Origin of the sequence: Streptomyces sp. NPDC058240 (assembly GCF_042882135.1) — a bacterium.
Lineage (GTDB): Bacteria > Actinomycetota > Actinomycetes > Streptomycetales > Streptomycetaceae > Streptomyces.
On sequence record NZ_JBHVWT010000018.1, the window covers coordinates 11,542 to 68,735 of the forward strand.

The 57,194-nt window shown below is 70.8% G+C and carries 50 protein-coding genes and 1 riboswitch (1 of these 51 running past the window's edge); of the genes, 13 read left to right on the forward strand and 37 right to left on the reverse strand.

Translation table 11 applies throughout. From position 1 onward, the window contains the following. Positions 1–111 precede the first annotated feature (111 nt). The 5 genes from ACFVX4_RS25335 to ACFVX4_RS25355 all read right to left on the reverse strand — a co-directional run bounded on the left by ACFVX4_RS25335 (position 112) and on the right by ACFVX4_RS25355 (position 5,795). Complete coding sequence (locus ACFVX4_RS25335; RefSeq protein WP_389981105.1) at positions 112–873, reverse strand: DUF3159 domain-containing protein; 762 nt, start codon at positions 871–873, stop codon at positions 112–114. Between the two features lie 3 nt (positions 874–876). Beyond that, entirely contained in the window at positions 877–1,293 is a 417-nt protein-coding gene (locus ACFVX4_RS25340; RefSeq protein WP_072485886.1) for an OB-fold nucleic acid binding domain-containing protein, read from the reverse strand. A 123-nt stretch (positions 1,294–1,416) separates the two neighbouring features. Next, entirely contained in the window at positions 1,417–2,109 is a 693-nt protein-coding gene (locus tag ACFVX4_RS25345; protein ID WP_266431337.1) for a response regulator, read from the reverse strand. A gap of 165 nt (positions 2,110–2,274) precedes the next feature. Continuing rightward, on the reverse strand, positions 2,275–4,818 hold the full coding sequence (locus tag ACFVX4_RS25350; protein WP_389981107.1) for an ATP-binding protein: 2,544 nt from the start codon (positions 4,816–4,818) through the stop codon (positions 2,275–2,277). A gap of 224 nt (positions 4,819–5,042) precedes the next feature. Next, positions 5,043–5,795 (reverse strand): ABC transporter ATP-binding protein, encoded by a 753-nt coding sequence (locus ACFVX4_RS25355; RefSeq protein WP_389981109.1) that lies wholly within the window; start codon positions 5,793–5,795, stop codon positions 5,043–5,045. Between the two features lie 343 nt (positions 5,796–6,138). Between ACFVX4_RS25355 and ACFVX4_RS25360 the strand changes: the two genes are divergently transcribed. Then, on the forward strand, positions 6,139–7,053 hold the full coding sequence (locus ACFVX4_RS25360) for a M20/M25/M40 family metallo-hydrolase (protein WP_389981111.1): 915 nt from the start codon (positions 6,139–6,141) through the stop codon (positions 7,051–7,053). 25 nt (positions 7,054–7,078) lie between these two features. Continuing rightward, positions 7,079–8,509, forward strand: a complete 1,431-nt coding sequence (locus tag ACFVX4_RS25365; protein ID WP_389981113.1) for a M1 family metallopeptidase — start codon at positions 7,079–7,081, stop codon at positions 8,507–8,509. A 64-nt stretch (positions 8,510–8,573) separates the two neighbouring features. Here the strand turns inward: ACFVX4_RS25365 and ACFVX4_RS25370 are convergent, their stop codons facing one another. From ACFVX4_RS25370 to ACFVX4_RS25400, 7 genes are all read right to left on the reverse strand, one after another. After that, a complete protein-coding gene (locus ACFVX4_RS25370) occupies positions 8,574–9,242 on the reverse strand; it encodes a potassium-transporting ATPase subunit C (protein ID WP_389981115.1) in 669 nt (222 codons plus the stop codon). Between the two features lie 23 nt (positions 9,243–9,265). Then, positions 9,266–11,392, reverse strand: a complete 2,127-nt coding sequence (gene kdpB, locus ACFVX4_RS25375) for a potassium-transporting ATPase subunit KdpB (protein WP_389981117.1) — start codon at positions 11,390–11,392, stop codon at positions 9,266–9,268. Then, positions 11,389–13,053 carry a potassium-transporting ATPase subunit KdpA gene (kdpA, locus tag ACFVX4_RS25380; RefSeq protein ID WP_389981119.1) on the reverse strand — a complete coding sequence of 555 codons (1,665 nt, stop codon included), beginning with the start codon at positions 13,051–13,053 and terminating at the stop codon, positions 11,389–11,391. The genes kdpB and kdpA overlap by 4 nt, the downstream gene beginning before the upstream one ends. 7 nt (positions 13,054–13,060) lie before the next feature. Continuing rightward, positions 13,061–13,150, reverse strand: coding sequence for a K(+)-transporting ATPase subunit F (gene kdpF / locus ACFVX4_RS25385; RefSeq protein ID WP_037701211.1), 90 nt, complete (start codon positions 13,148–13,150; stop codon positions 13,061–13,063). A 382-nt stretch (positions 13,151–13,532) separates the two neighbouring features. Beyond that, a complete protein-coding gene (locus ACFVX4_RS25390) occupies positions 13,533–14,306 on the reverse strand; it encodes a DUF3710 domain-containing protein (protein WP_389981121.1) in 774 nt (257 codons plus the stop codon). Between the two features lies 1 nt (position 14,307). Then, the gene (gene dut, locus ACFVX4_RS25395) at positions 14,308–14,841 is read right to left on the reverse strand and encodes a dUTP diphosphatase (protein ID WP_385328631.1); all 534 of its coding nucleotides are present in this window, start codon (positions 14,839–14,841) and stop codon (positions 14,308–14,310) included. Then, positions 14,841–15,425, reverse strand: coding sequence for a PaaI family thioesterase (locus ACFVX4_RS25400; protein ID WP_389981123.1), 585 nt, complete (start codon positions 15,423–15,425; stop codon positions 14,841–14,843). The genes dut and ACFVX4_RS25400 overlap by 1 nt, the downstream gene beginning before the upstream one ends. Before the next feature lie 58 nt (positions 15,426–15,483). Between ACFVX4_RS25400 and ACFVX4_RS25405 the strand changes: the two genes are divergently transcribed. Beyond that, positions 15,484–15,939, forward strand: a complete 456-nt coding sequence (locus ACFVX4_RS25405) for a DUF3093 domain-containing protein (RefSeq protein WP_389981125.1) — start codon at positions 15,484–15,486, stop codon at positions 15,937–15,939. An 86-nt stretch (positions 15,940–16,025) separates the two neighbouring features. On the opposite strand, the gene ACFVX4_RS25410 is transcribed toward ACFVX4_RS25405, so the two are convergent. From ACFVX4_RS25410 to ACFVX4_RS25425, 4 genes are all read right to left on the reverse strand, one after another. Next, entirely contained in the window at positions 16,026–16,982 is a 957-nt protein-coding gene (locus tag ACFVX4_RS25410) for a hypothetical protein (protein WP_389981127.1), read from the reverse strand. Positions 16,983–16,994: 12 nt separating this feature from the next. Then, positions 16,995–17,291: a DUF4193 domain-containing protein gene (locus ACFVX4_RS25415; protein WP_003965732.1), complete on the reverse strand. Its 297-nt coding sequence runs from the start codon at positions 17,289–17,291 to the stop codon at positions 16,995–16,997. 404 nt (positions 17,292–17,695) lie between these two features. Beyond that, positions 17,696–18,925: a sensor histidine kinase gene (locus ACFVX4_RS25420; RefSeq protein WP_389981129.1), complete on the reverse strand. Its 1,230-nt coding sequence runs from the start codon at positions 18,923–18,925 to the stop codon at positions 17,696–17,698. Positions 18,926–18,931: 6 nt separating this feature from the next. After that, positions 18,932–19,585, reverse strand: a complete 654-nt coding sequence (locus ACFVX4_RS25425; protein WP_072485872.1) for a response regulator transcription factor — start codon at positions 19,583–19,585, stop codon at positions 18,932–18,934. 360 nt (positions 19,586–19,945) lie between these two features. Here ACFVX4_RS25425 and ACFVX4_RS25430 point away from each other — a divergent pair, with 360 nt between their 5' ends. Next, on the forward strand, positions 19,946–20,119 hold the full coding sequence (locus ACFVX4_RS25430) for a hypothetical protein (RefSeq protein WP_266427810.1): 174 nt from the start codon (positions 19,946–19,948) through the stop codon (positions 20,117–20,119). Between the two features lie 81 nt (positions 20,120–20,200). Here ACFVX4_RS25430 and ACFVX4_RS25435 read toward each other — a convergent pair whose 3' ends face one another. Together ACFVX4_RS25435 and ACFVX4_RS25440 are read right to left on the reverse strand one after the other, a co-directional pair. Continuing rightward, positions 20,201–21,019, reverse strand: coding sequence for an inositol monophosphatase family protein (locus ACFVX4_RS25435; RefSeq protein WP_389981131.1), 819 nt, complete (start codon positions 21,017–21,019; stop codon positions 20,201–20,203). Between the two features lie 36 nt (positions 21,020–21,055). Beyond that, entirely contained in the window at positions 21,056–22,183 is a 1,128-nt protein-coding gene (locus ACFVX4_RS25440; protein ID WP_389981133.1) for a ferrochelatase, read from the reverse strand. A gap of 152 nt (positions 22,184–22,335) precedes the next feature. On the opposite strand from ACFVX4_RS25440, the gene ACFVX4_RS25445 reads away from it, so the two are divergent. Next, positions 22,336–23,583 (forward strand): MFS transporter, encoded by a 1,248-nt coding sequence (locus tag ACFVX4_RS25445; RefSeq protein ID WP_389981135.1) that lies wholly within the window; start codon positions 22,336–22,338, stop codon positions 23,581–23,583. Then, positions 23,540–24,862 carry a D-arabinono-1,4-lactone oxidase gene (locus ACFVX4_RS25450; protein ID WP_389981137.1) on the forward strand — a complete coding sequence of 441 codons (1,323 nt, stop codon included), beginning with the start codon at positions 23,540–23,542 and terminating at the stop codon, positions 24,860–24,862. Before ACFVX4_RS25445 ends, ACFVX4_RS25450 begins: the two co-directional genes overlap by 44 nt. A 63-nt stretch (positions 24,863–24,925) precedes the next feature. Here the strand turns inward: ACFVX4_RS25450 and ACFVX4_RS25455 are convergent, their stop codons facing one another. Continuing rightward, entirely contained in the window at positions 24,926–25,957 is a 1,032-nt protein-coding gene (locus ACFVX4_RS25455) for a hypothetical protein (RefSeq protein ID WP_389981139.1), read from the reverse strand. A 497-nt stretch (positions 25,958–26,454) separates the two neighbouring features. Between ACFVX4_RS25455 and sepH the strand changes: the two genes are divergently transcribed. Next, on the forward strand, positions 26,455–27,522 hold the full coding sequence (gene sepH, locus ACFVX4_RS25460) for a septation protein SepH (RefSeq protein WP_389981141.1): 1,068 nt from the start codon (positions 26,455–26,457) through the stop codon (positions 27,520–27,522). A 133-nt stretch (positions 27,523–27,655) separates the two neighbouring features. On the opposite strand, the gene ACFVX4_RS25465 is transcribed toward sepH, so the two are convergent. Further along, positions 27,656–28,483, reverse strand: a complete 828-nt coding sequence (locus tag ACFVX4_RS25465; protein WP_389981143.1) for a sulfurtransferase — start codon at positions 28,481–28,483, stop codon at positions 27,656–27,658. A 233-nt stretch (positions 28,484–28,716) separates the two neighbouring features. Here ACFVX4_RS25465 and ACFVX4_RS25470 point away from each other — a divergent pair, with 233 nt between their 5' ends. Further along, positions 28,717–29,493 (forward strand): VOC family protein, encoded by a 777-nt coding sequence (locus tag ACFVX4_RS25470; protein WP_389981145.1) that lies wholly within the window; start codon positions 28,717–28,719, stop codon positions 29,491–29,493. Positions 29,494–29,514: 21 nt separating this feature from the next. Here ACFVX4_RS25470 and ACFVX4_RS25475 read toward each other — a convergent pair whose 3' ends face one another. From ACFVX4_RS25475 to ACFVX4_RS25495, 5 genes are all read right to left on the reverse strand, one after another. Beyond that, entirely contained in the window at positions 29,515–30,387 is an 873-nt protein-coding gene (locus tag ACFVX4_RS25475) for a PaaX family transcriptional regulator C-terminal domain-containing protein (protein ID WP_389981147.1), read from the reverse strand. A 44-nt stretch (positions 30,388–30,431) separates the two neighbouring features. Next, positions 30,432–31,082, reverse strand: a complete 651-nt coding sequence (locus tag ACFVX4_RS25480; protein ID WP_266427783.1) for a thymidine kinase — start codon at positions 31,080–31,082, stop codon at positions 30,432–30,434. 53 nt (positions 31,083–31,135) lie between these two features. Next, positions 31,136–32,323 (reverse strand): alkaline phosphatase family protein, encoded by a 1,188-nt coding sequence (locus tag ACFVX4_RS25485; RefSeq protein WP_389981149.1) that lies wholly within the window; start codon positions 32,321–32,323, stop codon positions 31,136–31,138. Further along, positions 32,323–32,919 carry a DUF5998 family protein gene (locus ACFVX4_RS25490; protein ID WP_266427777.1) on the reverse strand — a complete coding sequence of 199 codons (597 nt, stop codon included), beginning with the start codon at positions 32,917–32,919 and terminating at the stop codon, positions 32,323–32,325. Before ACFVX4_RS25490 ends, ACFVX4_RS25485 begins: the two co-directional genes overlap by 1 nt. Before the next feature lie 107 nt (positions 32,920–33,026). Beyond that, complete coding sequence (locus tag ACFVX4_RS25495) at positions 33,027–35,930, reverse strand: GNAT family N-acetyltransferase (RefSeq protein ID WP_389981152.1); 2,904 nt, start codon at positions 35,928–35,930, stop codon at positions 33,027–33,029. A 172-nt stretch (positions 35,931–36,102) separates the two neighbouring features. Between ACFVX4_RS25495 and ACFVX4_RS25500 the strand changes: the two genes are divergently transcribed. Then, a complete protein-coding gene (locus tag ACFVX4_RS25500; protein WP_389981154.1) occupies positions 36,103–36,384 on the forward strand; it encodes an HPr family phosphocarrier protein in 282 nt (93 codons plus the stop codon). 164 nt (positions 36,385–36,548) lie between these two features. Here ACFVX4_RS25500 and ACFVX4_RS25505 read toward each other — a convergent pair whose 3' ends face one another. From ACFVX4_RS25505 to ACFVX4_RS25520, 4 genes are all read right to left on the reverse strand, one after another. Beyond that, entirely contained in the window at positions 36,549–37,262 is a 714-nt protein-coding gene (locus ACFVX4_RS25505) for a GntR family transcriptional regulator (RefSeq protein WP_389981156.1), read from the reverse strand. A 225-nt stretch (positions 37,263–37,487) separates the two neighbouring features. Next, positions 37,488–38,285, reverse strand: coding sequence for a M23 family metallopeptidase (locus ACFVX4_RS25510; RefSeq protein ID WP_389981158.1), 798 nt, complete (start codon positions 38,283–38,285; stop codon positions 37,488–37,490). Positions 38,286–38,297: 12 nt separating this feature from the next. Then, positions 38,298–38,465, reverse strand: a riboswitch (cyclic di-AMP (ydaO/yuaA leader). Positions 38,466–38,767: 302 nt separating this feature from the next. Next, positions 38,768–40,150, reverse strand: coding sequence for a M16 family metallopeptidase (locus ACFVX4_RS25515; protein WP_389981271.1), 1,383 nt, complete (start codon positions 40,148–40,150; stop codon positions 38,768–38,770). 26 nt (positions 40,151–40,176) lie between these two features. Continuing rightward, entirely contained in the window at positions 40,177–41,559 is a 1,383-nt protein-coding gene (locus tag ACFVX4_RS25520) for a M16 family metallopeptidase (RefSeq protein WP_389981160.1), read from the reverse strand. Between the two features lie 270 nt (positions 41,560–41,829). Between ACFVX4_RS25520 and ACFVX4_RS25525 the strand changes: the two genes are divergently transcribed. Then, positions 41,830–44,280, forward strand: a complete 2,451-nt coding sequence (locus ACFVX4_RS25525) for a DNA topoisomerase (ATP-hydrolyzing) subunit A (RefSeq protein WP_389981161.1) — start codon at positions 41,830–41,832, stop codon at positions 44,278–44,280. A gap of 30 nt (positions 44,281–44,310) precedes the next feature. Here ACFVX4_RS25525 and ACFVX4_RS25530 read toward each other — a convergent pair whose 3' ends face one another. Continuing rightward, a complete protein-coding gene (locus ACFVX4_RS25530; protein WP_389981163.1) occupies positions 44,311–45,426 on the reverse strand; it encodes a CobW family GTP-binding protein in 1,116 nt (371 codons plus the stop codon). A gap of 21 nt (positions 45,427–45,447) precedes the next feature. Then, entirely contained in the window at positions 45,448–46,608 is a 1,161-nt protein-coding gene (locus ACFVX4_RS25535) for a citrate synthase/methylcitrate synthase (RefSeq protein ID WP_389981165.1), read from the reverse strand. 110 nt (positions 46,609–46,718) lie between these two features. Between ACFVX4_RS25535 and ACFVX4_RS25540 the strand changes: the two genes are divergently transcribed. The 3 genes from ACFVX4_RS25540 to ACFVX4_RS25550 all read left to right on the forward strand — a co-directional run bounded on the left by ACFVX4_RS25540 (position 46,719) and on the right by ACFVX4_RS25550 (position 50,575). Beyond that, positions 46,719–48,035, forward strand: a complete 1,317-nt coding sequence (locus ACFVX4_RS25540) for a citrate/2-methylcitrate synthase (RefSeq protein ID WP_389981167.1) — start codon at positions 46,719–46,721, stop codon at positions 48,033–48,035. 123 nt (positions 48,036–48,158) lie between these two features. After that, positions 48,159–49,895, forward strand: a complete 1,737-nt coding sequence (locus ACFVX4_RS25545; protein ID WP_389981169.1) for an ATP-binding protein — start codon at positions 48,159–48,161, stop codon at positions 49,893–49,895. Then, entirely contained in the window at positions 49,892–50,575 is a 684-nt protein-coding gene (locus ACFVX4_RS25550; RefSeq protein WP_389981171.1) for a response regulator, read from the forward strand. The genes ACFVX4_RS25545 and ACFVX4_RS25550 overlap by 4 nt, the downstream gene beginning before the upstream one ends. A 33-nt stretch (positions 50,576–50,608) precedes the next feature. Here the strand turns inward: ACFVX4_RS25550 and ACFVX4_RS25555 are convergent, their stop codons facing one another. From ACFVX4_RS25555 to ACFVX4_RS25580, 6 genes are all read right to left on the reverse strand, one after another. Beyond that, positions 50,609–52,201, reverse strand: a complete 1,593-nt coding sequence (locus tag ACFVX4_RS25555; RefSeq protein WP_389981173.1) for a cation acetate symporter — start codon at positions 52,199–52,201, stop codon at positions 50,609–50,611. Continuing rightward, the gene (locus ACFVX4_RS25560; protein WP_385328800.1) at positions 52,198–52,641 is read right to left on the reverse strand and encodes a DUF485 domain-containing protein; all 444 of its coding nucleotides are present in this window, start codon (positions 52,639–52,641) and stop codon (positions 52,198–52,200) included. The genes ACFVX4_RS25555 and ACFVX4_RS25560 overlap by 4 nt, the downstream gene beginning before the upstream one ends. A gap of 131 nt (positions 52,642–52,772) precedes the next feature. Next, the gene (locus ACFVX4_RS25565; protein WP_389981175.1) at positions 52,773–53,450 is read right to left on the reverse strand and encodes a response regulator; all 678 of its coding nucleotides are present in this window, start codon (positions 53,448–53,450) and stop codon (positions 52,773–52,775) included. Further along, entirely contained in the window at positions 53,447–54,610 is a 1,164-nt protein-coding gene (locus tag ACFVX4_RS25570) for a sensor histidine kinase (protein ID WP_389981177.1), read from the reverse strand. Before ACFVX4_RS25570 ends, ACFVX4_RS25565 begins: the two co-directional genes overlap by 4 nt. After that, positions 54,607–55,125 (reverse strand): DUF1453 domain-containing protein, encoded by a 519-nt coding sequence (locus tag ACFVX4_RS25575; protein WP_389981179.1) that lies wholly within the window; start codon positions 55,123–55,125, stop codon positions 54,607–54,609. The genes ACFVX4_RS25570 and ACFVX4_RS25575 overlap by 4 nt, the downstream gene beginning before the upstream one ends. 128 nt (positions 55,126–55,253) lie before the next feature. Next, positions 55,254–57,194, reverse strand: the 3' portion of a protein-coding gene (locus ACFVX4_RS25580; protein WP_389981181.1) for a type IIA DNA topoisomerase subunit B. It continues 180 nt past the right edge of the window; 1,941 of the gene's 2,121 nt are visible here — the last part of the coding sequence; its start codon lies off the right edge, out of view — the gene reads right to left on this strand; it ends in the stop codon at positions 55,254–55,256.

Sequence of the window (57,194 nt, forward strand, 5' to 3'; positions counted from 1 at the left end):
GCGGGGCCGCCGAGAAAGATGGGGTTCTGTTGGGGGGAAGGTGGGGGGGGGAGCCCGGAACCGTGTTACACGGTTCCGGGCCCCTCCCCGTACGTCGGGCGAGCTCGGTGCTCAGAACTCCTGGTTGCGGGCCGCGGCGGCTGCGGCCGCCTTGCGGTCCTTCTCGGCCTGCTCCTCGGCCTCCATCTCGGCGAAGACATCGATGGGCGGCGGCGCCTTGGCGAGGAAGACCCAGGTCAGATAGACCGCGAGCAGGAACGGGGGGATCTTCAGGGCGACCAGGACCCAGCCGAACTGGGTGGTGTCGGCCCACCAGTACAGCGGGAAGAGGATCGCGCACTTGGCGAGCAGGATCAGCCCCCAGGCGTAGCTGGCCTTGGCGTACGCCTTCTTGCGGCCGGGGTTCCTGGTGCGCCAGGAGAGGTTCTCCTTGAACACCGGCCCCAGGATCAGACCGATCAGCGGCACCCCCGCGAGGGTGGTGATCAGGTAGGCGAGGGCCAGGCCGAGCGTGTACAGCATGCCCGGCAGGTAGAAGTCCTTGGCATTGCCCGTCATCATCGCGAAGACCACACCGAAGGCCACACCGAAGACACCGCTGAAGGCGTGCTTGACGGTGTCCCTTCGGATCAGCCGTACGGCGACAAGGACCAGCGACACCACCAGGGCCGCGATGGCCGAGAGGTGCAGATCCTTGTTGATCGTGAAAATGGTGACGAACAGCAGCCCGGGAAGGACTGTCTCCACCATGCCCCGGACACCGCCGAACGCCTCGAAGAGCGCGGCCTCGGTGACCGCCTTCGCGTCGGCCTCCTGCTGGTCGGTGCGGGTGGTGCGGTCCGTGTCGGACGTCGGCTTGTCGAGAGACGTCACCGGCTACTCCTTGCCGAGCGGTCGGAGTTCGTATTTGGGGTTGAACAGCACCCGGCGCCCGTGACTCATGGCGATCCGGCCCGAGGCGATGAGCTTGCGCCCCGGTTCTATGCCCACGATGGAGCGCCGGCCCAGCCAGACAACGTCCAGCGGAGCGGTGCCGTCGAAGAGCTCGGCCTCCAGGGCGGGCACTCCGGCGCGCGGCCGCAGGGTGACGGTCCGCAAGGTACCAGTCACCTTCACGATCTGGCGGTCGGTGCATTCGGAGATCCGCGTGCAACCCGAGGCCTGCGCGTCCTCCTGCAGCTCCTCGGACTCAAGGTCCTCCTGGGAGCTGGACAGCCGGTCGAGCATCCGCCGGAAGCGGCCCGACGGCTTCTCCGCCTTGCCGGGCTTGTCGGATCGTGGAACAGCACTCATACCCGAAGGGTACCGGTCCCTGCTGCTCCGGGCGGGTGCCCTCGGTCTCACTCGAACGGGTGACCGGGGTGCGTCACGGGAGAGGGCTCGGCGACCCGTTCAGCCTGGGGCCCGGTGACCTGTTCAGCCGCGCTCGAAGCGGTATCCCATGCCCGGCTCGGTCACGAAATGCCGGGGATGCGAGGGGTCGGCCTCCAGTTTGCGCCTCAGCTGGGCCATGTAGACCCGCAGATAGTTGGTCTCGGTTCCGTACGAGGGCCCCCAGACCTCCTGGAGCAGCTGCTTCTGGCTGACCAGCCGGCCGCTGTTGCGGACCAGGACCTCCAGCAGATGCCACTCGGTGGGCGTGAGCCGTACGTCGCGTCCCGCGCGGTGGACCTTCTTCGCCGCCAGGTCGACGGTGAACCCCTCGGTCTCGACGATCACGATGTCGTCGGAGCCGTGCTGCCCGACGGGTTCGGCGCGGCGGACCGAGGCGCGCAGCCGGGCCAGCAGCTCGTCCATGCCGAACGGCTTGGTGACGTAGTCGTCGGCTCCGGCGTCCAGGGCCTCCACCTTCTCGTCGGAGGTGTGACGGGCGGAGAGCACCAGAATCGGCACCCGGGTCCAGCCGCGCAGCCCCTTGATCACCTCGACGCCGTCCATGTCCGGCAGCCCGAGGTCGAGGACGACGACATCGGGGTGGCGGGCGGCGGCGAGCTGGAGGGCGGTCGCGCCGTCGGGCGCCGCGTCCACCTCGTACTTGCGCGCCTTCAGGTTGATCACGAGGGCGCGTACGATCTGCGGCTCGTCGTCGACCACAAGCACCCGGGTCATGGGGGCCCTGCCTTTCTGCTGTACGGCGATCTCCCGGGACGTACCGGTGATCATGAGGTGACCTGTGTGGTCATGGAGTGTCCGCGCGGTCATGAGGTGTCCGCGCGGTCATGAGGTGTCCGCGCGGTCATGAGGTGTCCGCGCGGTCATGAGGTGTCCGCGCGGTCATGAGGTGACCCGCGCGGGCAGGTCGGGGCTGACCGGAACGTATCCCGAAGCCGCCTTGAGGGTCAGCACCATGGTGAGGCCGCCGCCGGGGGTGTCCTCGGCGTCCAGCGTGCCGCCCATGGACTCCACGAAACCGCGGGCCACGGCGAGCCCCAGTCCGACGCCCGCGCCGCGCGGGGCGTCGCCGTAGCGCTGGAAGGGCTCGAAGATGCGCTCCTTGGCGTCGTCGGGGACACCGGGGCCGCGGTCGGCCACCCGTAGCTCGACGCGTTCGCCGAGCGCGCTGGCGGCCACGGTGACGCGTTCCGCGTAGCGGCTGTACTTCACGGCGTTCTCGACGATGTTGGCGACGGCCCGCTCCAGCAGCCCGGGGTCGACCGCGACCATCGGCAGGGTCTCGGGGATGTCCAGGTCGACGCTGTCCTCGGGGACACCGCCGAGCGCCATCGGGACCACCTCGTCGAGATCGATCTCGCGGATCAGCGGGGTGACGGTGCCGGTCTGGAGCCTGGACATGTCCAGGAGGTTGCCCACGAGGTGATCGAGGCGGTCGGCACCGTTCTCGATGCCCTCCAGGAGTTCGGCCTGGTCCTCGTCGGACCAGGCGACGTCGTCGGAGCGCAGGGAACTGACGGCGGCCTTGATGGCGGCGAGCGGGGTACGCAGATCGTGGCTGACGGCGGCGAGGAGCGCCGTCCTGATCCGGTTGCCCTCGGCGAGCCGCCGGGCCTCCTCCGCCTCGTCGACCAGGCGCTGCCGGTCCAGTACGACGGCCGCCTGGGCGGCGAACGCGCCGAGCACCCGGCGGTCCTCGGCGGGCAGCACCCGGCCGGAGAGCGCCAGCGCCATGTGGTCGCCGACGGGCATGTCCACGTCGGCGTCCTCGGGCCGGGCCACCGGGCCCGGCCCGACGCTCCCGGCGCACGTCCACGGGTCGACGTCGCTCGTGCGCTCCAGCAGGGCGACGGATTCCATGCCGAAGGTCTCGCGGACCCGGTCGAGGAGCGCGTCCAGCGTCGTCTCGCCGCGCAGCACGCTGCCTGCCAGGAAGGAGAGGATCTCCGACTCGGCGCGCAGCCGGGCCGCCTGGTGGGTGCGGCGGGCCGCCAGGTCGACGACCGAGGCGACCGAGACCGCCACCGCGAAGAAGATCACGATGGCGACGAAGTTCTCCGGGTCCTGCACGGTCAGGGTGTGGGTGGGCGGGGTGAACCAGTAGTTCAGCAGCATCGAGCCGACGGCGGCCGAGGCGAGGGCGGGCAGCAGTCCGCCGAGCAGCGCGGCGCCCACGGTCAGGAAGAGGAACAGCAGGACATCGTTGGCGAGTCCGGGGCCGCTGTCCAGTCCGGCCAGGAGCAGGGTGAGGAGGGCCGGGCCGCCGACCCCGACCAGCCAGCCCCAGATGATCCGGACCCGGCCGAGCCGGGCGCCGCGGGCGATGGGCAGACCGCGCCCCTTGGCGACCTCTTCGTGGGTGACGATGTGGACGTCGAGGTCGGGTCCGGACTCCCGGGCGACAGTGGCGCCCACGCCCGGTCCGTAGATGTACTGCCAGGCCTTGCGGCGGCTGGAGCCGAGGACGATCTGCGTGGCGTTCACCCCACGGGCGAATTCGAGGAGCGCCGACGGTATGTCGTCGCCGATGACGTGGTGGAACGTGCCGCCGAGGTCCTCCACGAGGGTGCGCTGGACGGTGAGTTCCTTGGGGGACGCGGAGGTCAGCCCGTCGCTGCGGGCGATGTAGACGGCGAGGATCTCGCTGCCCGACCCCTTGGCCGCCATCCGGGACGCGCGGCGGATGAGCGTACGGCCCTCGGGACCGCCGGTGAGGCCGACGACGATGCGTTCGCGGGCCTGCCAGGTGGTGCGGATGTTGTGTTCGCCGCGGTACTCCTGGAGGTATTCGTCGACCCGGTCGGCGACCCAGAGGAGGGCCAGCTCGCGCAGGGCGGTCAGGTTGCCGGGGCGGAAGTAGTTGGACAGCGAGGCGTCGATCCGGTCCGGCTTGTAGATGTTGCCGTGGGCCATCCGGCGGCGCAGCGCCTGTGGCGACATGTCGACGAGTTCGAGCTGGTCGGCCCGGCGGACGACCTCGTCGGGGACGGTCTCGCGCTGTCGCACGCCGGTTATCGCCTCGACGACGTCACCGAGCGACTCCAGGTGCTGGATGTTGACGGTGGACACCACGTCGATGCCGGCCTGGAGGAGCTCTTCGACGTCCTGCCAGCGTTTGGCGTTGCGGGAGCCCGGCACATTGGTGTGCGCCAGTTCGTCCACCAGGGCGACGGCAGGGGCGCGCTCCAGGACCGCGTCGACGTCCATCTCGGTGAAGACGGCGGAGCGGTACTCGATCTCGCGGCGCCGGATCTGTTCCAGGCCGTGCAGCATGACCTCGGTGCGCGGCCGGTCGTGGTGCTCCACGAAGGCGACGACGCAGTCGGTACCCCGCTCCACCCGTCGATGGGCCTCGGAGAGCATCGCGTACGTCTTGCCGACGCCGGGTGCCGCACCCAGGTAGATCCGAAGCTTGCCGCGTGCCATGGCCCCATTGTCTTCTCTTGAACCGGCTGCGTCCGATGCGGCAGCCGGTTCGAAGTTACCCCGCGCATTGTCGACAAATGGGACGGGCGGCGGGGCGAGGGACCGAATTGACAGGATTCTGACGCCCCGGACGAACCTCGGACGGATCGCGGGCGCCCTCGGACGGATCGCGGGCGCCCTCCGCCGGATCGCGGGCGCCCTTCGGAGGTTCTCCCCCGTCCCTCCTACGCGTGCTCGACGATGTGTCCGTCGCTCAGCTCCAGCACCCGGTCCGCCAGCCCCAGCAGCTGTGCGTCGTGCGTGGCCACCAGCGCGGTGACGCCCTCGCTGCGCACCACTGCCCGCAGCAGCTCCATCACCGCGAGCCCGGTCTCCGCGTCCAGCTGCCCCGTCGGCTCGTCCGCGATCAGCAGCGCGGGCCGGTTGGCGAGTGCGCGGGCAATCGCGACGCGCTGCTGCTGGCCCCCGGAGAGCTCGCCGGGACGCTGGGCGGCGTGGTCGGCGAGGCCGACCAGGGAGAGCAGCAGCGCCACCCGGTCCTCGCGCTCGCGCGGGTCCGTCTTGCGCAGCCGCATGGGCACGCCGACGTTCTCCGCCGCGGTCAGGATCGGGATCAGGCCGAACGACTGGAAGATGAAGCCGATCCGGTCCCGGCGCAGTTCCAGGAGCCCGTCCTCGCCGAGCTCGGCGAGGTCCGTGCCGTCGACGGTGATCCGGCCGCCGTCGGGGCTGTCGAGCCCGCCGAGCAGGTTGAGGAGGGTGGTCTTGCCCGAGCCCGAGCGCCCCTTGAGCGCGACGAGCTCGCCGCGCGGCACCTCGAAGGACACCCCGCGCAACGCGTGCACCGCTCCGGCGCCGGAGCCGTACGAGCGGTGCAGGTCCTCGACCCGGACCATCGGCCCGCCAGCCGGTTCCTCGGCGACTGCGGTACCGCCCTGCCCAGTGGTGTCCGCTCGTCCGGTGCTGTCGTCACTCATGCCACTCCCCCGCGTTCGCCTGTCCCGTACATGATGCTCCCCCTCGTGCCGGCGCCTGCCACCCGGATCCGGGGCGCGCCGGGCCACCGGCCGCCAGTATGTGCGCCGGGCGCACGGCCGGGCAACGGCCGAAGTCCATTGCCCGGCCGGACGATTCCTTCTGACGATTCCTTCGCCCGACCGGACGATGTCCATTCGGGCCGGACGATTCCCTCCCGGACGGATCCCTTATCGAAGGGCAACGGCTTCCCGACAACTTCCTGACATCGACTGATCAGCCTGGCCGACGTCAGCCGGTTCGCCGGTCCACCGGGGCGAGTGCCCCGTCCTCGAAGGCATGCGCATGACGATACGAAGGACCCTTCCCGGGCTCGCCGTCGGAGCCCTCGTGATGTCCCTCTCCCTGGCCCTGTCCGCCGGCCCCGCCACGACCGCGATCGCGGAAGCCCGGGTCCCCGCCGCCCCCACCGTCTCAGAGCAGCAGGTGATGCCCCACCTGCGTGCCCTCCAGCGCATCGCGGACCGCAACGGCGGCAACCGCGCGCACGGCACGAAGGGGTACGCGCAGTCCGTGGCGTACGTGAAGAGCGCCCTGGACCGGGCGGGTTTCCGTACCCGGCTGGTCCCCTTCATCCACGACGGCGCCACCGGCAACAACCTGATCGCCGACTGGCCGGGCGGCGACCCGGACCATGTGCTGCTGACCGGCGCCCACCTCGACAGCGTGAAGGAGGGCCCGGGAATCAACGACAACGGCTCGGGTTCGGCCGCGGTCCTGGCCACCGCCCTCCAGGTGGCCGAGTCCGGTCTCAAGCCGGAACGGCATCTGCGGTTCGCGTGGTGGGGCGCGGAGGAGCAGGGGCTGATCGGCTCGCAGAGCTACGTCAGCAAGCTCTCCGGGGCCGACCGGCGCAGGATCGACGTCTACCTCAACTTCGACCAGGCGGGCAGCAGGAACACCCGGCAGTGGCTCGTGGTCCACGACGACGAGCACGGCGAGACCGAGGCCCAGCAGGCGTTCGAGGCGTGGTTCGCCGAACGGTCCATCCCCACCTTCGACATCGGCGTCGGCGGTTCGGACCACGAGTCGTTCGGAAACGCCGTCATCCCGTCGTCCGGCTTCAGCACCGGCATCTCGGACTGCATCCACGAGGCGTGCGACAACCTCGCCAACGTGGATCCGAAGACGGAGACGACCAGCACCGACGCCATCGTCGGCGTGCTGTGGAAGCTCGCCGCCACCGCACCCCGGCACTGACCCCCACCCCCCCCAGGAACGAGACATGTACAGACTCCTGAACCGACGCCGCAGGACCGTTGCCGCCCTGGTGGCCGCGGTCGTGAGCGGTTCCGTGCTGGCCACCGTCCCCGCCTCGGCCGCCATCGGCGGCCCCGGTCTCGGCGACCCGTACTTCCCCGACGACGGCAATTCCGGCTACGACGTCTCCCACTACGACGTCCGCATCTCGTACGACCCGGCGCACACCGACCGCCTCGACGGCGACACCACCGTCACCGCCCGCGCCCTGACCGGCCTGGACCGGTTCAGCCTGGACCTCAAGGGCTTCACCGTGGCATCGGTGAGGGTGAACGGCACCCCGGCGAAGGCGTTCTCCCGGGCCGGCGCCCATGAGCTGGTCATCACCCCGGCCCGCCCGGTGGCGAAGGGCTCGACGTTCGAGGTCCGGGTGGAGTACGCGGGCCGGCCCGACCCCGAGGGCTGGCACACCCTGGAGACCGGCGGCGCGAACGTGGCAGGCGAACCGCACTCCGCGACCTCCTGGTACCCCGCCAACGACCACCCGTCCGACAAGGCCACCTTCGCCCTCACCGCGACGGTCCCCGACGGCTGGACGGCCATCGGCAACGGCCTGCCCGGCCCCGAGAGCGTCAAGGACGGCCGAAGGACCTTCCGCTGGTTCGAGGACAGGCCGATGGCCACGTACCTCAGCACGGTCGCCATCGACCGGTTCACCGTCCACCGCGGCCGGACGGCCGCCGGAACACCGGTCATCACGGCGTACAGCCCGGACGCCGTCATCGACCCCGAGGCGGAGACCCAGCAGACGGAGATCCTGGATTTCCTGACCGCGAGGTTCGGCCCGTATCCCTTCTCCTCCGCGGGCGCCATCGTCGTCGGGGCCTCGAAGGAGCCCACCGACGGCCCTCTCGCCCTGGAGACGCAGAGCCGCCCCACCTACGGCTCCATGCTCTTCGACGCCTCGATGGTCCATGAGAACACCCACCAGTGGTTCGGTGACAGCGTCTCGTTCAAGGACTGGCGGGACGGCTGCGTCGCCGAGTGCTTCGCCCAGTACGCAGGGCAGTTGTGGGAGGAGCACAAGGGCGCCGACCTGGACCAGGACTACTACCGGTCCGAGGTGGAGGAGTACAGGAACGATCCGTCGTTCTGGTCCGTCAAGCTCTACGACCCGGGACCGGGCAAGGAACTGGACGCGGCTCTGTACTTCAAGGGCTCGCTGATGCTGCACGCCCTGCGCCGCACGGTGGGCGACGAGGCGTTCTTCCGGACGCTCCGGACCTGGACCCGCGACCACGCCTACGGCAATGCCTCGTTCCGGCAGTTCGAGGCGCTGGCGGCGAAGGTCTCGGGCAAGGACCTCAAGGGCTTCTTCGCGGCGTGGGTGGACGGCACGGTGCTCCCGCCGCGCAAGTACCTCTACCCGGGCACCCTGGGCACACCGGCCCGGTGAACAGGTGAGAGGCGCGGGGGCCGGCCGCGGTGGCCGGCCCCTGCGCCTCGCTGTTCTGGCTTCCTCAGGCCTCGTTCACCAACTGCTTCAGGGCGATGTTGAGCTGGAGGACGTTGACCCTGGGCTCTCCGACGAAGCCGAGGATCCGGCCGTCCGTATGCTGTTCGACGAGCTTCTCCACCCGGTCGACGGCGAGGTGGTTCCGCTCGGCCACCCGGCGCACCTGGAGCTGTGCGTATGCCGGGGAGATGGCCGGGTCGAGGCCGGAGCCGGAGGAGGTGACGGCGTCGGCCGGCACGTCCGAGGGGCTGACCGGGTGGCCGGGGACGGAGTTGTCCTTGACCACGGCGGCCTTGGCGGCGGTGACCCAGGCGATCAGTTCCTTGTTGTCGCCGGAGCGGTTGGTCGCGCCGGAGAGGATCAGCTTGTACTGGGTGTTGACGCTGTTGGTGCCCAGGCCGTTGGAGGGGCGCGGCTGGAACCACTTGAGGTCCGGGGCCGCGGTCTCCTGTCCCTTCTTCAGCGGCAGGTCGTAGCGCTGGCCGATGAGTTCGGAACCGGCGACCTTGCCGTTCGCGGTGATCTCGGAGCCGTTGGCCTTGTCGGGGAAGATGCCCTGGGCGACGCCCGTAACGGTGAGCGGGTAGAGCACGCCGCAGACGACGGTGAGGACGAGCAGGGCACGCAGCCCGGCCCAGAGCAGCCGGGCGGTGTTTCCTACGGAGTTGTTCATGGCAGGTCAGCCGATTCCTAGATTCAGTTCAGCCCGGGTACGAGGGAGATGACCATGTCGATGATCTTGATGCCGATGAACGGGGCGACCAGACCGCCGAGTCCGTAGATCCCGAGGTTGCGCCGGAGCATCGAGTCGGCGCTGCTGGGCCGGTAGCGCACGCCCTTCAGGGCGAGCGGCACCAGCGCGATGATGATCAGCGCGTTGAAGACCACGGCCGACAGGATCGCGGACTGGGGCGAGGACAGCTGCATGATGTTCAGCTTGTCCAGGCCCGGGTAGACCACGGCGAACATCGCCGGGATGATCGCGAAGTACTTCGCGACGTCGTTGGCGATCGAGAACGTCGTCAGCGCACCACGGGTGATGAGCAGCTGCTTGCCGATCTCGACGATCTCGATCAGCTTGGTGGGGTTGGAGTCCAGGTCCACCATGTTCCCGGCCTCCTTGGCGGCCGAGGTGCCGGTGTTCATGGCCACGCCGACATCCGCCTGGGCGAGCGCCGGCGCGTCGTTCGTGCCGTCGCCGGTCATCGCGACGAGCTTGCCGCCCGCCTGCTCGCGCTTGATGAGGGCCATCTTGTCCTCGGGCGTGGCCTCGGCCAGGAAGTCGTCGACACCGGCCTCCTCGGCGATGGCCTTCGCGGTCAGCGGGTTGTCCCCGGTGATCATGACCGTCTTGATGCCCATGCGGCGCAGCTCGTCGAACCGCTCCCGCATGCCCTCCTTGACGACGTCCTTGAGGTGGATGACGCCGAGGACCCGGGCGCCGTGCTCGTCCTCCAGGGCCACCAGCAGCGGTGTGCCGCCCGCCCCGGAGATCGTGTCGGTGAGCGTCTGCGCGTCCTGCGAGACGGTGCCGCCGCGCTCCTTGACCCAGGCGACGACCGAACCGGTGGCGCCCTTGCGGACCTTGCGTCCGTCCACGTCGACGCCCGACATGCGGGTCTGGGCGGTGAACGCCACCCACTCGGCCTGCCGCAGCTGGCCCTGGTGGCGCTCGCGCAGCCCGTACTTCTCCTTGGCGAGCACGACGATCGAGCGGCCCTCGGGAGTCTCGTCGGCCAGTGAGGACAGCTGGGCCGCGTCCGCCAGTTCGGCCTCGGTCGTGCCCTTCACGGGGACGAACTCGGCGGCCTGCCGGTTGCCGAGCGTGATGGTGCCGGTCTTGTCGAGCAGCAGGGTCGACACGTCTCCGGCGGCCTCGACGGCCCGCCCCGACATCGCGAGCACATTGCGCTGGACGAGGCGGTCCATGCCGGCGATGCCGATGGCGGAGAGCAGCGCGCCGATGGTCGTCGGGATCAGGCAGACCAGCAGGGCGGTCAGCACGATCATCGACTGCTTCTGCCCGGCGTAGATCGCGAAGGGCTGGAGGGTGACCACGGCGAGCAGGAAGACGATCGTGAGGGACGCGAGGAGGATGTTCAGCGCGATCTCGTTGGGCGTCTTCTGCCGGGCGGCGCCCTCGACCAGGGCGATCATCCGGTCGATGAAGGTCTCACCGGGCTTGGTGGTGATCTTGACGACGATGCGGTCGGAGAGCACCTTCGTACCCCCGGTGACGGCGCTCCGGTCACCGCCGGACTCCCGGATGACCGGGGCGGACTCGCCCGTGATCGCGGACTCGTCGACGCTCGCGACGCCCTCGACGACATCGCCGTCGCCGGGGATGATGTCACCGGCCTCGCAGACCACCAGATCACCGATGCGCAGCTCGGTGCCGGGCACCCGCTCCTCGCTCCCGCCGGTCAGCCGCCGCGCGACGGTGTCGGTCTTGGCCTTGCGCAGCGTGTCGGCCTGCGCCTTGCCGCGTCCCTCGGCGACCGCCTCCGCCAGGTTGGCGAAGATCGTGGTCAGCCACAGCCAGGCCGTGATCGCCCAGCCGAACCACTCGCCCGGGTCCAGGCACGCCAGCACGGTCGTGAACACCGAACCGATCAGCACCACGAACATCACCGGGGACTTGACCATCACCCGGGGGTCGAGCTTGCGTATCGCGTCGGGGAAGGACCGGATCAGCTGCGCGGGGTCGAACAGGCCCCCGCCGACACGTCCTTCGCTCTGGTGACCCGTGGGCGCGTCCTGGTGCGGTGCCCGGGTGGGGGTGACAGTGGACATCGAGTCCTCTTGCTCCGTACGAGTGGTCATGACGCCAGCCCCTCGGCCAGCGGCCCCAGCGCCAGGGCCGGGAAGTAGGTCAGCCCGGTGATGATCAGGATCGTGCCGACCAGCAGTCCGCTGAAGAGCGGCTTGTGCGTGCCCAGGGTTCCCACGGTCGCCGGTACGGGCTTCTGTTCGGCGAGCGAGCCGGCCAGCGCGAGGACGAACACCATCGGCAGGAACCGGCCGAGCAGCATCGCGAGACCGATCGTGGTGTTGAACCACTGCGTGTCCGCGTTGAGCCCGGCGAACGCCGAACCGTTGTTGTTCGCACCCGAGGTGTAGGCGTAGAGGATCTCGGAGAATCCGTGTGCGCCGGTGTTGGTCATCGAGTGGGGCGGGGTGGGCAGCGCCATCGCCGCGGCGGTGAAGCAGAGCACCAGCGCCGGGGTGATCAGGATGTAGCAGGCCGCGAGCTTGATCTCACGGGTGCCGATCTTCTTGCCGAGGTACTCCGGCGTGCGGCCGACCATCAGTCCGGCGATGAACACCGCGATGATCGCCATGATCAGCATGCCGTAGAGGCCGGACCCCACACCTCCGGGCGCGATCTCGCCGAGCTGCATGCCCAGCATCGTGATCCCGCCGCCGAAGCCGGTGTACGAGGAGTGGAAGGAGTTCACCGCACCGGTGGAGGTGAGCGTCGTGGCCACCGCGAAGATCGACGAGCCGGCGATCCCGAACCGGGTCTCCTTGCCCTCCATCGCCCCGCCCGCGATGTCGAACGCGGGCCCGTGGTGGGCGAATTCGGTCCACATCATCAGGGTGGTGAAGCCCAGCCAGATGACGCCCATCGTCGCGAGGATCGCATAACCCTGCTTGAGCGAGCCGACCATCCGGCCGAACGTCCGCGTCATTGCGAACGGAATCACCAGGATCAGGAAGATCTCAAGAAGGTTGGAGAGCCCGTTGGGGTTCTCGAACGGGTGGGACGAGTTGGCGTTGAAGTAACCGCCACCGTTCGTGCCCAGCTCCTTGATGGCCTCCTGCGAGGCCACGGCGCCACCGTTCCACTGCTGCGAACCGCCCATGAACTGCCCGACCTCATGGATGCCGGCGAAGTTCTGGATCGCGCCGCAGGCCACGAGCAACAGCGCGCCGACCACGGCGATCGGCAGCAGGATCCGTACGGTGCCGCGCACCAGGTCGGACCAGAAGTTGCCGAGCTCACCGGTGCGGGAGCGGGCAAAGCCCCGTACGAGGGCCACCGCCACGGCCATGCCGACGGCCGCCGAGACGAAGTTCTGCACCGCGAGGCCGCCGGTCTGCACGACGTGGCCCATGGCCTGTTCGCCGTAGTACGACTGCCAGTTGGTGTTGGCGACGAACGACGCCGCCGTGTTGAACGCCTGGTCCGGATCGATCGAGGCGAAGCCGAGCGAACCGGGCAGCGCGCCCTGCAGCCGCTGCAGCAGATAGAGGAAGAGGACGCTCACCGCGGAGAAGGCGAGCACCCCACGCAGATACGCGGGCCAGCGCATCTGCGTGTTCGGATCGGCACCGACGGCCTTGTACATCCACTTCTCGACGCGCAGGTGCTTCGTCGAGGAGTAGACGCCGGCCATGTAGTCGCCGAGCGGTCGGTACGCCAGCCCCAGCGCCACGACGAGCGCGAGAACCTGGAGCACACCAGCGAGGACGGGGCTCATATCGGGCTCAGAACCTCTCCGGGTACAGAAGGGCGAGGACGAGGTAGCCCAGCAGGGCGACGGCCACGATCAGGCCGACGATGTTCTCGGCAGTCACAGCTTCGCCACCCCCTTGGCAACGAGAGCCACCAGCGCGAACACCGCGATCGTGGTGACGACGAAGGCCACATCGGCCATCGTGTGCTCCTAGATGAGGTACGGATTCTCGGACCTCTTGAGCAAACCTCTCGCCACGGGCGTCCTGGCCTGCGTTGATGGCTTCCTTACGGGGAACGGCGGGCCCTTGACGGCGCACATACGTGCCCTATACGCGCCCCATACGCGCCCCTCGCGCGCGCTGTCCGAAACCTGTCTTGCGCACGGTCCGGAGCCTTCCCGGAACCCTCTCCGGACGCACAACGGCCGGTGGGCCGTACCCCCCTCGAAATGGGGATACGGCCCACCGGCCGAAGCTGTGCCGGGCGGCTGCCCGTGCCCGCTCAGCGCACCTCGGTGATCTCGGGTCCACGCTGGAGCTGGCCCATGCCACCGGAGAACTTCGAGCCCTCCTGGCTCTCCTGCTGGACGCCCTCGGGCACCATCTGGGCATCGTCGGGCAGCTTGAGGACGAGCGGGTCGCGCGGAGCCATCGGGCCCTCGCCACGGACGACCACGGTGTCCCGGAAGATCGTCTCCAGCAGCCCGGCGGTCTCCGGCTGCACGGCGCCCTGGCCGGAGATCACTCCGCGCAGGAACCAGCGCGGCCCGTCGACGCCGACGAAACGCACCAGCTGCACGCCGTTCGTCCCGTCCGGGAGCTGTACGGGGACCTGGGCACGCAGCTCCCAGCCCAGCGGGCCCTCGACCTCGTCGATGATCCCGCCCTGCTGGGTGATGCCGGAGGCGATCTCCTCGCGGACCTCGCCCCAGATGCCTTCCTTCTTGGGCGCTGCGAAGGCCTGCAGCTGGATGGCGCTGTCCCGCAGCACCACGGTCGCGGCGACGATCGCGTCACCGGCCACCTCGACACGCAGCTCCATGCCCTCGACGCCGGGCACGAAGACACCGCCCAGGTCGACCCGGCCCTCGCCGGGCTGGGAGACCTCGGAGACGTCCCACGGCCCGTCCGGGCGCGGCGCCGGCGGGAGGTTCACCCGACGCGAGCCGCTCTCGGCACCGTCGGCGTCATCGAGCTCGTCGACGACCTGCTCGGCCTCGCGCGCTTCGTCCGCCACGTCCTCGGCGGAACCACTCTTCTTGCGACGTCCGAACACGTCACTGTCCTTCCCGGTCGGGTACGACCGAAGCGTAGCTGTTCCCGCCCTGGGTAATCCCGCCCCTGACGCCATCAACATCCCCGGAAGCATGTCCTCCGGTGGATCCGAAGCCTCCCTCGCCGCGGGCCGAGCCGGGCAGCTCGGCCACCTCGTGGAAGCGCACCTTCTCGACCTGTTGGACGACCAGTTGGGCAATCCGGTCGAACCGCTCGAACCGCACGGGCTCACGCGGGTCGAGATTGATGACGATCACCTTGATCTCTCCACGGTACCCGGCATCAACCGTCCCCGGGGCATTCACGAGGGCGACTCCGCAACGTGCGGCGAGACCGGAGCGCGGGTGCACGAACGCGGCGTATCCGTCGGGCAGCGCGATCGACACCCCGGTGGGCAGCACCGCCCGCTCGCCCGGCGCGAGTTCGACGGCCTCGGTGGTCACCAGATCGGCACCGGCGTCGCCCGGGTGCCCATAGGCCGGAATCGGCACGTCCGGGTCGACCCGGCGGATCAGTACGTCCACGGGCCGGCGCATCAGGGGTTCACCTCGAAGGCACGGGCACGCCTGGCCTGGTCCGGGTCGGCCATCGCCGCCTGGATCTCGGCCGGGCGGCCGTTCTCGATGAAGTGCTCGACCTTGACCTCGATGAAGAGGGCCTCGGCCCGGACCGCCACGGGCCCGTCCGGGCCGCCGATCCGGCCGGTGGCCCGGGAGTAGATCTTCCGGCCGTGCACCGCGGTGATCTCGGCGTCGAGGTGCAGCACGGTGTCCACCGGCACCGGACGCACGAAGTCGGTCTCCAGCCGTCCGGTCACGGCGATCACCCGCAGGAGCCAGTTCAGCGAGCCGAGCGTCTCGTCCAGCGCGGTGGTCAGAATGCCGCCGTGCGCCAGACCCGGGGCGCCCTGGTGGGCGGCCTTCACCGTGAACTCGGCGGTGACGCCGACGCCGTCACCGGCCCGCGCCTGGAGGTGCAGCCCGTGCTGCTGCCCTCCGCCGCAGCCGAAACAGTGTTCGTAGTGCGCGCCGAGGAGTTCGCCGGGGGCCGGGGCTTCGGGGTGCCGGACCGGTTTCACCGCGTCGGCCGGGGGCTTCAGAGCCGCAGATGTTCCACTCACAGGCGCAGACCTTACCCGCGCGGCTACCCGCGGGTCGCGCCGTGCCAAGCTTGGGTTCATGCAGCCTTCCACCCCGCCTTTCGACGAACGACTGACCGCACCCCGTTCGTGGTGGCTCATCGCCCTCCTGGTCGGCATCGCCTGCGCACTGATGCTGCTGCCGCTCGGCACCCTGCCCCTGCTGGCCGGCCTGGCGGGCGGCACGGCCCTGTCCGCGGTCGCGGTGAGCTCCTACGGCTCGGCCAGGATCCGGGTCGTGGCGGGCGCCCTGGTCGCCGGCGACGCGCGGATTCCGGTGATGGCGCTCGGCGAGGCCGAGGTGCTGGACGAGGAGGAGGCGCGCGCGTGGCGCTCGTACAAGGCGGACACCCGCGCGTTCATGCTGCTCCGCAGCTACATCCCGACGGCGGTCCGGGTGGAGGTCACCGACCCGCAGGACCCGACTCCGTACGTCTATCTGTCGACGCGCGAGCCGCAGGCCCTGGTGGCGGCGCTCGCCGCCGTACGCGCCTAGGTTTCCTCCACGCCGGCCTGATCCGGACGAAAGACCTGCCGTGCGTGCCGGACGCCGCACGGCAGACGGCAGTTTGACGACAGGGCCTAGGCCTCCAGCTCGCCCGGCAGGCCCTTGCGGGGGCCCACCTGTCGCTCCAGCGGGGGCAGCTCGGGGAGCCGGTCCCAGGGGATCTGGCGCTTGCGCAGGTCCTTCCTGACCCGTTCGGCGAGCTTTCTGGTGTCGCGCCGGTTCATTATGGCGCCGATGGCGGCGCCGACCATGAACGGGATCAGATTCGGCAGATCGCGCGCCATGCGCTTCATGATCTGCTGGCGCAGCTCGCGCTTCATCTGACCGCCCAGCGCGGCGTTGACCGTCGTGGGATGGGCGACGTCGATTCCGCGCTCCTCCGTCCAGGACGTGAGGTAGGCGGTGGAACGCTGACCGAGCCCGCCCGGCGGGCGCAGCCCGTAGACCTCGTGCAGCTCGGCGACGAGTTTCATCTCGATCGCGGCCACACCGGTGATCTCCGCCGCCAGCTCGGCGAGCATGGCGGGCGGTACGGGCATCATCGCCGCCGCGCCGATACCGGCGCCGACGGTGGCGGTGCCCTTGCTCGCACCTGCGATGAGCTTGTCGGCGAGCTCCTCCGGGCCGAGGCCGGGGAACTGCTTGCGCAGGGTGGCGAGATCGCGCACAGGGACGCGGGGAGCGTTCTCGATGATCAGGTCGGCGATATGACCGATCGCTGCCTTGGCGCTCACCCCGCCCTTGCGTACGCCCCGTTTCACTGAACTCAGACGGCCTGCCCCGGTCACGGGCTCCGTCCTGTCGACCTGTCCGGCCCCATCGGCCGTGTCGACTCCTTCAACTGCCGCGGCCACTGCTTCGAGCGAGGCCGGCCGGCCCCGCTCGTCGTCCCGCTCACCCGGGGAGGGTGGCAGGGCGGACCGCTCGGCAGGCGCTGCTACGCCTTCTGCCGGGCCTGTGCCGCCCTGATACGCCTCCGACGACCTCTTGCGCCGCAAGCGTCGCTTCCGGAACGGTGTGTCGCCTGCCACGGTCGGCGCGACCTAGTCGCAGTCGCGGCAGATCGGCTGGCCGTTCTTCTCGCGTGCCAGCTGGCTCCTGTGGTGCACGAGGAAGCAACTCATGCACGTGAACTCGTCGGCCTGCTTGGGCAGGACCCTGACGGCCAGCTCCTCGTTGGACAGGTCTGCGCCGGGCAGCTCCAGTCCTTCGGCCGCGTCGAATTCGTCGACGTCGACGGCGGACGCCGTCTTGTCGCTCCGGCGAGCCTTGAGTTCTTCGAGGCTGTCCTGGTCGACGTCGTCATCGGTCTTGCGTGGGGTGTCGTAATCCGTTGCCATGTCGCTCTCCCCCTCTGGGTGTCTGCGGTGTCTCAGCGCACGTAACGCGTGAGAGGCCGGACTTGTGCCCGACCCGAGGCGGAGATTTTGCCTCACATCAAGGTCTGTTACTCAATCGACACCCAATAGGACCGCTCGGGAGCGGCCGGCTTGGGTGGCGATGGGGACCGTACACGGTCCCGGTGTCGCGCTTCACGGGCGCCACCCCGTGTACTTCCCGTGATATCGGGCCCCGAAAACCCCGACTTTTGCGGGTTTTCCGGTGGCGCCCCTGATCACGGAGCGTTGACGGTCGGAAATTCGCTTCTGTGATCGATCACACACGGACGATCCGGGCGCACGTCCCGAAAATTCCGCTCAAAGCGAACAAACTAATTCGTGTACGGATCGCTCCGTCCGGCCTCTCAGACCGGAAGTGAGACGCGCATCACGAGACCACCGCCTTCACGGGGCTCCGCGATGATACGGCCGCCGTGGGCGCGCGCCACGGACCGCGCGATCGACAGGCCGAGCCCGACCCCCTTGTCGCTGCCCGTTCGCTCCGTACGCAGCCGTCTGAAGGGCTCGAAGAGGTTGTCGATCTCGTACGCGGGCACCACGGGACCGGTGTTCGAGACCACCAGCAGGGCCTGCCCGCCCTGCAGCTCGGTGGTGACCTCCACCCAGCCCTCCTCGGGGACGTTGTAGCGCACGGCGTTCTGTACGAGGTTCAGCGCGATCCGCTCCAGCAGGACGCCGTTGCCCTGGACGACGGCCGGGGCCCGCTCGCCACGGATCGCCACACCGCGCTCCTCGGCCTCGCCGCGCGTCTGGTCGATCGCGCGCGAGGCGACCTCCGCGAGGTCGACCGGTTTGCGCTCGACGATCTGGTTGTCGCTGCGGGCCAGCAGCAGCAGACCCTCGACCAGCTGCTCACTGCGCTCGTTGGTGGCCAGCAGGGTCTTGCCGAGCTGCTTCAGCTCCGGCGGGGCCTGGGGATCGGAGAGATGGACCTCCAGCAGCGTGCGGTTGATCGCGAGCGGCGTGCGCAGCTCGTGCGACGCGTTGCCGACGAACCGCTGCTGGGCGGTGAAAGCCCGTTCCAGGCGGTCGAGCATCTCGTCGAAGGTGTCGGCGAGTTCCTTCAGCTCGTCGTCCGGGCCGTCCAGCTCGATCCGGCGGGACAGGTCGGTTCCGGCCACCCGGCGGGCGGTGCGGGTGATCCGGCCCAGCGGCGAGAGCACGCGCCCGGCCATCGCATAGCCGAAGGCGAAGGCGATGACGCTCAGGCCCACCAGGGCCAGCAGCGACCGGTTGAGGAGCGTGTCGAGCGCCTGCTGTCGCTGGTGGTTGACGCAGGAGTTCATCGCCGCGTTGAAGGACTCCGGCGACGCCTTCTCGGGCAGGTTGCAGACATCACTGGTGACCTGCCCATTGACGATCTTGAACGGAAGCTCGCTGCCCACGTGCAGGGCCTGCGCGGCCAGCATGTAGATGATCGACAGCAGCAGGATGCCGGCGATCAGGAACATGCCGCCGTAGAGCAGCGTGAGCCGTATCCGGATGGTCGGGCGCAGCCAGTAGGGGGGCTCCTGCTGTTTGGGCTCCCAGGTGGGCTTCGGGGGCGCTGTCGGCGGCGCGGGGACGGTGGGCATCGGCCGTCAGATCCGGTAGCCGGAACCGGGCACGGTGACGATCACCGGCGGCTCGCCGAGTTTCCGGCGCAGCGTCATCACGGTCACCCGGACGACGTTGGTGAACGGGTCGGTGTTCTCGTCCCAGGCCTTCTCCAGCAGCTGCTCGGCCGAGACGACCGCGCCCTCGCTGCGCATCAGGACCTCCAGCACGGCGAACTCCTTCGGCGCGAGCTGGACCTCCGTCTCGCCCCGGAAGACCTCGCGCCGGTTGGGGTCGAGCTTGATGCCGGCCCGCTCCAGGACGGGCGGCAGGGCCACCGTCGTACGTCGGCCGAGCGCCCGCACCCGCGCGGTGAGCTCGCTGAACGCGAACGGCTTGGGCAGATAGTCGTCGGCACCCAGCTCCAGGCCCTCGACCCGGTCGCTGACGTCCCCGGACGCGGTGAGCATGAGCACCCGGGTGGGCATGCCCAGCTCGACGATCCGGCGGCAGACGTCGTCGCCGTGCACCAGGGGGAGGTCCCGGTCCAGCACCACGACGTCGTAGTCGTTGACCTCGATGCGCTCCAGGGCCGCCGCACCGTCGTACACGACATCGACGGCCATGGCCTCCCGGCGCAGTCCGGTGGCCACCGCATCGGCGAGCAGTTGCTCGTCCTCCACGACGAGTACGCGCACGGCGCTGTCCTTCCTTAGAAACTTCAGAACGTCTCGAAGTGCCCACGGTCCGTGTTCCGGACACCCGTCGGCACTGGTCTGTGCGGCTCCATCCTGCCCGCAACGCGCATAAACCGGCGGTAAGACGACGCTGCCCGACCTGGGGCTCAGCGGAATTCACCGGATCTACCGGCCAGTTGAGGTTTCTCCGGTCCCCGGCCCGGGGAGGACGAATTCACACCCGCGATCACGCCTTGAATGTGGCGTACCACAGGCCACTCCGTCCCCGGAGAGCGCGTGATCACCCGCCCTACCGCCTCCGTGCGGAGGGAAACCCCGGGCACACCCCCGTGCCACCGACCCACGATGAGGGGGCGCATTATGGACGCTTTCACCGCAGGTCTGCTGCAGCGGATCAAGACCACCGAGTACGACCTCACGAGAGCTCGGGAGACGGGCGACGACTTCCTCGCGGATGTCGAGCAGAGCGAGCTGGAGGACCTTCACCGCCTCGCCGCCGAGCATGGCGTCGAGATCGGCGCCACCAGCGTCTGAGCACCTCGGCGAGGAGGGCCCCTGATGCCGTGACCGGTGTCAGGGGCCCTTCTCGTGTGCCGGCGGACGCAGTCGGCGGTTCTAGTCGTGCCAGGCGCCGAACTCCTCCAGGAGGGCCTGCAGCGGCTCGAAGACGCCCGGCGTCGCGGCGACGGTCAGGTCTCCGTCGGCGGGGAGCCCGGGACGCCCGCCGGTGTGCGCGCCCGCCTCGCGGGCGATGAGGTCGCCGGCCGCGAGGTCCCAGGGGTGGAGCCCTCGCTCGTAATAGCCGTCGAGCCGGCCCGAGGCCACATCGCAGAGGTCCACGGCGGCGGAACCGCTGCGCCGGATGTCACGAAGGCGCGGGATCAGCTTCTGAGCCACGTCCGCCTGGTGCGTACGGACGTCGCTGACGTAGTTGAAACCGGTCGAGACGAGCGCCTGGTCGAGCGGCGGCGCGGGCCGGCAACGCAGCGCGGCACCCTCGCCGTACGCGCCGCCCCTGGCGTACGCACCACCGCCGAGCACCGCCCGGTAGGTCTCGCGGCGCATCGGGGCCTCCACCACGCCCACGACCCGCACGCCGTCCCGTTCGACGGCGATGGAGACGGCCCAGGTGGGCAGTCCGTACAGGTAGTTCACGGTGCCGTCGAGCGGGTCGATGACCCAGCGGATACCGCTGCTGCCCTCGGCACTGGCCCCTTCCTCACCGAGGAAGCCGTCCTGCGGGCGGCGTTCGCTCAGGAAGCCGGTGATCAGCTTCTCGGCGGCGATGTCCATCTCGGTGACGACATCGATCGGGCTGGACTTGGTCGCGGCCACGCCCAGATCGGCCGGGCGGCCGTCACGGAGCAGCGCGCCCGCGCGGCCGGCTGCCTCCAGGGCGAGGTCGAGCAGTTCGGACAGGTTCGGGTCGGTCACGGCTCTCCAGGGGTCTGCGGGGGTACGGCGGGACTCCTACGCGTACGGGCTGTCGGCACCCGCGGCGGCGGGCTTGGGGGCCCGTGCCGGGCAGCAGCCGACCGGGCAGAGGTCGTGGCCCGGTCCGAGCTCGCCCAGCGCGCACCGCTCCCCGCCCTGTCCCCGCTCGGTGGCGGCACGCTCCAGCACCAGTTCGCGCACGGCCGCGGCGAACCGCGGGTCGGCGCCCACGGTCGCCGACCGGCGCACCGGCAGCCCCAGCTCGGCGGCCTTCGCGGTGGCCTCGGTGTCGAGGTCGTACAGGACTTCCATGTGGTCCGAGACGAATCCGATGGGGGCCATCACCACGGCGGGCACGCCGTCCGCGTGCAGCGCCTCCAGGTGGTCGCAGATGTCGGGCTCCAGCCAGGGGATGTGCGGGGCGCCGCTGCGCGACTGGTAGACGAGCTGCCAGGGGTACTCGACGCCGGTCTCCTCGCGCACCGCGTCGACGATCAGCCGTGCGACGTCGAGGTGCTCGGCGACATAGGCGCCGCCGTCGCCGTGCGCCTCCGCGGGACCGGAGGTGTCGGCGGCCGAGGTGGGGATGGAGTGCGTGGTGAAGGCGAGGTGCGCCCCGGCCCGTACGTCCTCGGGGAGGTCGGCCAGGGCGGCGAGGACGCCGTCCACCATGGGCGTCACGAACCCGGGATGGTTGAAGTAGTGCCGGAGCTTGTCCACCCGGGGCACCGGCAGCCCCTCCGCCTCCAGGGCGGCCAGGGACTCGGCGAGGTTCTCCCGGTACTGCCGGCAGCCCGAGTAGGAGGCGTAGGCGCTGGTGGCGAGGACGGCGATGCGGCGGTGCCCGTCGGCGGTCATCCCGCGCAGGGTGTCGGTGAGGTACGGCGCCCAGTTGCGGTTGCCCCAGTACACCGGCAGGTCCAGTCCGTGCTCGGCGAAGTCCTTGCGCAGGGCGTCCAGCAGGGCCCGGTTCTGGGCGTTGATCGGGCTGACGCCGCCGAACAGGAAGTAGTGCTTGCCGACCTCCTTCAACCGCTCCTCGGGGATGCCTCGGCCACGGGTCACGTTCGCCAGGAACGGGACCACGTCGTCCGGGCCTTCGGGGCCGCCGAAGGAGAGCAGCAGCAGGGCGTCGTAGGGAGCGGGATCGCGCAGATCGGACATGACACCGATCCTGCCACCCGCCTCGGACAGCCCTCCCACCGACATCTGCCCCGGGCCCACCCCACTGTCGGACCGATCGCCCCGACCGTAAGCTGTATCGGTTACCTTCACGTATTACAGGCGTGTGCGATCACGCTGTTCCGGAGCCCTCCTTGCCCAGTCCCTACCGCGCGATATTCGCCGCCCCCGGCACCAAGGGGTTCTCGGCGGCCGGATTCCTCGGCCGGATGCCGCTGTCCATGATGGGCATCGGCGTGGTGACCATGATTTCCCAGCTCACCGGCCGCTACGGACTCGCCGGCGCGCTCTCCGCGACGCTGGCGATGTCGGCGGCGGTGCTCGGGCCGCTGATCTCCAGGCTCGTCGACCGGCACGGGCAGCGCCGCGTCCTGCGTCCCGCCACCCTCGTCGCGCTGGCGGCGGTGGCCGGACTCCTGATCTGCGCGCAGCAGCGGCTGTCCGACTGGACGCTCTTCGTCTTCGCGGCGGGCGCCGGATGCGTCCCCAGCGTGGGCTCGATGATCCGGGCCCGTTGGGCGGAGATCTACCGCGGTTCGCCGCGCGAGCTGCACACCGCGTACTCGTGGGAGTCGATCGTCGACGAGGTGTGCTTCATCTTCGGGCCGATCATCTCGATCGGTCTGTCCACCGCCTGGTTCCCGGAGGCGGGGCCGCTCCTGGCCGCCGGGTTCCTGCTGGTCGGTGTCCTCTGGCTGACCGCGCAGCGGGCCACCGAGCCGGTTCCGCATCCGCGCCGGCAGCACACCGGCGGCTCCGCGCTGCGTTCCCGGGGTCTCCAGGTGCTCGTGGTGACGTTCGTGGCCACCGGTGCGATCTTCGGGTCCATCGACGTGGTGACGGTGGCCTTCGCCGAGGAGCGCGGCCACAAGGCCGCGGCGAGCCTGGTGCTGGCCGTGTACGCGCTGGGGTCCTGCCTGGCCGGCGCGGTCTTCGGCCTGCTCCACCTCAAGGGGAAGGCATCCACCCGGTGGCTGGTGGGCGTGTGTGCGATGGCCGTGAGTATGATCCCCCTCCAACTGGCCGGGAACCTGCCGTTCCTGGCCGTGGCGCTCTTTGTCGCGGGTCTCGCCATCGCACCGACGATGGTCACCACCATGGCCCTCGTCGAACAGCACGTACCGCGCACCGAACTGACCGAGGGCATGACCTGGACCAGCACCGGGCTCGCCGTCGGGGTGGCGCTCGGCTCCTCGGCCGCCGGCTGGGCGGTCGACGCGTCGGGGGCCGAGGCGGGGTACGCGGTACCCGTCGTGGCGGGAGCGCTCGCGGCCGCGGTGGCGTTCCTGGGGTATCGCCGGCTCAGCGGGCCGGTTCCCGAGAAAGGGCGCGCGGAAGATGACCGACACCGACGCACGGACGACGACGAACGCGTGGCGTAACTGGGCGGGGAATGTCAGCGGCCGTCCGGTACGGGCCGTGTCCCCCGCCTCCGTGCCGGAGCTCGCCGAGGTGCTGCGCCGGGCGTCCGAGGACGGCCTGCGGGTGAAGCCGGTCGGCACCGGGCACTCCTTCACCGCGACGGCGGCCACCGACGGCGTACTGATCCGCCCGGACCTGCTCACCGGCATCCGGAACATCGACCGCGAGGCGATGACGGTGACCGTCGAGGCCGGCACCCCGCTGAAGCGGCTGAACACCGCCCTGGCCCGCGAGGGCCTCTCGCTCACCAACATGGGCGACATCATGGAGCAGACGGTCGCGGGCGCCACCTCGACCGGCACCCATGGCACCGGCCGTGACTCGGCGTCCATATCCGCGCAGATCCACGCCCTCGAACTGGTCACCGCCGACGGCACGGTGCTGACGTGCTCGGAGAAGGAGAACGCCGACATCTTCGCCGTCGCCCGGATCGGGCTCGGCGCGCTGGGTGTCATCACGGCGATCACCTTCGCCGTGGAGCCGGTCTTCCTGCTGACGGCACGCGAGGAGCCGATGACCTTCGACCGGGTCACGGGCGACTTCGACGAGTTGGTCGCCGAGAACGAGCACTTCGAGTTCTACTGGTTCCCGCACACCGGGAACTGCAACACCAAGCGCAACAACCGCAGCGCGGGCCCCGCCGCCCCGCCCGGAAAGGTCAGCGGCTGGATCGAGGACGAGCTCCTCTCCAACGGGATCTTCCAGGTGGCCTGTTCGCTCGGCCGGGCGGTCCCCGCCACCATTCCGTCGATCGCCAAGCTCTCCAGCCGCGCCCTGTCGGCCCGTACGTACACCGACATCCCGTACAAGGTCTTCACCAGCCCGCGCCGGGTCCGCTTCGTGGAGATGGAGTACGCGCTGCCGCGCGAGGCCGCCGTGGAGGCACTGCGCGAGGTGAAGGCGATGGTCGAGCGTTCGCCGCTGCGGGTCAGCTTCCCGGTGGAGGTCCGTACCGCCCCCGCGGACGACATCGCGCTCTCCACGGCCTCGGGCCGCGACAGCGCGTACATCGCCGTCCATCTCTACAAGGGCACGCCCTACCAGGCGTACTTCACGGCGGTCGAGCGCATCATGACCGCCCACGGCGGGCGCCCGCACTGGGGCAAGGTCAACACCCGCGATGCCGAGTACCTCGCCGGGGTGTACCCGCGCTTCGGCGAGTTCACCGCCGTACGCGACCGGCTGGACCCGGACCGGCTCTTCGGCAACGACTACCTGCGCCGGGTCCTGGGCGAGTAGGGCTTCCCGGCCCGCGACAGCCCCGCGCGCCCCGGGCGTACGTGCCCCGGGCGCCGGGGCCGTTCACTGCCCGGTGTCCGTGCCGGCGGTGGCGCCGTCGCCCGGTGCCGGGGCCGCGCCCCCGCCCGCGGGGTCCGTGCCGGCGGTGGCGCCGTCGCCGGGCGCCGACGGGGAGGGAGTGGCCGCCGGAGACGGGCTCGTACGGTCACCGGTGTTGCCGGACGGCGTGGGACCGGGCGTCGGATCGGCCGAGGAGTGGTCGCCCTGACCGGCGTCCGGGTTCTGGCTCCGGCCGCCCTGCGGGTCCGTACCGGGCGTCGTGCCGCTCTCCTGGCCCGGCGTCCGCTCCTGGCCGGGGCCGGTGCTCGTCGACGGCGCCGGATCGTCCGACCCGGAACTCCGCTCCCCGCCGCGCACGACGGAGCCGACGGTCGTGCCCTGGCCACCGCTCAGGTCGTTGCCGGAGATCAGCTCGTACGTGGTGATTCCGGCCATCGTGAGGACGAAGACCACGGCCGCCCCGAGCGCCGACCGCTTCCAGCCGCGGATCCGGGTGCCGTGCGTGGTGGCGTCGGAGAACTCCTCGTCCGGGTCCGGGCGCCCCGTGGTGAGCAGCTGGGTCGCGTCGAGGGGCCGCAGCATCCGCGTACGGTCCGGATCGTCCGCCGCATCACTCGGCGCGGTCGCGGCGTCCGCCCTGCGCAGCACGGTCGTGGCGTCCACGGCGGGCATCATCGTGGTGGCGTCCGTGGCTCCGGCGGGAGTTCCGGCAGGCGGCCGTCGCGCCCCCTTCACCGCACGCGCACCGCTCGTCTCACGCGTATGCACGGTCACCTCACGGTCCGGGTGCTTCACCTGGACCGTGACCTCGCGGATCTGCTCCCCCGTACGCCGGAAGAAGTGCTGGAAGACCGAACCGCCACAGGTGGCGACGACGCTCATCACTCCGGCGCCGAGGATCGTTCCGTACACACCCAGCTGGGAGGCCGCCACCGCTGCCGCGACCGCCGCCACGGCACTGCCCGCCACCTGCGGCAGGCTCAGATCGATACGCCTTTCCTTGGGTTCTATGTCACTTTCCGGCTTCTGTACCATTTCCAGCCCTTGATTGACATCTCTCCCACCATGCAACAGGAAGGGACATTTGAGCGAAGTGATTGGTTCCGCTTCCGGGGATTCTGTGAAGCAGGACACGCGCGAGGGGCGCACCACCCCGGGCCGGGCGACTCAACTCCCGCACCTCACGAGAACTTCGGCGGCGCGGCGGTCCACCCTCGTGGCCCGAATGGAGTACTGTGGCGAGCCCTGGGGCCGGACTCCCGTGTGGGTGTCCGGGATCTTCGGGAGGGGGCCGAAGGAGGCACTCGATCCGGCGGCGCCACGGCATCGCACGGGGACTGGCTACATGAGGTGACCAACAGTCACTTTCTGTTGCAGAATAGGTCACCGTGTCATACCGGCGATCAAGGGCTCACGCCCGACACGCCGGGCAACACGGCAATGTTGTGGCAGGCTGCACCCGGGCAGGCCACACTCGACTAGCGGAAGCAGCGACGCACGTGACGTCGGCAGGCACCACCCGGGAGGTCCCCATGCCCGAACTGCGTGTCGTGGCCGTCTCCAACGACGGCACACGACTGGTGCTCAAGGCTGCGGACAGCACGGAGTACACGCTTCCCATCGACGAGCGGCTGCGAGCCGCCGTGCGCAACGACCGCGCGCGGCTCGGCCAGATCGAGATCGAGGTGGAGAGCCACCTCCGCCCCCGCGACATCCAGGCGCGGATACGAGCCGGTGCCTCCGCGGAGGAGGTCGCCCAGTTCGCCGGGATCCCCGTCGACCGTGTCCGCCGCTTCGAGGGCCCCGTGCTCGCGGAGCGCGCCTTCATGGCCGAGCGGGCCCGGAAGACTCCCGTGCGCCGTCCCGGCGAGAACACCGGCCCCCAGCTCGGCGAGGCGGTACAGGAGCGGCTGCTGCTGCGCGGCGCCGACAAGGAGACCGTCCAGTGGGATTCCTGGCGCCGGGACGACGGCACCTGGGAAGTCCTGCTGGTCTACCGCGTCGCGGGCGAGCCGCACTCGGCGAGCTGGACGTACGACGCGCCGCGCCGGCTCGTCCAGGCCGTGGACGACGAGGCGCGTTCGCTGATCGGCGAGACCGACGATGTCGCCGCGCCCGAGCCGAGCTTCCCGTTCGTGCCCCGGATCGCCCGGCTGCCGCGCGACCGGCCGCTGGACCGCGCCCTGGACCGCCAGATGGAACGGCCCACGGCCCCGCCGCCCCCGCCCGAGCCCGAGGAGCACATCGCGTCCGCCTCGGCCGGTGAGCGCGACTCGCTGACCAGCCTGCTGGAGGCGGTGCCGAGTTTCCGTGGCGACATGGTGGTGCCGGAGCGGCCGGCTCCGCCCGAGCCGCCCGCGATCGAGCCCGCCGCGCAGGAGCCGGAGGCCGACGAACCGCCGGCCGCAGCAGCCTCCGCGGGCGCCGGTTCCGCCTATGCGGATGTGCTGATGCCGCGGGCGGTGGCCGGTCATCGCGACCGGCTGACCGGTACGACGGACCGCCAGGCCGAGGCGGACGGCGTCCGGCCGGGCCGCCGGGCCGCCGTACCGACCTGGGACGAGATCGTCTTCGGCACACGCCGCAAGAAACAGGACTGAGCGGGGTGACCACGGCATGAAGAGGGCCCGTACGCCACTGCGTGCGGGCCCTCGTGCCGTGTGCGTCCGCCGCGCCTCGCGCTTACGGGTCCGGGGGCCGCAATGCCGGTCGGTGCGGCCGGCGCGCGTTCCGTTACTGGGGTTCGGGCCCCGTGGCGACCGGGCGGGACTTGTCGCCGGACCACTCGGACCAGGATCCCGCGTACAGCGCCGCGGGGATGCCGGCGACGGCCAGGGCCAGCACTTCATGGGCGCCGGAGACCCCGGAGCCGCAGTAGACGCCGATCTCAGCCGCCCGGTCGGTGCCGAGCCCCCTGAAGCGCTCCGCCAGCACCTCCGCGGCCAGGAACCGGCCGTCGTCACCCGTGTTCTCGGAGGTCGGGGCCGAGACGGCGCCCGGGATGTGGCCGCCCACCCGGTCGATCGGCTCCACATCGCCCCGGTAGCGCTCGGCGGCACGGGCGTCGAGCAGCAGACCGGAGCGGGCCAGCGCCGACGCCCCGTCCGCGTCCAGCACAGCCAGCGCACCGGGAACGGGCCGGAAGTCACCCTCGGCCGGGGCCGGATCCTCCTTCTGGAGTTCACCCGGCCAGGCGGCGAGACCACCGTCCAGGACCCGGACGTCCGGGTGCCCCGTCCAGCGCAGCAGCCACCAGGCGCGCGCGGCCGCCCAGCCCAGGCCACCGTCGTACACGACCACCGGGGTTTCCCGGGAGACGCCGGCCCGGCGCATCACCGCCCCGAACACCTCCGGATCGGGCAGTGGGTGACGGCCGCCGCTACCTGCCGGACCTGCGAGTTCCGCGTCCAGATCGACAAAGACCGCACCGGGAATGTGCCCGGTCTCGTAGTCGGGTCGCCCGTGCGGGCCACCCAGTTGCCAACGTACGTCGAGGAGCACCGGCGGACGTGGCCCCGCCGACTCGCTCGCGTATTCGGATGCGGTGATGATGGGCTTCATGGGTGCCATCCTCGCGCAGGAGCCATCCCACCCGTAGCACCGTCGCAACGGACATACCACACTAAACCGGTCTCCCATGGTCGAGATCCCGGAAAGTGCGGCGCGGCCGGAGCACTTCGTGCGCCGGGTGGTGCAAATATCTGCACGGGGCGTACACATCCCGTACCGCATGACGGCACGTCGGCCCCGTTCCCCCCGTACGGCCACCCCGATGGTCCGAGGAGAGAGTGACGATGACCGAGGCTGCCGCTCCGCGTACGCCCGGAACACCTTGCTGGGTGAGTCTGATCGTGCACGGCCTGAGCGCGACCCAGGACTTCTACGCCGATCTGTTCGGCTGGGAATTCGTGCCGGGTCCGGACCAGCTGGGTCCGTACGTCCGGGCGCTGATCGACGGGAAAGTGGTGGCGGGCATCGGACAGCTGCCGCCCGACCGGCACCTGCCGGTCGCCTGGACGACCTATCTGGCCACCGACGACGCAGATCTCACGGCGGAGACCATCCGGTCCTGCGGCGGCACGGTCGCCGTGGGGCCGCTCGACGCGGGCGAGGCGGGCCGGCTCGCCCTCGCCTCCGACCCCAGCGGTGCGGTCTTCGGGGTCTGGCAGGCCGCCGCGCATGTCGGCACGGCGCTCGCCGGGGCTCCCGGCACACCGGTCTGGAACGAGCTGGTGACCCGCGAGACCGCGACGGTCTGCAAGTTCTACCAGACGGTTTTCGGCTACGAGGCGGAGGCGGTCGTCTCGGCCGACTTCGACTATCAGACCCTGCATCTGGCGGGCCGCCCGGTGGCCTCGCTGCACGGCGTCGGCCACGCCCTGCCGCGCGACCGCGGTCCGCACTGGATGACGTACTTCGAGGTCACCGACACCGACGAGGCGGCCCGGCGCGTGGTGGAGCTCGGCGGATACATTCTGCAGCCGCCCCGGGAGGCGTCGAGCGGCCGGGTGGCGACCGTGGCGGACCCGGAGGGCGCGGTGTTCACGATCGTCCGGTCGGACCCTCGCTGAGCGGTCCGGCAGCGGGGAACGTCAGCGCGCCCGGACCCGTTCGACATGCCGGTGGGCGGGGCCGGCCAGCCGGGCGTGCATCTCGTCGAAGAGCTCGGAGGCGTGCGTTCCGCTCCATTCGCCGGGCAGCAGTTCACGCGCGACACCGGGATCGAGATAGACGAGCCGGCGCCAGTCGGTGAGGACCCCGGTGTACGCCGTGAACGCCTGGCGGTCCGTCACTGCGGTGCCGTTCGCGATCCGCTCGGCCACCGGACGGTGCGCGGCGAGGAATTCGACGTACAGCCGCTGGAGCCGGGCGGTGTCCCACCAGGAGCGGACCTTCGCGGCGAGTTCGTCTTCGTCGCCCCCGCCGGCCGACAGGTAGTCGGCCCGGAAGAGATCGGCGTACGAGCGCAGTCCGTGCCTGGCCAGCATGGACTCCGCCTCGTCGTGCACATGTCCCGGAGCGATCCACACCCCGGCCGACACGGAACCGAAGCCGAGCCGGGTGAGCTGGGTGCGCAGGGTGTGCCGCTTGGCGCGTTCGGACTCGGGCACCGAGAAGACGACCAGCACCCAGCCCTCGTCCACGGTGGCCCGCCGGGCCGCGAAGATGCGCGGATCGCCGTCGCGCAGTATCCGCTCGGTCTCGGGTGAGATCCGGTATCCGGCCGCTCCGGACACCGACTGGGCCTCCAGCAGTCCGGCCCGCTTCAGCCGGGACACGCAGGAGCGTACGGTCGGTGCCTCGACGTCGAGGTCGGCGAGCAGCTGGATCAGCGAGGCCACCGACATCCAGCCGTCGGTGTCACGTGCGTACAGCCCGTAGACGGTCACGATCAGCTGCCTGGGCTGCACCTTGCCCAGCGGGCCCGGTCCGGACCCGGTCCCTTCCCCGCTCACCGTGTTCACAGCGTCATCCTAAGCAGCCTCGCGGGGGCGCCGACGGGGCGGGTTCAGACGGAGGTGACGGGCAGCACGTCCGGCGACAGCGCGCCCGCACGGGCGCTCGCGCTGGTCGTCCTGCGCTGGTGGTGGCGCCGGCACAGCACCTCGTAACCGACCTCGCCCGCCTGCTGGTTGACGTCTCCCACGACCACCTGGGCGCCCTCGACGACCATCTCGCCGCCGACCGTCCGGGCGTTGTGCGTGGCCCGTGCGCCGCACCAGCAGAGCGCTTCGACCTGGAGCGTCTCGACCCGGTCGGCGAGCTCGATCAGACGCTGGGATCCGGGGAACAGCTTGGTCCGGAAGTCGGTGGTGATGCCGAACGCGAAGACGTCCATGTCGAGGTCGTCGACGATGCGTGCGAGCTGGTCGATCTGGACGGGAGCCAGGAACTGCGCCTCGTCCACGATCACGTAGTCCGCCCGGCCGCCCCGGCTTATCCGGTCGACGAGATGGGCGTACAGATCCATGCCCTCATCGGCCTCGACGGCCTCGGTGACCAGTCCCAGACGCGAGGAGAGCTTGCCCTCCCCCGCCCGGTCGTCACGGGTGAAGATCACGCCTTGCAGGCCGCGTGCCGAACGGTTGTGGCCGATCTGCAGCGCCAGCGTGCTCTTTCCGCAGTCCATCGTTCCGGAGAAGAACACAAGCTCGGGCATGAGGAACTGAGCACCTTTCGGGCGGGGAAGCGACTGTTGGCGGAAAAACGCGGTTACGAGCGTACTTCGAGGAGCGGGACGAGCTGCTCGACGGGGGTCATCGAGCCGTGCATGCCGACCATCGCGGACTCGTGCGGCTCATTGACGGAGGCGGTGATCACCACGTCGTCGTGGGCCGCCGCGACGACGTCGCCGATCCTGCCGTGCACGCGTTCGTCGATCTTCGGGCCGAACCAGCCGGCCGCGATCGCCTCGTCCCTGCTCGCTACCCAGAACTGCTCGCCGAGCACTTCCTGCCAGACGGTCAGCACATCGTTCTCGGCTCCCGGGACGGCGTACACATGGCGGGCCCGGCCCTCGCCGCCGAGCAGGGCGACGCCCGCGCGCAGCTCCCAGTCCTCGTCGAAGTCGATCCGGGACTGCTCGTCGAACGGGATGTCGATCATGCCGTGGTCGGCGGTGATGTACAGCGCCGAGCGGGGCGGGAGCTGTTCGGCCAGGCGCCGTGCCAGTCCGTCCACGTACATCAGCTGTCCGCGCCAGGCGTCGGAGTCGACACCGAAGCGATGCCCCTTGCCGTCGACCTCGCTGTAGTACGTGTAGACGAGCGACCGGTCGCCCGCGGCAAGCCGTTCGGCGGCGGTGTCCATCCGTTCCTCGCCGGACAGCCGGCCCAGGAACGAGCCGCCGCTGAGCGCGACTTTGGTGAGCGGGGTCTGCTCGAAGGAGGGGGCGGAAACCTGGGCGGTACGCACGCCCGCCGTGTCGGCGAGCTTGAAGACGGTGGGGTACGGCTGCCAGGCCTTCGGGGAGGTCCAGGGCTTCCAGCGGAGCTGGTTCATCAGCTCGCCGGTCTCCGGATTGCGTGCCGTGTAGCCGGGCAGGCCGTGCTCCCCGGGCGGAAGCCCCGTCCCCACGGAGGCCAGCGAGGTGGCCGTGGTGGCCGGGAAGCCCGCCGTTATCGGCCGGCCGGTGCCGCCGCGCGAGGTGGGGAGCAGGGAGTGCAGAAACGGTGCCTCGTCGGGGTGGGCCTTGATCTGCTCCCAGCCGAGGCCGTCGATCAGGAACACGCAGTTCCGGTCGGCGGGGGTGAGTTCGGGGATCGCCGCGGTGAAGCCCGGCACGCCCTGTCCGGCGACGAGCGTGGGCAGCAGGTCGGCGAGCGATCCGCTGCCGTACTCCGGGACCGGGGCGCTCCCGACGGCGAGCAGATCGGGCTCCTGCCAGGCCTGCTGCACCATCAGCGGCCGGTCGCCGCGGTCGCGGCCGTGGCCTCGGAGAGCGCCTGGGCGAAGGCGAGGGTCTGGCGCACGGTGTCCGGGCCGTCGCCGGCCTCGCTGACCCGCAGGCTCAGGTCGTCGGCGGTGGAGTTGCCGGTGTAGCCGTGGTCGGCCTCGCAGTTGGGGTCGCCGCAGGCGGCCGGCTCCAGGTCGATCCGGGAGACCGCGCCCCAGCCGATGGTGAGGACGACCTCGCGGGGCAGCGTGCCCGGTACGTACTTCTCGGGGTTGGCCACGACACGGCTGACCACGACCGACGAGATCCGGTCGAGCTTGACCGACTCCGTGGAGGTGGTGGCGTACGGGGTCGGGGAGCTGGTGTCGGCGTTCTGCTCGTCGGTGTGGCTGACGATGAAACGGTTGTCCGTCAGGACCAGGACAGTGACGTGGCGGCGCACCTCGTTGGAGTCGAACGTGGTCTCCTGGTGCACCAGGTACGAAGCGACCGGCTCACCGCCCACGGCGGCCTCCACCGCCTCGGCCACGAGGGCCGGGTAGTAGCCACTGCGCTCGATCGCCGCGCGCAGCCCCTGGGTCGTCGTACCGGTCTTAGCCATGAGGACCATCCTACGGGGGGCGGATGACTGCCGGGGACGTTGCGCGACAGGGCGGACCGGGACCCTCGGGCGGGACGGCGTCCGGGCCGGGGCGGACACCGCCGGGGTCAGTAGTTGGGGAGGCGGCGGGGGCCGAGATCGGTGCGGGCCGGGGGCGGCGAGAGGCGGACGCTCGCGCCGAGGACGGTCAGCCCCTGGGTGGCGACCACGACCGGTTCCAGGGCGATGGAGACCACCTCGGGGTGGTCGTCGACCAGCCGGGAGACCCGTAGCAGCAGCTCTTCGAGCGACGCCGTGTCCACGGGCGCCGCGCCGCGCCAGCCGAACAGCACCGGGGCCGCCCGGATGGACCGGATCAGCTCGGCGGCGTCGCGGTCGGTGGCCGGAACCAGGCGGTGGGCGGTGTCGCCGAGGAGTTCGGAGGGCGCGCCCGCGAGCCCGAAGGAGAGGACGGCGCCCGCCGCCGGGTCGATCGAGGCCCGTACGACGGTGTCGACGCCGCGCGGCGCCATGGCCTGGACGACGGGCTGGAGTTCGGCGGGCTTGCCGAGCAGGTCGGTCAGCTCGCCGTACGCCCGGCGCAGCGCGGTCTCGTTGGCGAGGTCCAGCCGGACGCCGCCGAGATCGGCCCGGTGGCGCAGATGCGGCGCGGTGGTCTTGAGCGCCACGGGGTAGCCGAGCGACTGCGCCGCGGCGACGGCGGCGTCCGGGTCGGGCGCCGGGAGCGTCGGCCGTACGGTGATGCCGTAGCGGCCCAGGAGTTCGCGGGCCTCCTCGTGTGCGAGCGGCCGGCCCCGCGGGTCGGGGTCGGGGCCGAGGAGGGTGTCGATGAGCTCGGCGGCGCCCGGCTCGTCGATGGTGTCGTCGAGGAACTCGGGCACCTTGCCGGGCACGGCGGCCTGGCGTCGCCACTGCGCGTACCGCACCGCCTCGGCCAGGGCCCGCACCGCCCGTTCGGCTGCGGGATAGGCGGGGATCCGGCCAATGCGGGTGCCCGGGGCGCCGTCGCCCGCGAGGGGGGCTGCGGATCCGGGGGAGGCGGGCGCCGGGCCGGGGTCGGCCGGATTGGCGGCTCCGGTGCGTGTGGGGGGCGCGGCCGGGGCCGAGGAGGGCTGCGCCGAGGGGCGCGGCTGCGCGACCGTGCTGGTGGCCGCGGCGAGGGCCTCCGCCAGCCCGCCGATCTCGACATGCACGACGGCCACCGGCTTGGCCGGACCCGCGTCGGCGGCCGTGTGGAGCGCGGCCGCGAGCACCTCTCCGTCGCCCGCTTCCGCCTCGCCGTCCTCGCCCACCCACGGGATCGCCGTCACGACCACCGAGTCGCAGCCGTCGTCGGCGAGGGCCTCGGCCAGGGCGTTCCTGAAGTCCTGCGGGGTGGCGGCGGTGGTGAGGTCGAGGGGCGGGCGCGGGCGCAGCCCCTCGGCGAGGCAGGCGTCGTACGTGAGGAGGCCGAGCGATTCGGAGTTGCCGAGGATCGCGACCCGGGGGCCGGCCGGCAGCGGCTGATCGGCGAGGAGGAGACCCGCGTCGACCATCTCCGTCACCGTGTCGACCCGGATCACGCCCGCCTGCCGCATGAGCGCCGAGACCGTCGCGTCCGGGATCCGGCTGATCGGCACCGCGTGGCCCGGCGGAGTGGAGCCGCTGTGCCGGGCGCCCTTCACCACGACCACCGGCTTCACCGCCGCGGTGCGCCGCGCGAGGCGGGTGAACTTGCGGGGGTTGCCGAGCGATTCGAGGTACAGCAGCGCGACATCGGTGTCGGGGTCCTCGTACCAGTACTGGAGGAAGTCGTTGCCCGAGATGTCGGCGCGGTTGCCCGCGGAGATGAAGGTGGACAGGCCCGCGCCGCGCCGGTAGAGCCCGGAGAGCAGCGCGATGCCGATCGCTCCGGACTGGGTGAAGAGGCCGATGCGCCCGGGGGCGGGCGGCTCGGGGGCGAGCGAAGCGTTCAGCCGAACCGTTTCCGCGTTGTTGATGAGGCCGAAGGCGTTCGGGCCGATGATCCGCATTCCGTACGAGCGGGCCTGGCGGACCAGTTCACGCTGCCGTTCCCGGCCCTCGGCGCCCCATTCGGCGTATCCGGCGGAGAGGACGACCAGACCCTGGACTCCGTGCTCGCCGCAGTCCGCGACGGCTTCCGGAACCCGGTCGGCGGGGACGGCGACGACCGCGAGGTCGACCGGTTCGCCGATCTCGCCGATCGAGCGGTGGGCGGGGACGCCGTCGACCGTGGCCCGGTCGGCGCCGAAGGCGCGGTTCACGGCGTACGTACGTCCGGTGAAGCCGGCCCCGAGGAGGTTGCGCAGGACCGTGCGGCCGACACCGCCGGGGGTCCGGCCGACACCGATGACGGCGACGGAGCCGGGGGCCAGCAGGCGTTGCACGGACCGCGCCTCCGCCCGCTGCTCACGGCCGCGCTGGACGGCGAGGGACTCGGCGGTCGGTTCGAGGTCCAGGGTGAGATGGACGGAGCCGTCCTCGAAGCTGCGCTGCTGGGTGTATCCGGCATCCCGGAACACCTTGATCATCTTGTTGTTGGCGGGCAGCACCTCGGCGGCGAAGCGGCGGATGCCACGCTCGCGGGCAACGGCCGCGATGTGTTCGAGGAGCGCCGAGGCGACGCCCCGGCCCTGGTGCGCGTCCTGGACGAGGAAGGCGACCTCGGCCTCGTCGGCGGGTGCGGAGGCGGGCCTGCCGCGCTCGTCGATCCGGTCGTAGCGGACGGTCGCGATGAACTCGCCGCCGACCGTGACGGCGAGTCCCACCCGGTCGACGTAGTCGTGATGGGTGAAGCGGTGCACGTCCCGGTCGGACAGCCGGGGGTACGGGGCGAAGAACCGGTAGTACTTCGACTCGTCGGAGACCTGCTCGTAAAAGCTGACCAGCCGTTCGGCATCGTCCGTGGTGATGGGCCTGATGCGCGCGGTGCCTCCGTCGCGGAGCACCACGTCCGCTTCCCAGTGGTCGGGATAGGCGTGATGCGGACTCTGCTCCGGCGCGGGCTGCATGGGCAAAGACTACGGCTCCGCCAGCAGTCGCGTAGGTCTCGGGGCCGGGGCAGTCTGAGAGGGCCGATCGGCGGTTCACCAGGCGTTGCGGGCGTTCCCCGGGTCGGCCGGAGCACTGCGCACCGCGTGAGAGACTGGTCTAGACAACTTTTGATTCGTGAAGGGCAGAACCATGGCTGAGCGCCGCGTCAACGTCGGTTGGGCCGAGGGCCTGCACGCCCGCCCCGCTTCCATCTTCGTCCGTGCCGCCACGGCTTCCGGCGTCCCCGTGACGATCTCCAAGGCCGACGGCAACCCGGTGAACGCCGCCTCCATGCTCGCGGTCCTCGGTCTCGGCGCGCAGGGTGGCGAGGAGATCGTGCTCGCCTCCGAGGCCGATGACTCCGAAGCCGCCCTGGACCGTCTTGCGAAGCTGGTCACCGAGGGACTCGAGGAGCTCCCGGAGACCGTCTGAAACGATTTCCCCGAGAGAGCCGCGGCACCCTGAACCGGAGCCGCGGCTCTTTCGTTTTCCCGGAACGGACCGTCCGGGGGGAGCACACGAAATTCCGGCACGCCAATTTCAGGCAGGACGAAATGGCCCCGCGAAATCACGCCTCTTTGTATACGGCGTAATTGTTAATGCCGGACGCCTGCGGTGTTTACGGAATGTTGCGAGGTCCTCACGCGCCCAGTGCGGGGAGCGGCGGGCCGCCGGCCCGGCCGGTCGGTCCGGCGCAGCCGGTGCGCGGCGGCGGCCCGTTCCGCGTGATGGGCGGCCAGCGCCCTGGCCCGTTCCGCGTCGCCGCGCGCCACCGCGTCCACGATGGCACCGTGCTCGGCCCAGGAATCCACCGGCCTGGCCGGCTGCTCGACCGCGTACATCCAGGCGATCTTGTGTCGCAGCTGGGTGAGCAGCGCGATCAGGCCGGGGCTGCCGGAGGCCTGCGCCAGCGTCTCGTGGAACCAGCCGCCCAGCGAGCGCAGATCCCCGCTCTCGCCCCGCCTGGCCCGGTCCTGGCCGAGCCGCACGAGACCGCGCAGCACCTTGAGGTGCGCCTCGGTGCGGCGTTGCGCGGCGCGTGCGGCGCCCAGCGGCTCCAGCAGCATCCGGGCCTCCAACAGGTCGGCCGCCTCCAGCTCGGTGGGCTCGGCGACGCAGGCACCCGCGTGCCGGCGGGTGACCACGAAGCCCTCGGACTCCAAAGTGCGCAGCGCTTCCCGTACCGGGACACGGGAGACCCCGTAACGGCGTGCCAGCAACTCCTCCGTGAGACGGCTGCCGCGTTCGAAGACACCGGAGACGATGTCGTCACGGATTGCCGTACATACCGAATGCGCCGGAATGCGCATGTCCGAACCTCCGCCTTAATCCCCGCGAAACGCGGTCGGCCGACGCCTGTTCTGCGACTCTATTGCAATGCGGTCGCATTTCCGACGCCGGGCAGAAATTCATGAATATCTTTTGGCCACGGGGCGGTTCGACGGACGGTCGGCGTCCGCGGGCACACGGCGGGCATGCCGAAGGCCCCGGCATGCTGCCGGGGCCTTCGACGAGGTGCTGCGGTGGGGCGTCGGTCAGACGCTGACGCCGTGGGCGCGCAGATACGCGACCGGGTCCATGTCGGAGCCGTACGACGGCGTCGTCCGGGCCTCGAAGTGGAGGTGCGGCCCGGTGGAGTTGCCGGTCGAGCCGGAGAGGCCGATCTGCTGGCCCGCGCCGACGCTCTGGCCGACGGAGACGCCGATCGAGGAGAGGTGGCCGTACTGCGTGTACGTGCCGTCCGTCATCCGGAGCACGATGTTGTTGCCGTACGCGCCGCCCCAGCCGGCCTCGACGACCGTACCGGCGCCGACGGCGACGACGGAGCTGCCGGACGCGGCGTGGAAGTCGATGCCCGAGTGGCTGCCGGAGGACCAGAGCGAGCCGCTGGACTTGTAACCGGTGGTGACGTACGAACCGGCGACCGGGAGCTGGAAGGAGCCCAGCCGGGTGCGCTCGGCGGACCGGGCGGCGCGTGCCTTCTCGGCACGGGCCTCGGCGGCGCGCTTCGCGTCGGCCTCGGCCTCGGCCTTCTTCTTGGCCTCGGCCTTCCGCTGGGCCTCCGCCTTCGCCTTCGCCGCGACGTCGGCCTGGTGCTGCTGCGCGTCGGCCTGAGCGTCGATCCGGTCGGCGAGGGTCTTGTCGATGGCGATGACCTGGTTGAGGCCGGTGTCGCTCGCGGAGAGGGCCTCGGAGTCGGCGGCGAGGGCCGGAGCGGCCATGCCGCCGATGACGCCGGTGGTGGCCAGAGCCGCGACGCCGACGACCTTCGCGCTCCTGCGCGTCAGTCGACTCGGGGCACGGTGCTTCCCGGTGGCACGGGTGAACGCCATGAAGTGGCTGATCCTTTCCTTCCTTCTCGCCTACCGGGTTAGCTGACGGGTTCGGAGCAGGAAGGTCTCCTACGGACGCCCCGGCCCCATCGAGGCTCAGGCATCCGATTCACCCCAGGGACTACGTGGGTCCCCGGCTCCCCAGGCTCGCGCCTGACGGGGACTCGGCGATGACTGTCCGGTACGTCGCGGATGCGGCATACGAGTGACGGACAGCCGAGCCGACGCTAAGCGGGGTCGCTTTCATTCACCAAACGGACAGGACGTTTTGTAGCGCATCCCACAGGGCAGACAGGCAACCTCCCCATCAGAACGGACAAAAGGGAAGGCTCCGGCGAGAACTTGCTCGCCAGAGCCTTCCCTTTGTCTCGATATGTGGCGATATACCGGATAGCCGGACTGGCCGTCCGACAGGGCGGCCACGGCGGGGCGGCCGATCCGGCAGCCGGTGACCACCGGGTCGGCCGTCCGGCGGGCGGTCGTCAGCCGGTGACCACCGACACTTCTCCGATGCCCAGAGCCCGGACGGGCTCCTCGATCCGTGCCGCGTCGCCGACGAGGATCGTGACCAGCCGGTCACCCGGGAAGGCGCTGACGACCGCCGCCGTCGCCTCGACCGTGCCGGTCTCCGCGAGCCGGGCGTACAGCTGCGCCTGGTAGTCGTCGGGGAGGTGCTGCTCCACCTGGTCGGCGAGGGTGCCCGCGACGGAGGCCGCCGTCTCGAACTTCAGGGGCGCGACACCCACGAGGTTCTGCACCGCCGTCTCGCGCTCCTCGTCGGTCAGGCCCTCGGCCGCCAGCGTCCGCAGGACCGTCCACAGGTCCTTGAGCGCCGGTTCGGTGGACTCCGTGTCCACGGAGCCGCTGATGGCCAGCATCGCGGCCCCGGTCGCGCCCGAGGCGGAGTCCGGGGCCGACGACCGCAGCACCTGGGCGAAGGCCCGTACGCCGTACGTGTAGCCCTTCTCCTCGCGCAGCACACGGTCGAGACGGGAGGTGAGTGTGCCGCCCAGGCAGTACGTACCGAGCACCTGGGCCGGCCACACGCTGTCATGCCGGTCGGCGCCGATCCGGCCGATCAGCAGCTGTGTCTGCACTGCGCCCGGACGGTCGACGATCACCACCCGCCCGGTGTCGTCGGCGGTGATCGGCGGGGCGGGACGGGGCTCGGCGGCCTCTCCCGACCAGTCGCCGAGGGTGTCGGCGAGCAGGGCGTCCAGGTCGATGCCGGTGAGGTCGCCCACGACCACGGCGGTCGCCGCGGACGGCCGGACGTGGGCGTCGAAAAAGGCACGCACGGCAGCCGAGTCGATCCGCTCCACCGTCTCCTCGGTGCCCTGGCGCGGGCGCGACATGCGTGCCGCGGCCGGGAAGAGCTCCTTGGAGAGCTGCTTGGCGGCGCGCCGGGCCGGGTTGGCCTGCTCGTGCGGGATCTCGTCGAGCCGGTTGCGTACCAGCCGCTCGATCTCGCTGTCGGCGAAGGCGGGCGCCCGCAGCGCCTCGGCGACCAGTGCGAGCGCCTTGGCCAGCCGGGAGGCCGGGACCTCCAGGGAGACGCGGAGGCCGGGGTGGTCGGCGTGCGCGTCGAGGGTGGCGCCGCAGCGCTCCAGCTCGGCGGCGAACTCCTCCGCGGTGTGCTTGTCCGTGCCCTCCGACAGCGCCCGCGACATGATCGTGGCCACACCGTCGAGGCCCTCGGGCTCGGCGTCCAGCGGGGCGTCGAGGAAGATCTCGACCGCCACGACCTGCTGACCGGGGCGGTGGCAGCGCAGCACCGTGAGGCCGTTGGGCAGGGCGCCGCGCTCCGGCGCGGGGAAGGCCCAGGGGCGGGCGACGCCGGGGGCCGGCTGCGGGTGGTACTGCATCGAAACTCCAGTCGCGGCAGCGTCGGTCACTTGTCCGCTCCTTCGTGCGCGTCGGTGTCGTCGGCGTCGGTCTCGTCGGTGTCCGCTGCGTCCGCGGGCTCGGTCGATTCGACCGGCTCGTAGACCAGCACCGCGCGGTTGTCGGGGCGCAGCTGGGCCTTGGCGGCGGCCTGGACCTCCTCCGCGGTGACGTCGAGCACCCGCTGCACGGCGGTCAGGGCGAGCTGCGGGTCGCCGAACAGCACGGCGAACCGGCACAGTTCGTCGGCACGGCCGGCGACCGTGCCGAGCCGGTCCAGCCATTCGCGCTCCAACTGGGCCTGCGCGCGCTCCATTTCCTCGGCCGTGGGGCCCTCGGCGGCGAACCGGGCGAGCTCCTCGTCGACCGCGGTCTCGATCTGCGGCACCTCGACGCCGCCGGACGTCTTGACGTCCAGCCAGCCGAGCGACGGCGCACCGGCCAGCCGCAGCAGCCCGAACCCGGCCGCCACGGCCGTACGGTCACGGCGGACCAGGCGGTTGTGCAGCCGCGACGACTCGCCGCCGCCGAGCACGGTCAACGCGAGGTCCGCCGCGTCGCACTCGCGGGTGCCGTCGTGCGGCAGCCGGTAGGCGGCCATCAGCGCCCGCGCCGGAACCTCCTCGTGCACCTCCTCGCGCAGCTGCTCGCCGATGATCTCGGGGAGCGCGCCGTCGCGCGGCGGCTGCTTGCCGTCGTGGGACGGGATGGAGCCGAAGTACTTCTCGATCCAGGCGAGGGTCTGCTCGGGGTCGATGTCGCCGACGACCGAGAGCACCGCGTTGTTGGGCGCGTAGTACGTACGGAAGAAGGTGCGGGCGTCCTCGAGGGTCGCGGCGTCCAGGTCGGCCATCGAGCCGATCGGGGTGTGGTGGTACGGGTGGCCCTCGGGGTAGGCCAGCGCCGTGAGCTTCTCGAATGCCGTGCCGTACGGGACGTTGTCGTAGCGCTGGCGGCGTTCGTTCTTGACGACGTCGCGCTGGTTCTCCATGGACTCTTCGTCGAGCGCGGCGAGCAGCGAGCCCATGCGGTCGGCCTCGAGCCACAGGGCCAGCTCAAGCTGGTGCGTGGGCATGGTCTCGAAGTAGTTGGTGCGCTCGAAGCTGGTGGTCCCGTTGAGCGAACCGCCGGCCCCCTGCACCAGCTCGAAGTGGCCGTTCCCCTTGACCTGGCCGGATCCCTGGAACATCAGGTGCTCGAAGAGGTGAGCCAGACCGGTGCGCCCCTGGACCTCGTGGCGCGAACCGACGTCGTACCAGAGGCAGACCGCGGCGACCGGGGTCAGATGGTCCTCGGAGAGCACCACGCGCAGGCCGTTGGCCAGGCGGTGCTCGGTCGCTGTCAAGCCGCCGGAGCCGGCCTGAGCGGTGGCCGTGTGACCCATGGGCATGTACGTCCCTTCGATCGCGATACTGGATTTCCTGCGAGACCTGCCACTTTAAGCAAGCGCACGGACACCTGGCGAAGTTCCCATACTGCGGAAGTTCGCGTGAAAGAGGGGCGCATCCCCCGCGCGACGGGTCGAAAAACCGACCCGACCGGGGTCTGGAACGCCTCTTGGGACGGGTCGAGGTCGGCGATGTCAGTGCGGCGGTCCACAATGGTCCGCGTCAGAACCTGAGGTTGCCCGAACAGAATCCGTGAAGGAGTCGCAGCAGCGATGGCCCGCCGCAGCACGAAGACCCCGCCGCCGGACGACTTCGAGGAGAAGATCCTCGACATCGACGTCGTCGACGAAATGCAGGGCTCCTTCCTCGAGTACGCGTACTCGGTGATCTACTCACGGGCCCTGCCCGACGCCCGTGACGGCATGAAGCCGGTGCACCGCCGCATCGTCTACCAGATGAACGAGATGGGCCTGCGCCCCGATCGCGGCTTCGTGAAGTGTGCCCGCGTCGTCGGCGAGGTCATGGGTAAGTTGCACCCGCACGGGGACGCGTCGATCTACGACGCGCTGGTCCGTCTGGCGCAGCCGTTCTCGATGCGGCTCCCCCTGGTCGACGGCCACGGCAACTTCGGCTCGCTCGGAAACGACGACCCGCCTGCCGCCATGCGGTACACCGAGTGCCGGATGGCCGACGCGACGTCACTGATGACGGAGTCGATCGACGAGGACACCGTCGCTTTCCAGTCGAATTACGACGGCCAGGAGACGGAGCCGACCGTTCTCCCCGCCGCGTACCCGAACCTCCTGGTCAACGGGTCGTCCGGGATCGCGGTCGGCATGGCGACCAACATGCCGCCGCACAACCTGGGCGAGGTCATCGCCGCCGCCCGCCATCTGATCAAGCATCCGGGCGCCGACCTGGAGACCTTGATGCGGTTCGTGCCGGGTCCCGATCTGCCCACCGGTGGCCGGATCGTGGGCCTGGGCGGCATCAAGGACGCGTACGCCCGCGGGCGCGGCACGTTCAAGATCCGTGCGACCGTCTCGGTGGAGAATGTGACGGCCCGCCGCAAGGGCCTGGTCGTCACCGAACTGCCCTTCTCCGTCGGCCCGGAGAAGGTGATCGCCAAGATCAAGGATCTGGTCTCGGCGAAGAAGCTCCAGGGCATCGCGGACGTGAAGGACCTGACCGACCGCGAGCACGGCCTGCGCCTGGTCATCGAGGTGAAGAACGGCTTCGTGCCGGAAGCCGTGCTGGAGCAGCTCTACAAACTGACGCCGATGGAGGAGTCCTTCGGCATCAACAACGTGGCGCTGGTCGACGGACAGCCGCTCACGCTGGGGCTCAAGGAGCTCCTGGAGGTCTATCTCGACCACCGCTTCGACGTGGTGCGCCGGCGCAGCGAGTTCCGCCGGAGCAAGCGCCGCGACCGGCTGCATCTGGTCGAGGGCCTGCTCGTCGCGCTGATCGACATCGACGAGGTCATCCGGATCATCCGGTCCAGTGACAATTCGGCGCAGGCGAAGGAGCGGCTCATCGAGCACTTCTCGCTGAGCGAGACCCAGACGCAGTACATCCTGGACACCCCGCTGCGTCGGCTGACCCGGTTCGACCGGATCGAGCTGGAGAGCGAGCGGGACCGGCTCAACAGCGAGATCGACGAGCTGACCGCCATCCTCGAATCGGACACCGAGCTGCGCAGGCTCGTCTCCACCGAACTGGCCGCGGTCGCCAAGAAGTTCGGCACCGACCGGCGTACGGTGCTGCTGGAGTCGGCCGGTTCGCAGGTCGCCTCGGTGCCGCTGGAGGTCGCGGACGACCCGTGCCGGGTGCTGCTGTCCTCGACCGGTCTGCTGGCCCGTACCGCCAACGACGAGCCGATCGTTCTCGCCGAGGACGCCAAGCGTTCCAAGCACGATGTGATCGTGTCGGCCGTGCCGGCGACGGCCCGTGGCGACGTGGGCGTGGTGACGTCGACGGGCCGGCTGCTGCGGCTCTCGGTGATCGATCTGCCCCAGTTGCCGGACACCCACGCGGCGCCCAGTCTGTCGGGCGGGGCGATGGTCGCCGAGTTCCTCACCCTGGAGAACGACGAGTCCGTCATCTGCCTCACCACGCTCGACGAGGCCTCCCCCGGCCTGGCGATCGGCACCCTTCAGGGGGTCGTCAAGCGGGTGGTGCCGGACTACCCGGCCAACAAGGACGAGCTGGAGGTCATCGCCCTCAAGGACGGTGACCGGATCGTCGGCGCCGCCGAGCTGCGGACCGGCGAGGAGGATCTGGTCTTCATCACGTCCGACGCGCAGCTGCTGCGCTACCCGGCGGCGCAGGTGCGGCCGCAGGGCCGGCCCGCCGGTGGCATGGCAGGGGTCAAGCTCGTGGCGGACGCCGAGGTGATCTCGTTCACCGCGGTGGATCCGGCGGCGGACGCGGTGGTGTTCACGGTCGCGGGCTCGCACGGCACGCTGGACGACTCGGTGCTGACGTGCAAGCTCACCCCGTTCGACCAGTACCCGCGCAAGGGCCGGGCCACCGGTGGTGTGCGTTGCCAGCGGTTCCTCAAGGGGGAGGACGTCCTGGTGTTCGGCTGGGCGGGCGAGACGCCTGCCCGCGCCGCGCAGCAGAACGGCACGCCGAGCGAGCTGCCCGAGCCCGACCCCCGGCGCGACGGTTCGGGGACGCCGCTGGCCAAGCCGGTCGCGGTGATCGCCGGCCCGGTGTAGCGGGCCGGCCGGGCGACGCGTGGCGCAGCGCTACGCGTCGTCGCCGGGCCGTTGTACGTACCGCAGGACGCCCCACATGCTCCGTTCATGTGCGGCGTCCTGCGTCGCGTCCGGGCCCGGCGCGGCGCTCTCCCGGCAGTCGGCCAGCTCCTTGTGCAAGGCCTCCGGGGCGATGCCCGAGCCGATCAGCACCAGCTGGGTCCGGCGCGGTTCGTCGCGCTTCCAGGGCTGCGGGTCGAACCGCAGGAACCTGCCGACCGCGTGCAGGGCGTACTTGTTCGCCCGGTCGCCCACGCCGAAGTCGACGAACCCCTTGATCCGGTAGAGGCCCTGCGGCCGGGAGTCGAGGAACTCCATCAGGCGGCGGGGGCTCATGGGGACGTCCGCGGTGAAGGACACGCTGTCGTACGCGGCGTGGAGGTGGTGCGCGTGCCCGGCGCCGCCCTCCTCCCCGGCCCGCTCCGCCAGGAGCAGATCCTCGAAGGTGAGCTGACGCGCCTTCTCCTCGCTGTCCGGCAGCAGTGCCGGGTCGAAGAGCAGCTCGGGGTCGACGCGTCCGTACGTGGCACAGATGACGGCTGCCGCGCCGCCGGCGGGTGCGCCTGCCGCGGCGACGGCGTCCCGGATGCGGGTCTGTTCCTCGCTCCCGACCCGGTCGGTCTTGTTCAGCACGACGAGGTCGGCGACGGCGAGGTGGCGGTCGATCTCCGGGTGGCGCTCCCGGGTGGCATCGAACTCGGCGGCGTCGACGACCTCCACCAGTCCCCCGTACACGATGTGCGGATTGTCGCTGGCCAGGAGCATGCGCACGAGTTCCTGCGGCTCGGCCAGTCCGCTGGCCTCGATGACGATCACGTCGAGACGGGCGGCGGGCCCGGTCAGCGTCTCCAGGAAGGTGTCGAGTTCGCTCGCGTCGACCGCGCAGCACAGGCAGCCGTTGCCCAGCGAGACCGTGGAGCCGACCTGTCCCGAGACCGTCATCGCGTCGATCTCGATGGCGCCGAAGTCGTTGACGATCACGCCGATCCGGTTCCCCGCACGGTTGCGGAGGAGGTGGTTGAGCAGCGTCGTCTTGCCCGATCCCAGGAACCCCGCAAGGACGATGACCGGGATCTGCTGCTTGCGGGGCGGGGACGACGGGTTCAACGGGGACCTCTCTCGGGGACCTCAGGGCATGGGGACCGGCTGCGGCGCGGGCGTCCCGACGTAACGGGCCGCCGGGCGGATGATCTTCGAGTCCTCCGCCTGCTCCAGGATATTGGCGCTCCAGCCGACCACCCTCGCCGCGCAGAAGGTCGGTGTGAACATCTCGCGCGGCAGCCCGCACAGCTCCATGACGACCCCGGCGTAGAACTCCACGTTGGTGTGCAGCTCCCGGCCCGGTTTGAGCTCGGCGAGGATCGCCTCGACCTGGCGCTCGACCTCGACGGCGAAGTCGACGAGCGGGCCGCCGAAGCCCTGGGCGATGCTCCGCAGCATCCGTGAGCGGGGGTCCTCGGTGCGGTAGACGGGGTGTCCGAAGCCCATGATCCGTTCGCCGGCGAGCACTCGTTCGCGGATCCAGCCGTCGATGCGGTCGGGGGTACCGATGGCGTCCAGGGTGTCGAGCGCCCGGCTGGGCGCTCCGCCGTGCAGCGGTCCGGAGAGCGCGCCGACGGCCGCCACCAGGCAGGCCGCCGTGTCGGCGCCCGTGGAGGCGACGACGCGGGCGGTGAACGTCGAGGCGTTGAAGCCGTGGTCGATGGTGGAGATCAGGTACTGCTCCACGGCCCTGACCCGCGCGGCGTCCGGTACGGAGCCGGTGAGCATGTAGAGGTAGTCGGCCGCATGGGGCAGGTCGTCGCGCGGCTCGACCGGTTCGAGCCCCTGACCGAGCCGGTGCAGGGCGGTGAGCACGGTGGGGACGGCGGCGCAGGCGGCCAGTGCGTCGGCGCGGCGCCGGTCGGCGTCGATGTCGTACACCGGCCGGAAGCCGGCGGAGGCGCCGAGGAGCGAGAGGGCGGTGCGCAGACCGGCCAGGGGCCCGGAGACGGCTCCCGCCCGCGCTATGGCGGGCAGCGCCTCGCGCACCTCGGCGGGCAGCCGGCGCAGGGAGGCGGTACGGGCGGCGAATTCGGCACGGGCCGGGGCGTCGGGCAGCGTGCCTTCGGACATCAGGTACCAGACGTCCTCGAAGCTGCGGGTCCGTGCCAGTTCGATCGCCGAGTACTGCCGGTAGTGGTAGAAGCCCTCGCGTCCTCGGACGTCCCCGAGGGCCGTGTCCGTGACGACGACGCCTGCGAGGCCTCGGGGTACGTCGAGCGGGGTTCCGCTGGTCATGGTCGGCATCTCTTCCTCCGTGAGCGTCCCGGCGGGTCTCATCGATATTGATTTCGACCATCTATGATTGATTCAATCCTGTCAACATTGATTGAATCAATATGGATACGGTTGGCGGCATGAAGGATCAAGCAACGCCCGGCGACGGTCCGGAGGCGACGGCTCCGCAGCGGCTCAGCACCCGGGAGGCGGCCGAGCGTCTCGGGGTGAAGCCCGAGACGGTGTACGCGTACGTCAGTCGTGGCCAGCTGAGCAGCAGGCGCGCTCCGGGCGGACGCGGCAGTACGTTCGACGCCGCGGAGGTCGACGCGCTGGCCCGGCGCACGGGCCGCAAGGCCCCCTCCCCCGCCACCGGTGATCTGGTCTTCCGTACCGGCATCACGCTGATCGAGGGCGACCGCTACTACTTCCGTGGCGTCGACGCGACCGAGCTGGCCCTGCGGTACGACTACGAGGAGGTCGCCGAGTGGCTCTGGACCGGCGAGCTGCGGCCCGGCGTCCGCTTCACGGCACCGGCCGAGGCGCTGGCCGCGGCGCGCCGGGCGGTCGACGCGCTGCCCGCGCACAGTGGCTCGACGGACCGGTTGCGCGTGGCGGTGGTCGCCGCGGCGACGGCCGATCCGCTCCGCTTCGACCTCTCGCGCGAGGCGGTGCTCGCCGCCGCGCGGAGCCTCGTTCCGACCCTGGTCGGTGCACTGCCCCTGGCCGCGGACACACCGTCGGCAGCCGAGGGAACCGCGGGACCCTCGGACGCGGGCGGCCCCGGACTGGCCCGGCAGCTGTGGTCGAAGCTCACCCCGCGGCTGGCCGACGAGCCGTCGGTCGCCGCGCTGGACGCCGCACTCGCCCTGCTGATCGACCACGACCTCGCGGCGTCGACACTGGCCGCCAGGGTCGCCGCATCCGCCCACGCCCATCCGTACGCGGTGGTCTCGGCGGGCCTCGGAGTCCTGGAGGGCCCGCTGCACGGGGCGGCGAGCGGCCTGGCGCACCGGATGCTGACCGAGGTCCTGGAGCGGGGGTCCGCGGCCCCGGTGGTCGCGGACCACCTCCGCACCGGACGCAGGGTGCCCGGACTCGGCCACCGTCTCTACACCTCCGAGGACCCGCGGGCGCGGGCGCTGTTCGCCCTGCTCGACCGGGTGCCGGAGTCGGCCGGGGCGCTCGCCGCGGCACGCGACGTGGTCACCACGATGGCCCGGCACGCTCCTCTGCACGCCAATGTCGACCTGGCGCTCGCCGTGCTCTCGGTCTCCTGCGGCATGTCGGCGGAGGCCGGAGAGACGGTGTTCGCGGTGTCCCGCACGGCCGGCTGGATCGCCCATGCCCTGGAGGAGTACGGGGAGCGGCCCCTGCGGATGCGTCCCAGCGGCGAGTACGGCGGCCCTCGTCCGCCTCAGCCGCTGCCCGCCGCCACGGGTGGACCGCCGCGATAGACGGTTGCGGGGCGGCGCGATGCACGGCTGTCGTCAGGGCAGGGCCCGGCCTGACCCGCTCAAGCGCCCGGCCGCGCGAGGGGAATTTCGGAAAGCACCGGAATGCCCTTTACCGTTCATACGATGAGCGCCCCACCGCCCACCGCCAGGAGAGCACGCCGGCTCGGCTGGCCCCAGCGGGTCTTCTCCCAGGTCCTGCTGATGCAGCTGGCCATCGCGACCGGCGTCACCGTGCTCGCCACCGGCCTCTTTCTGGCACCCCTCAGTGCCCAGCTCGACGACCAGGCGATGCGCCGTGCCCTGGCCATCGCGCAGAGCACGGCGGCCCAGCCGCGGCTCACCGAGGAGCTGCTCGCCACGGATCCGTCGCCCACCGGACCCGTGCAGTCCGCGGCCGAGCGGGTCAGGCGTGCCACCGGCGCCGAGTACGTCGTCGTCATGGACCGGCGCGGGGTGCGCTGGTCGCACACCGACGCCGACGAGATCGGCAAGGTCGTCTCCACCGACCCGAGCGACGCGCTCGCGGGCCGGAACGTCATGGAGATCGACAGCGGGACACTCGGCCGCTCGGCCCGCGGGAAGGTCCCGCTGCGCGACGAGGCGCAGCACATCGTGGGCGCCGTCTCCGTCGGGATCGCGTACGACAGTGTCCGCGCCCGGCTCCTCGCCGCGATCCCCGGGCTGTTCGCCTACGCGGGCGGTGCGCTCGCCGTCGGGGCGCTGGCCGCCTATCTGATCTCCCGGCGCCTCCAGCGGCAGACCCACGACCTCGCGTTCTCCGACATCTCCGCGCTGCTGACGGAGCGCGAGGCGATGCTGCACGGCATCAGGGAGGGAGTCGTCGCACTCGACCGGACGGGCAGGATACGGCTGCTGAACGACGAGGCGCAGCGGCTCCTCGGTCTCGGCCCCGACGCAGCGGGCCGCCCGCTGGACACCGTGCTCGGCGCGGGGCGGACGGCCGATGTGCTGGCGGGCCGGGTGCTCGGCGACGATCTGCTGACGGTGCAGGGCGCCCGGGTCCTGCTCGCCAACCGGATGCCGACCGACGACGGCGGCGCCGTCGCCACCCTCCGCGACCGCACCGAACTCGAACACCTCGGCCGCGAACTCGACTCGACGCGCGGCCTGATCGACGCGTTGCGGGCCCAGGACCACGAGCACGCCAACCGGATGCACACGCTGCTGGGGCTGCTGGAACTGGACATGCACGGGGACGCCATGGAGTACGTCACCGAGATCGTGGGCGTCCACCGGGCGACCGCCGAGCAGGTCACCGAGAAGGTGCACGATCCGCTGCTGGCCGCGCTCCTGGTCGGCAAGGCGACCGTGGCGGCGGAGCGCGGTGTCGCGCTGCGCATGGCCCCGGGGACGCTGCTACCGGACCGGCTGGTGGACCCTCGCGGGCTGGTCACGGTCGTCGGCAACCTCGTGGACAACGCACTGGACGCGGCTGCCGGAGCGGACGGCGCCCTGGTCGAGGTGGGCCTGCGCGCCGAGGGCCGTACGGTGGTGCTGCGGGTCCGTGACAGCGGCCCCGGAGTTCCGCTCGGGCAGCGCGAATCGATCTTCACGGAGGGCTGGTCGACGAAGGAGGTCCCGGCGCACGGCAAGCGCGGCCTGGGCCTCGCCCTGGTGCGGCGGCTGGCGGAACGACAGGGTGGCAGCGTCACCGTCGACGGGGCAGTGGACGGCGGCGCCGAGTTCACCGTCGTACTGCCGGAGGCCCTTGCGGACCCGGACCTGACGGAACCGGAAGTGACTGGATCCGGAGCGACTGGATCCGAAGTGGCTCGGTCCGAAGTGGCTGGACCGGAAATGACCGAATCGAATACCGGCATCGCGGGAGAAGCTCAGTGATCGAGGTCCTGGTGGTGGACGACGACATCCGGGTCGCGAAGGTCAACGCGGCCTACGTCTCCAGGGTGCCGGGTTTCCGGGTGACCGCCCAGGCGCACTCCGCCGCCGAAGCCCTCGCCACGATCGAGAGCCGACGCGTGGATCTGGTGCTGCTGGACCACTACATGCCCGACCGCAACGGCCTGGCCATGGTGCGGGAGCTGCGCAGGCTCGGCCACCACACCGACGTGATCATGGTGACGGCGGCGCGCGACGTCGCCACCGTGCAGGAGGCCATGCGGCACGGTGCCCTGCAGTACCTGGTGAAGCCGTTCGCGTACTCGGGGCTGCGCACCAAGCTGGAGGCGTACGCGGCGCTGCGCCACACGCTGGAACGCGGCGGCGAGGCCGAGCAGGGCGAGGTGGACCGGCTCTTCGGCGCCCTGTGGGCAGCGGGCGAGCCCGATCTGCCCAAGGGGCACTCGCCGACCACGGCGGAACTGGTCAGGCAGGCGCTCCGGAGCGCGGACGGGCCGCTCTCCGCGCAGGAGATCGCGGAGAGCGCCGGCATGAGCAGGCAGACCGCCCAGCGCTATCTGAAGCTGTTGGAAAGGACCGGCAGGGTGCGGCTGACGCTGCGGTACGGCGAGACGGGCCGCCCGGAGCACCGCTACACCTGGTCCACCGGCGGGCAGGCCTGACCGGTCCCGTCCGTACGGTGCGGGGGCACCGGACTACACCGCACCCGCCCCGGTCAGTGCGCGGACCTCGGTCTCCGCATGCTTGGCCTCGTCCGGCGGATCGGTGGAGGTGACCGTTCCGGCCCAACCGGCCAGGAAGCCCAGGGGGATGGAGACCAGCCCGGGGTTCTCCAGCGGGAAGAGCTGGAAGTCGACGCCCGGGAAGAGCGAGGCGGGGCTGCCGGAAACGACCGGGGAGAGCAGCACGAGCAGCACTGCGGGAATCAGCCCGCCGTAGACGGACCAGACTGCTCCCCGGGTGGTGAAATTCCGCCAGAACAGGGAGTACAGGAGCACCGGAAGGTTGGCCGAGGCGGCGACGGCGAAGGCAAGCCCCACCAGGAACGCCACGTTCAGGTCCTGGGCGACCAGACCGAGTCCGATGGCGGCCACCCCGATCGCTGCCGCGGCCACCCTGGCCACGGCGACCTCGCTGTACTGCTTGGAGCCGGGGCGCCTGAGCGAGGCGTAGAGGTCATGGGCCACGGAGGCGGACGAGGCGAGCGTGATACCCGCGACGACGGCGAGAATGGTCGCGAAGGCGACTGCGGCCACCACGGCGAACAGGATCGTTCCGCCGGTGGACCCCTCGCCGCCGCCGAGCACCAGGGCCAGCAGCGGAACCGCTGTGTTCCCCGCGGGATTCGACGCCCGTACCTCGGCCGAGCCGACCAGGGCGGCCGCCCCGAATCCGAGCGCGATGGTCATCAGGTAGAAGCTGCCGATGAGCCCGATCGACCAGACGACCGAGCGGCGGGCCGCACGGGCGGTGGGCACGGTGTAGAACCGCGACAGGATGTGCGGCAGCCCGGCCGTACCGAGTACCAGGGCCAGCCCCAGGCTGATGAAGTCGATGCGCGCGGTCCACGTACCGCCGTACCGGAGACCCGGCGCGAGGAACCGGCTGCCGTGGCCGCTCCGTTCGGCGGCGGAGTTGAGCAGGGCGTTGAAGTCGCCGTGGAAGCGGACCAGCACGAGCACGGTGAGCACGACCGCTCCCGTCATCAGGAGAACTGCCTTGACGATCTGGATCCAGGTGGTGGCGCGCATCCCGCCGAGCGACACGTAGATCACCATGAGCGCCCCGACGCCGATGACGGTCCAGGAGCGGGCGGCGCCGCTCGTACCGCCGAGAAGCAGCGCGACCAGGCTGCCCGCGCCCACCATCTGTGCCACCAGATAGAGCACGGAGACGGTGACGGACGAAGTGCCCGCCGCGATCCGGACCGGGCGCTCCGCCATCCGCGCCGCCACCACATCGGCGAGCGTGAACCGGCCGCAGTTGCGCACCAGTTCGGCGACCAGCAGCAGGACGACCAGCCAGGCGACGAGGAAGCCGACCGAATAGAGCATGCCGTCGTAGCCGAAGAGTGCGATCAGACCGGAGATGCCGAGGAACGACGCGGCCGACATGTAGTCGCCCGCGATGGCGAAACCGTTCTCCATGGGGGAGAACAGACGGCCGCCCGCGTAGAACTCCTCCGCCGAGCCATGGCGGTTACGGCTCACCCGGGTGGTGATGGCGAGCGTCACTGCGATGAAGGCGCTGAACAGCAGGAGCGCCAGCGTCTGGTGGTTCCCGTTCAACGCCCGGCCCCCCGCGTCATCTCCTGTGTCTCCCACCGCAGCTCGAGTGCGGCCCGGTCCCTGCGCAGCCGTGCGTGGCGCGCGTACGCCCCGGTGAGAAGGAAGGTCGTGAGGAACTGCCCGAGCCCCGCGACCATCGCGACATTGACCGCCCCCGCCACCGGGCGGGCCATCAGTCCGGGCGCGGTGATCGCGGCGACGACGTAGACGAGGTACCAGACGAGGAAGGCGATGCTGGCGGGGATGACGAACCGCCGGTACCGGCGGCGCACCTCCTGGAACGCCCCGCTGCGCTGCACCTCCAGATAGATGTCGGCCGCACTGTGGCCGCGCCGCGGATCCGGGGGCCCGGGTGGTCCGGTGGGAGCGAAACTCCCCGTACCGTCCAGCTCGCCCCATCCGGAGGCCAGCGCGTCGTACCACGGGTCGTCGAGTCGCATCGCTGCGGCCTCACGCCCTGCTTCCTTCTCCACGGAACAACTCCCCTTGTCCACGGACCACTTCGGCCGTGTACCCAAGAATGGGCAGATCGGGAAGATCCCGGGCACTTCATTTGCCGGTCTTCACCTCTTCAGGTGACAGTCGATCCGGGCGGCTGTGCGAGGCCCCGAACGTACGCATAGCGAACGGCCTGTGCCCGGTCACGCACTCCGGCCTTGGCGAAGAGATTGTTGATGTGGCTCTTCACGGTGGCCTGCGAAATGTGCAGCCTGCGGGCGATCTCCGGATTGGACAGGCCCTCCGCGATCAGCACCAGCACTTCCAGTTCACGTGGCGTCAGGCCGTCGGGCAGCTGTTGCTCGGCCACCGGTGCCGGCAGCAGCGGGCTCGTGGTCACGCGCTCCAGCAGACGGCGCTGCACGCTCGGCGAGAGGCCGGCTTCTCCGGACAGCACGGCCTGGATGGCCCGTACGATCTCTTCGCCCCCGGCGTCCTTGGTGAGATAGCCGCGGGCTCCGGCCTGCAGTGCGGGGAATAGCGAGTCGTCGTCCGCGAATGTCGTGAGCACCACCACCTGGGTCCCTGGATGGTCCTTGCGGATCCGCCGTGTCGCCTCTGCCCCGTCGCACCGGGGCATCCGCAGATCCATCAGAACGACATCGGGGGCCAGTTCGGCCACGAGCGCCACGGCCTCCTCACCGTCCTTCGCCGCTCCGACCACCTCGATTCCGGGCAGCAGCCCCAGCAGCATCACGATCCCTTCACGCACCACCGACTGGTCGTCGGCAACCACGACCCGCGCGTTCACGCGGGCACCCGCAGACTCACCACGAAACCCTCCTCACCGGGGCCGGCCTCCAGCGTCCCGCCCATCAGCTCGGCCCGTTCCCTCATCCCCAGCAGACCGTATCCGGAGCCACTGCCGGACAGCTCGTCCTCGGGTCTGTGTCCACCCGAATCCCTGACCTCCAGGGCGACTTCGTCCGGCAGATACTCCAGCCGCACGAGAACCCTGGCCCCCGGTGCGTGCTTGCGCACATTGGTCAGGGCCTCCTGCGCCACCCTCCGGACCGTCTGCGACGCCTCGGCGGTCAGCGTCCGCCGCTCCCCCGCCACGCTGACCTCCGCCGGTTCGGCGGCCACCAGCTGCTGAAGGAAGTCCTCCACCGGAGAGACCTCGCCCCGGAGCGCGGAGAGAGCCTGGCGGGTCTCCGCGAGCCCCTCACGCGCCATGGAACGCGCAGCCACGACCCGCTCCAGCACCCGGTCCCGGAACTCCCCCGCCGGCTCCCGCTCGATCAGCAGCCGCGCCGCCTCCAGATGCACCAGCTGGGCGGAGAGGCTGTGGGCGAGGACGTCGTGAATCTCCCGCGCGATCCTGGCCCGCTCGTCCAGCGCGGCCGTCTCGGCCTCCGCCTCGCGGGCCGCCCGCTCCTGCGCGAGGAGCCTCTGGGCGCTGCCCCGTGCCTCGGCATCCAGTCGGAGCACATAGCCCGCCAGCGAGAGACCCGCTGTGGACATGGCGGTGGAGAGCCAGCCATCGGTGTTGACGACGGCGTACGCACCGAGGGCGACGGCCGTCGCCGGGAGGCCCGCCGTGAGCGGCAACCGCTCCAGTGCAGTGACCGCGCAGCCGCACCACAGGATCAGCGCAGGCAGATCGGCACCGGCCTGTTGCGCCCCGAACGCCGCCAGCATCAACAGCGCCAGCAGTCCGAGCGACGGCCACAGCCGGTGCTCCAGGCTGGTCCGGAAGAACGCCCATGCGGCGAACGCGCAGCCCAACACGCCCACCAGCCCGAGCACGATCTCCCAGGGCCCGAACTGTCCGCCGCTGAGTGTGCCCCAGAGCATGGCAGTGAGCAGCCCCACCCGGACGGACCAGGTGATCACCGTTCGCGGACGGGTGCGGCTCGTGCCTGACAGGGCTTCCCAGGTCGGCCAGCTGGTCCAGGTCGTACGCGTCACACGCGGTCCTTCCACGCCGGCCGCGACATCATCCCGCCGGCGGAGCCACCGTACGCCGGACCCATCTGCCCTGCCCGCCACATCAGCACACCACCGCGCGCCGCCAACGTCACCGCGAGGGCCGACAGAAGGGCCGCGGTGCCCTGGTGTATGCCCATCAGCGCGGCAGCCCCGTAGAGGGCCGCCCGCAGCGCCAGTCCCCCGGTCCAGACGAAGACGGTGGCCCTGGTGCCCTTGCTCCACAGCGAGCCGTCCGCCTCGCGCCACAGTCGGGTGGTCCAGCCCCAGCCGGCGCCCGTCACGAGCCCCACCGCCAGCTCCGCACCCAGGACCGCCATGGACAGCGCCGCGTGACGCGGATCCACCAGTCCGGACTCGCGCACCGACAGGACGAGGAGAACGCCCGGCAGGACCCACCAGCGCCGGTCGTCCGTGATCTGCCGTGCCGAGCACTGGCGCACGACGACGACAGCGATCACTGCGCCGACCACCAGAACATTGACGAGCCCTGACATGGCAGCCTCCGATGTGCGGGAAGGTTGAACGCCTTCGACGCTACGGAAACGGCCGGGTCAGGGCATCGGCTCAGGGGTTGATCGTGGGTGGAGAAGCCGTCTCCACCCACGGGTGGAGACGGCTTCGCTCAGACGTCGATGCGCGAGCGGTCCAGGGTAGCGGCAGAGCTCGTGATGAACTCCTTGCGCGGCGCCACCTCATTGCCCATCAGCAGATCGAAGACCTGCTCGGACGCTTCCAGATCGCCGATGTTGATCCTCCGCAGGGTGCGGTGGCGCGGATCCATCGTGGTCTCCGCCAACTGGTCGGCGTCCATCTCGCCCAGGCCCTTGTAGCGCTGGATCGAGTCCTTGTACCGGACGTTCTTCCGCTGGAGCTCCAGCAGCCGCTGGCGCAGCTCGTTGTCCGAGTACGTGTAGATGTACTTGTCCTGGCCCTTCTTCGGCTGAACCAGCTCGATCCGGTGGAGCGGAGGCACCGCGGCGAAGACCCGTCCCGCCTCGACCATGGGTCGCATGTACCGCTGGAACAGCGTCAGCAGCAGGATGCGGATGTGCGCGCCGTCGACGTCGGCGTCCACCAGCAGGACGATCTTCCCGTAGCGAGCGGCGTCGATGTCGAAGGTCCGTCCGGACCCGGCTCCTATGACCTGGATGATCGCGCCGCACTCGGCGTTCTTCAGCATGTCCGAGACGGACGCCTTCTGGACGTTGAGGATCTTGCCCCGGATCGGCAGCAGTGCCTGGAACTCACTGTTCCGGGCGAGCTTCGCCGTACCGAGCGCGGAGTCGCCCTCGACGATGAAGAGTTCGCTGCGGTCCACGTCGTCGCTGCGGCAGTCGGCGAGCTTCGCAGGCAGCGAGGAGGACTCCAGCGCCGTCTTGCGACGCTGTGCGTCCTTGTGCTGGCGGGCCGCGATGCGGGTCCGCGCAGCCGCGACGGCCTTGTCCAGAACCGCCCTGGCCTGGGCCTTCGCGTCGCGCTTCGTCGAGGTCAGGAATGCCTTGAGTTCCTTGGCCACGACGTTGGCGACGATCCGGTTGGCCGCCGAGGTGCCGAGCACCTCCTTGGTCTGGCCCTCGAACTGCGGCTCGGCCAGCCGCACGGTGACCACCGCGGTGAGGCCTTCCAGCGCGTCGTCCTTGACGATGTCGTCCTCGGCGACGCGGAGCAGCTTGGCGGAGCGCAGCGCCTCGTTGACCGTCTTGGTCACGGAGCGTTCGAATCCGGTCACATGCGTGCCACCCTTGGGGGTGGCGATGATGTTGACGAAGGACTTGAGGTTGGTGTCGTATCCGGTGCCCCAGCGCAGGGCGATGTCGACCACGAGCTCACGCGTGACCTCGGTCGCCGTCATGTGGCCGCGCTCGTCCAGGACCGGCACGGTCTCCTTGAAGGTGCCCTGCCCGGTCAGGCGCAGGACGTCGCAGACCGCCTTGTCCTGGGCGAGGTACTCGCAGAATTCGCTGATCCCGCCGTCGAAGCGGAAGGTCTCCTCGGTCTTGCCCTCGCCGTCGAGCCCGCGTTCGTCACGGACGACGATCGTGAGGCCGGGGACGAGAAAAGCCGTCTGCCGCGCCCGCTGGTGGAGCGTCTCCAGGTTGAGCTTGGCGTCCTTGAGGAAGATCTGCCGGTCGGCCCAGTAGCGCACCCTGGTGCCGGTGCGCGCCTTCGGGACCCGCTTGCCCTTGAGCAGGCCGTTGGCCGGGTCGAACGGGCTGTCCGGCCCCTGCTCGGTGAAGATCCCCGGGACTCCGCGCCGGAAGCTGATCGAGTGCGTCGCGCTGTTGCGGTCGACCTCGACGTCGAGCCGGGCGGAGAGCGCGTTGACGACGGAGGCGCCGACGCCGTGCAGGCCGCCCGACGCGGCGTACGAGCCGCCGCCGAACTTTCCGCCGGCGTGCAGCTTGGTCATCACGACCTCGACGCCGGACAGGCCCGTCTTGGGCTCGACGTCGACGGGGATGCCCCGCCCGTTGTCCCGGACCTCCACGGAGTTGTCGTCGTGGAGGATGACCTCGATGTGATCGCAGTAACCGCCCAGGGCCTCGTCGACGGAGTTGTCGAT

Excerpts from the sequence above, each read along its gene's own strand:
- ACFVX4_RS25340 (WP_072485886.1), bottom strand. The coding sequence starts at position 1,293 with ATGAGTGCTGTTCCACGATCCGACAAGCCCGGCAAGGCGGAGAAGCCG.
- ACFVX4_RS25345 (WP_266431337.1), bottom strand. The coding sequence starts at position 2,109 with ATGACCCGGGTGCTTGTGGTCGACGACGAGCCGCAGATCGTACGCGCC.
- ACFVX4_RS25350 (WP_389981107.1), bottom strand. The coding sequence starts at position 4,818 with ATGGCACGCGGCAAGCTTCGGATCTACCTGGGTGCGGCACCCGGCGTC.
- ACFVX4_RS25355 (WP_389981109.1), bottom strand. The coding sequence starts at position 5,795 with ATGAGTGACGACAGCACCGGACGAGCGGACACCACTGGGCAGGGCGGT.
- ACFVX4_RS25360 (WP_389981111.1), top strand. The coding sequence starts at position 6,139 with ATGACGATACGAAGGACCCTTCCCGGGCTCGCCGTCGGAGCCCTCGTG.
- ACFVX4_RS25365 (WP_389981113.1), top strand. The coding sequence starts at position 7,079 with ATGTACAGACTCCTGAACCGACGCCGCAGGACCGTTGCCGCCCTGGTG.
- ACFVX4_RS25370 (WP_389981115.1), bottom strand. The coding sequence starts at position 9,242 with ATGAACAACTCCGTAGGAAACACCGCCCGGCTGCTCTGGGCCGGGCTG.
- kdpB (WP_389981117.1), bottom strand. The coding sequence starts at position 11,392 with ATGACCACTCGTACGGAGCAAGAGGACTCGATGTCCACTGTCACCCCC.
- kdpA (WP_389981119.1), bottom strand. The coding sequence starts at position 13,053 with ATGAGCCCCGTCCTCGCTGGTGTGCTCCAGGTTCTCGCGCTCGTCGTG.
- dut (WP_385328631.1), bottom strand. The coding sequence starts at position 14,841 with ATGCGCCGGCCCGTGGACGTACTGATCCGCCGGGTCGACCCGGACGTG.
- ACFVX4_RS25405 (WP_389981125.1), top strand. The coding sequence starts at position 15,484 with ATGCAGCCTTCCACCCCGCCTTTCGACGAACGACTGACCGCACCCCGT.
- ACFVX4_RS25415 (WP_003965732.1), bottom strand. The coding sequence starts at position 17,291 with ATGGCAACGGATTACGACACCCCACGCAAGACCGATGACGACGTCGAC.
- ACFVX4_RS25420 (WP_389981129.1), bottom strand. The coding sequence starts at position 18,925 with ATGCCCACCGTCCCCGCGCCGCCGACAGCGCCCCCGAAGCCCACCTGG.
- ACFVX4_RS25430 (WP_266427810.1), top strand. The coding sequence starts at position 19,946 with ATGGACGCTTTCACCGCAGGTCTGCTGCAGCGGATCAAGACCACCGAG.
- ACFVX4_RS25440 (WP_389981133.1), bottom strand. The coding sequence starts at position 22,183 with ATGTCCGATCTGCGCGATCCCGCTCCCTACGACGCCCTGCTGCTGCTC.
- ACFVX4_RS25450 (WP_389981137.1), top strand. The coding sequence starts at position 23,540 with ATGACCGACACCGACGCACGGACGACGACGAACGCGTGGCGTAACTGG.
- ACFVX4_RS25455 (WP_389981139.1), bottom strand. The coding sequence starts at position 25,957 with ATGGTACAGAAGCCGGAAAGTGACATAGAACCCAAGGAAAGGCGTATC.
- sepH (WP_389981141.1), top strand. The coding sequence starts at position 26,455 with ATGCCCGAACTGCGTGTCGTGGCCGTCTCCAACGACGGCACACGACTG.
- ACFVX4_RS25465 (WP_389981143.1), bottom strand. The coding sequence starts at position 28,483 with ATGAAGCCCATCATCACCGCATCCGAATACGCGAGCGAGTCGGCGGGG.
- ACFVX4_RS25470 (WP_389981145.1), top strand. The coding sequence starts at position 28,717 with ATGACCGAGGCTGCCGCTCCGCGTACGCCCGGAACACCTTGCTGGGTG.
- ACFVX4_RS25480 (WP_266427783.1), bottom strand. The coding sequence starts at position 31,082 with ATGCCCGAGCTTGTGTTCTTCTCCGGAACGATGGACTGCGGAAAGAGC.
- ACFVX4_RS25485 (WP_389981149.1), bottom strand. The coding sequence starts at position 32,323 with ATGGTGCAGCAGGCCTGGCAGGAGCCCGATCTGCTCGCCGTCGGGAGC.
- ACFVX4_RS25490 (WP_266427777.1), bottom strand. The coding sequence starts at position 32,919 with ATGGCTAAGACCGGTACGACGACCCAGGGGCTGCGCGCGGCGATCGAG.
- ACFVX4_RS25495 (WP_389981152.1), bottom strand. The coding sequence starts at position 35,930 with ATGCAGCCCGCGCCGGAGCAGAGTCCGCATCACGCCTATCCCGACCAC.
- ACFVX4_RS25500 (WP_389981154.1), top strand. The coding sequence starts at position 36,103 with ATGGCTGAGCGCCGCGTCAACGTCGGTTGGGCCGAGGGCCTGCACGCC.
- ACFVX4_RS25505 (WP_389981156.1), bottom strand. The coding sequence starts at position 37,262 with ATGCGCATTCCGGCGCATTCGGTATGTACGGCAATCCGTGACGACATC.
- ACFVX4_RS25510 (WP_389981158.1), bottom strand. The coding sequence starts at position 38,285 with ATGGCGTTCACCCGTGCCACCGGGAAGCACCGTGCCCCGAGTCGACTG.
- ACFVX4_RS25515 (WP_389981271.1), bottom strand. The coding sequence starts at position 40,150 with ATGCAGTACCACCCGCAGCCGGCCCCCGGCGTCGCCCGCCCCTGGGCC.
- ACFVX4_RS25520 (WP_389981160.1), bottom strand. The coding sequence starts at position 41,559 with ATGCCCATGGGTCACACGGCCACCGCTCAGGCCGGCTCCGGCGGCTTG.
- ACFVX4_RS25525 (WP_389981161.1), top strand. The coding sequence starts at position 41,830 with ATGGCCCGCCGCAGCACGAAGACCCCGCCGCCGGACGACTTCGAGGAG.
- ACFVX4_RS25535 (WP_389981165.1), bottom strand. The coding sequence starts at position 46,608 with ATGCCGACCATGACCAGCGGAACCCCGCTCGACGTACCCCGAGGCCTC.
- ACFVX4_RS25540 (WP_389981167.1), top strand. The coding sequence starts at position 46,719 with ATGAAGGATCAAGCAACGCCCGGCGACGGTCCGGAGGCGACGGCTCCG.
- ACFVX4_RS25545 (WP_389981169.1), top strand. The coding sequence starts at position 48,159 with ATGAGCGCCCCACCGCCCACCGCCAGGAGAGCACGCCGGCTCGGCTGG.
- ACFVX4_RS25560 (WP_385328800.1), bottom strand. The coding sequence starts at position 52,641 with ATGCGACTCGACGACCCGTGGTACGACGCGCTGGCCTCCGGATGGGGC.
- ACFVX4_RS25575 (WP_389981179.1), bottom strand. The coding sequence starts at position 55,125 with ATGTCAGGGCTCGTCAATGTTCTGGTGGTCGGCGCAGTGATCGCTGTC.